At 30.3% G+C, this 42,704-nt stretch carries 35 protein-coding genes and 3 pseudogenes (1 of these 38 only partly in view); 7 read left to right on the forward strand and 31 right to left on the reverse strand.

What is annotated here, in order from left to right:
* The 17 genes and pseudogenes from flgA to XJ44_RS03905 form a co-directional block, all read right to left on the reverse strand.
* Positions 1-416: the start of a flagellar basal body P-ring formation chaperone FlgA gene (gene flgA / locus XJ44_RS03830; protein WP_077198106.1), read on the reverse strand. 517 nt of this gene lie to the left of the window's left edge; the window shows 416 of its 933 coding nt (coding positions 1-416); it begins with the start codon at positions 414-416; its stop codon lies off the left edge, out of view.
* A gap of 1 nt (position 417) precedes the next feature.
* Positions 418-2,301, reverse strand: coding sequence for a DNA topoisomerase (ATP-hydrolyzing) subunit B (gene gyrB, locus XJ44_RS03835; protein WP_077198107.1), 1,884 nt, complete (start codon positions 2,299-2,301; stop codon positions 418-420).
* A gap of 1 nt (position 2,302) precedes the next feature.
* Complete coding sequence (locus XJ44_RS03840) at positions 2,303-2,590, reverse strand: DUF721 domain-containing protein (protein WP_077198108.1); 288 nt, start codon at positions 2,588-2,590, stop codon at positions 2,303-2,305.
* Positions 2,565-3,308, reverse strand: a complete 744-nt coding sequence (locus tag XJ44_RS03845) for an aminotransferase class IV (RefSeq protein ID WP_077198109.1) — start codon at positions 3,306-3,308, stop codon at positions 2,565-2,567. The genes XJ44_RS03840 and XJ44_RS03845 overlap by 26 nt, the downstream gene beginning before the upstream one ends.
* A complete protein-coding gene (mtaB, locus tag XJ44_RS03850) occupies positions 3,283-4,572 on the reverse strand; it encodes a tRNA (N(6)-L-threonylcarbamoyladenosine(37)-C(2))-methylthiotransferase MtaB (RefSeq protein ID WP_077198110.1) in 1,290 nt (429 codons plus the stop codon). The genes XJ44_RS03845 and mtaB overlap by 26 nt, the downstream gene beginning before the upstream one ends.
* A 1-nt stretch (position 4,573) precedes the next feature.
* A complete protein-coding gene (locus XJ44_RS03855; RefSeq protein WP_077198111.1) occupies positions 4,574-5,017 on the reverse strand; it encodes a CBS domain-containing protein in 444 nt (147 codons plus the stop codon).
* A 1-nt stretch (position 5,018) separates the two neighbouring features.
* A complete protein-coding gene (locus XJ44_RS03860) occupies positions 5,019-5,972 on the reverse strand; it encodes a 1-phosphofructokinase family hexose kinase (RefSeq protein WP_077198112.1) in 954 nt (317 codons plus the stop codon).
* A gap of 5 nt (positions 5,973-5,977) precedes the next feature.
* A complete protein-coding gene (locus tag XJ44_RS03865; RefSeq protein WP_232218222.1) occupies positions 5,978-6,688 on the reverse strand; it encodes an ATP-binding cassette domain-containing protein in 711 nt (236 codons plus the stop codon).
* Entirely contained in the window at positions 6,669-6,812 is a 144-nt protein-coding gene (locus XJ44_RS09315) for a hypothetical protein (RefSeq protein WP_172799329.1), read from the reverse strand. The genes XJ44_RS03865 and XJ44_RS09315 overlap by 20 nt, the downstream gene beginning before the upstream one ends.
* 245 nt (positions 6,813-7,057) lie before the next feature.
* On the reverse strand, positions 7,058-7,648 hold the full coding sequence (locus XJ44_RS03870; RefSeq protein ID WP_077198113.1) for a hypothetical protein: 591 nt from the start codon (positions 7,646-7,648) through the stop codon (positions 7,058-7,060).
* A gap of 14 nt (positions 7,649-7,662) precedes the next feature.
* Positions 7,663-10,413, reverse strand: a complete 2,751-nt coding sequence (locus XJ44_RS03875) for a hypothetical protein (RefSeq protein WP_075665733.1) — start codon at positions 10,411-10,413, stop codon at positions 7,663-7,665.
* Positions 10,414-10,430: 17 nt separating this feature from the next.
* Positions 10,431-11,960, reverse strand: a complete 1,530-nt coding sequence (locus tag XJ44_RS03880; RefSeq protein WP_075665734.1) for a hypothetical protein — start codon at positions 11,958-11,960, stop codon at positions 10,431-10,433.
* Positions 11,961-12,261: 301 nt separating this feature from the next.
* Positions 12,262-13,032 carry a class I SAM-dependent methyltransferase gene (locus XJ44_RS03885; protein ID WP_077198114.1) on the reverse strand — a complete coding sequence of 257 codons (771 nt, stop codon included), beginning with the start codon at positions 13,030-13,032 and terminating at the stop codon, positions 12,262-12,264.
* Complete coding sequence (locus tag XJ44_RS03890) at positions 13,007-13,696, reverse strand: glycosyltransferase (protein WP_158071823.1); 690 nt, start codon at positions 13,694-13,696, stop codon at positions 13,007-13,009. Before XJ44_RS03890 ends, XJ44_RS03885 begins: the two co-directional genes overlap by 26 nt.
* A 46-nt stretch (positions 13,697-13,742) precedes the next feature.
* Positions 13,743-14,327: pseudogene (locus tag XJ44_RS03895) on the reverse strand (tetratricopeptide repeat protein); the annotation flags it as partial.
* Between the two features lie 212 nt (positions 14,328-14,539).
* The gene (locus XJ44_RS03900) at positions 14,540-15,292 is read right to left on the reverse strand and encodes an acyltransferase (RefSeq protein ID WP_077198117.1); all 753 of its coding nucleotides are present in this window, start codon (positions 15,290-15,292) and stop codon (positions 14,540-14,542) included.
* 456 nt (positions 15,293-15,748) lie between these two features.
* Entirely contained in the window at positions 15,749-17,143 is a 1,395-nt protein-coding gene (locus XJ44_RS03905; protein ID WP_077198118.1) for an ATP-binding protein, read from the reverse strand.
* Between the two features lie 437 nt (positions 17,144-17,580).
* Between XJ44_RS03905 and XJ44_RS03910 the strand changes: the two genes are divergently transcribed.
* From XJ44_RS03910 to XJ44_RS03925, 5 genes and pseudogenes are all read left to right on the forward strand, one after another.
* Positions 17,581-18,744 carry a P-loop NTPase fold protein gene (locus tag XJ44_RS03910; protein ID WP_084758750.1) on the forward strand — a complete coding sequence of 388 codons (1,164 nt, stop codon included), beginning with the start codon at positions 17,581-17,583 and terminating at the stop codon, positions 18,742-18,744.
* A gap of 365 nt (positions 18,745-19,109) precedes the next feature.
* Positions 19,110-19,372, forward strand: a pseudogene (locus XJ44_RS09470) (nucleotidyltransferase family protein).
* An 80-nt stretch (positions 19,373-19,452) separates the two neighbouring features.
* Positions 19,453-19,596 (forward strand): hypothetical protein, encoded by a 144-nt coding sequence (locus XJ44_RS09240; RefSeq protein ID WP_158071824.1) that lies wholly within the window; start codon positions 19,453-19,455, stop codon positions 19,594-19,596.
* Positions 19,597-20,328: 732 nt separating this feature from the next.
* Complete coding sequence (locus XJ44_RS03920) at positions 20,329-21,144, forward strand: hypothetical protein (protein WP_077198119.1); 816 nt, start codon at positions 20,329-20,331, stop codon at positions 21,142-21,144.
* Between the two features lie 56 nt (positions 21,145-21,200).
* On the forward strand, positions 21,201-21,893 hold the full coding sequence (locus XJ44_RS03925; RefSeq protein ID WP_077198120.1) for a hypothetical protein: 693 nt from the start codon (positions 21,201-21,203) through the stop codon (positions 21,891-21,893).
* A gap of 585 nt (positions 21,894-22,478) precedes the next feature.
* Here the strand turns inward: XJ44_RS03925 and XJ44_RS03930 are convergent.
* Positions 22,479-24,863, reverse strand: coding sequence for a glycoside hydrolase family 38 N-terminal domain-containing protein (locus XJ44_RS03930; protein ID WP_077198121.1), 2,385 nt, complete (start codon positions 24,861-24,863; stop codon positions 22,479-22,481).
* A 9-nt stretch (positions 24,864-24,872) separates the two neighbouring features.
* A complete protein-coding gene (locus tag XJ44_RS03935; protein WP_158071825.1) occupies positions 24,873-25,871 on the reverse strand; it encodes a lipocalin-like domain-containing protein in 999 nt (332 codons plus the stop codon).
* A gap of 221 nt (positions 25,872-26,092) precedes the next feature.
* Here XJ44_RS03935 and dps point away from each other — a divergent pair, with 221 nt between their 5' ends.
* Both dps and XJ44_RS03945 read left to right on the forward strand, forming a co-directional pair.
* Complete coding sequence (gene dps, locus XJ44_RS03940) at positions 26,093-26,641, forward strand: DNA protection during starvation protein (RefSeq protein WP_077198123.1); 549 nt, start codon at positions 26,093-26,095, stop codon at positions 26,639-26,641.
* Entirely contained in the window at positions 26,638-26,871 is a 234-nt protein-coding gene (locus XJ44_RS03945; RefSeq protein WP_077198124.1) for a cytochrome b5 domain-containing protein, read from the forward strand. The genes dps and XJ44_RS03945 overlap by 4 nt, the downstream gene beginning before the upstream one ends.
* A 238-nt stretch (positions 26,872-27,109) precedes the next feature.
* Here XJ44_RS03945 and XJ44_RS03950 read toward each other — a convergent pair whose 3' ends face one another.
* The 12 genes and pseudogenes from XJ44_RS03950 to XJ44_RS04015 form a co-directional block, all read right to left on the reverse strand.
* Positions 27,110-28,855: a hypothetical protein gene (locus tag XJ44_RS03950; RefSeq protein WP_077198125.1), complete on the reverse strand. Its 1,746-nt coding sequence runs from the start codon at positions 28,853-28,855 to the stop codon at positions 27,110-27,112.
* A gap of 152 nt (positions 28,856-29,007) precedes the next feature.
* Entirely contained in the window at positions 29,008-30,012 is a 1,005-nt protein-coding gene (locus XJ44_RS03955; RefSeq protein WP_077198126.1) for a type II toxin-antitoxin system antitoxin SocA domain-containing protein, read from the reverse strand.
* Positions 30,013-30,016: 4 nt separating this feature from the next.
* Complete coding sequence (locus XJ44_RS03960; RefSeq protein WP_077198127.1) at positions 30,017-30,301, reverse strand: hypothetical protein; 285 nt, start codon at positions 30,299-30,301, stop codon at positions 30,017-30,019.
* Between the two features lie 213 nt (positions 30,302-30,514).
* Positions 30,515-31,231, reverse strand: a complete 717-nt coding sequence (locus XJ44_RS03965; protein ID WP_077198128.1) for a transposase — start codon at positions 31,229-31,231, stop codon at positions 30,515-30,517.
* A 151-nt stretch (positions 31,232-31,382) separates the two neighbouring features.
* A complete protein-coding gene (locus XJ44_RS03970) occupies positions 31,383-33,362 on the reverse strand; it encodes an NERD domain-containing protein (protein WP_077198129.1) in 1,980 nt (659 codons plus the stop codon).
* A 33-nt stretch (positions 33,363-33,395) separates the two neighbouring features.
* Positions 33,396-34,721 carry a hypothetical protein gene (locus XJ44_RS03975; RefSeq protein ID WP_077198130.1) on the reverse strand — a complete coding sequence of 442 codons (1,326 nt, stop codon included), beginning with the start codon at positions 34,719-34,721 and terminating at the stop codon, positions 33,396-33,398.
* Positions 34,722-34,971: 250 nt separating this feature from the next.
* The gene (locus tag XJ44_RS03980; RefSeq protein ID WP_077198131.1) at positions 34,972-36,006 is read right to left on the reverse strand and encodes an ATP-binding protein; all 1,035 of its coding nucleotides are present in this window, start codon (positions 36,004-36,006) and stop codon (positions 34,972-34,974) included.
* A gap of 153 nt (positions 36,007-36,159) precedes the next feature.
* Positions 36,160-38,000: pseudogene (locus tag XJ44_RS09370) on the reverse strand (ATP-binding protein); the annotation flags it as partial.
* A gap of 324 nt (positions 38,001-38,324) precedes the next feature.
* Positions 38,325-40,529 (reverse strand): AAA family ATPase, encoded by a 2,205-nt coding sequence (locus tag XJ44_RS04000; protein ID WP_077198134.1) that lies wholly within the window; start codon positions 40,527-40,529, stop codon positions 38,325-38,327.
* Positions 40,504-40,710 (reverse strand): hypothetical protein, encoded by a 207-nt coding sequence (locus XJ44_RS04005; RefSeq protein ID WP_077198135.1) that lies wholly within the window; start codon positions 40,708-40,710, stop codon positions 40,504-40,506. Before XJ44_RS04005 ends, XJ44_RS04000 begins: the two co-directional genes overlap by 26 nt.
* Positions 40,711-40,765: 55 nt before the next feature.
* Positions 40,766-41,704 (reverse strand): UDP-2,3-diacylglucosamine diphosphatase, encoded by a 939-nt coding sequence (locus XJ44_RS04010; protein ID WP_077198136.1) that lies wholly within the window; start codon positions 41,702-41,704, stop codon positions 40,766-40,768.
* A gap of 772 nt (positions 41,705-42,476) precedes the next feature.
* Positions 42,477-42,704, reverse strand: a 228-nt coding sequence (locus tag XJ44_RS04015) for a PD-(D/E)XK nuclease domain-containing protein (RefSeq protein WP_198927375.1), incomplete at its 5' end; no start/stop codon positions are given.

Below are 42,704 nucleotides of genomic sequence, written 5' to 3' on the forward strand. Positions count from 1 at the left end.
GAACCATATGTTGATACAATTTTTACAGTTGCACCATCTGGAAGCCTTGAAAGTACCAATTTTTTTGAAAGTTCTTTTGCAAAATCCTCTGTCAACGTGGCAGTCGTACTTTCATTTGTTAAAACAGGCGGAAAATATACTTTTATATAACCAAAAGTAGGAGTAGCCTCAATTTGAGTGGCTACTCGAGACAATCTTTGCAAAACATACTTTACATTTACATCTAATGTCGTATCTTCTGGGATATACGCAAGGGTAATATTTTTTAGCGATGTTGCATCAATACCAGTAAAAGTTGCAGCTACATCGTATACAGTAATAGAATTAGTGGTTACCGTTGAAAAATCTAAAAACTGTATAAACATAGAAAACGAAAAGAAAGGTAAAAGCAAAAAAAGAAATATCACACGTTTCATTTTAAATATCTATCTCCTTTACTTGAAGTGCATGTCTAAAGATAAATTCTTTCCTACTCTCAGTGTCACTACCCATAAGCATTTCAAAAAGTTCATCTGCTTCCTCTGCATCCTCAATCTGCACTTTCAAGAGCTTTCTATTTTCCGGATCCATCGTAGTTTCCCAAAGTTGCTGCGGGTTCATTTCACCAAGACCTTTGTACCTTTGTATCTCAATTTTTTTATCTTTTATACTTTCTTTAAAATCTTCTAATTCTTCATCACTGTAAAAATAGTACGATTTTCTTCCCATATTAACTCTATAAAGAGGTGGTTGTGCTATGTAAATTTTACCATCATCAATTAACTTTCTCATATACCTGTAAAAAAGGGTTAAAAGTAAAGTCCTTATATGTGCACCATCAACATCTGCATCGGTCATTATAATTATCTTTCCATACCTAAGCTTTGAAGTATCAAAATCATCTCCTATTCCCGTTCCAAGTGCTGTTATTATATCCCTAATCTGTTCATTTTTTAATAACTTAAGCCAACCACTTTTCTCAACGTTCAAAATTTTTCCCCTTAACGGCAAAATAGCTTGAAAATTTCTATCCCTTGCCTGTTTTGCGGATCCTCCAGCAGAATCACCCTCAACTATAAACAACTCGGACTCTTCCATTTTCTTTGTTATACAATCTGCCAACTTTCCAGGCAATGAAGAACTTCCAAAAACACTTTTTCTTTTTATCATTTCCCTTGCATGCTTTGCCGCTTCTCTAGCTTTTTTTGCTTCCAAAGCCTTTTGAATTATTATCTTTAAAGTACTTTCCGAATTATCAAAATATTCCAAAAGTTTTTCCCTAACAACCTTTGCAACTGCTTCTTGTACCTCTTCATTTCCAAGTTTTGATTTAGTCTGTCCTTCAAATTCTGGAGTTTTAGACATCAACACACTAACAATAGCAACAATACCTTCGCGCACATCTTCCCCTCTTAAAGTATCTTTTTTCAACTGACCCGTTTTCTTTCCCAATTCATTCACAACACGTGTAAATGCGGTTTTAAAACCCGTAACATGTGTACCACCATCAACCGTTCTTATGTTATTTACAAATGAATAAATCTTTTCAAAATCTGATGCAGTATATTGAAAACATACATCAACCTTTATACCATTGTATTCCCCAGAAACCAAAATAGGTTCGTGCAAACTCTTTGCACCTTTACTTAAATAATTTACAAATTCTTTTAAACCACCTGTAAAGTGGTATGTTTTTTCTATATTTTCCCTTTCATCTTTAAAGACTATTGTAACTTGTGGATTTAAAAACGCAAGTTCCCTTAACCTTATTAAAATCGTATCAGAATCAAATTCTACAGTGGAAAAAATTTCTGAATCTGGTTTGAACCTTACAATTGTTCCTCTTTTTTCGGTATTACCAATTATTTTTACTTCAGTTAGTGGTACCCCTCTTTGATACTTTTGATAGTATATTTTACCTTCTCTATGCACTTCTACTTCCAGCCACTCTGATAATGCATTTACAACGGAAGCACCAACACCGTGTAATCCACCACTTACCTTGTAGGAATCCTTCGAAAATTTTCCACCCGCATGTAATGTGGTCATTACCACTTCTAGCGCACTTTTACCCGTTTCAGGGTGGATATCTACAGGAATTCCCCTACCGTTATCTTCTATTTCAACGCTACCATCTTCAAAGATAGTTACATAAATTGTATCACAATATCCTTGTAAGGCTTCATCTATACTGTTATCCACTATTTCATATACCAAATGATGAAGGCCTGCCTTTCCTGTTGAACCTATATACATTCCAGGTCTTTGCCTTACAGGTTCAAGACCTTTTAACACTTTTATATTCTGCGCATTATAATCCATTTTAATGCCTCCTCTTTTTTATTATTACCTTTTTCACATAATCTTCTCCTAACTTTTTATTCATGTTTTCACGTATTTTTTCCCTAAAAAATTGCAATTCAATAGCATACATCTCATCACATTCTATATAAAGATTTCCTCTGTTAAAGTAAGTTACCTTACAATGCTCATTAAAAGGTACACCAATCACTTCTTTAAAATGATCCCTTGAAATAGACGAAATATACAATTTTCTAAAAAGAGGACTTTTTTTGGAAAGCTCTTTAAAAACTTCCGCTAATTTTTTCATTAATATACTCCTCAAAAGACTTGGAAAGTTCTTTGGAAAGAGATGTCTCAAACTTATATTTTCCTAAGTAATTTACAGGCACAATCCCACCACTTGTATGAGTTAAAAAAAGCTCATCTGCAAAAAAAAGCTCTTTTAACTCTATCTTTGTTTCTCTTACCAAATATCCCATCTCTTTTAACATTTCTATTACATATTTTCTTGTAATCCCCTCTAATACTCCGCTTTCGATAGAAGGCGTATAGACCATACCATCTTTTACAAGAAAAATGTTTGAAAAACTTCCCTCACAAACAAAACCCTGACCATTTAATAAAATAACATCATAGTTTTCGCCTTTGCGCTTTCTTGCAAGATGTAAATCTGCTCTCCCCAAAGATTTAAAATTTGGGGGAATCGATATAGGATCCGCATGCCTAATTTTTGAAATATCTACTTTTACATCCAAAACTTTCTTTTTTTCAAAATACTCACCAATAGAATATAAAGTAACTCCGTTGTTTACAATTCCATATATCTTAATTCTATCAAATTCTAATTTATTCTCCACTTCACATAAAAATTGCTTGTATGAAATCTTTTCCCCCAAATAACTTAAAGAGCCTAAAAACCTTTTGTAATGCTCTTTAACTGCAAACGGCTTTCCATTATACACCCTCAAAGTCTCATACACAACTATCCCATTTAAAACTTTATTGACTAGAAAGCTTTCGGTCATATATTCTAGAAATCACTCCTCCATCTGTAACCGTCATAACAGTTACCTCCTCAAAATTTCCAAAAGTTCCCTTCGATGTTTCATGTAATACATAGTACTCATCATACCCCGTAAATATTTTATTTCTACAGCTTTCTATCAAAACCTTTGCCTGTCTTCCTATTAACCTTTTTCTATATTCCTTTGCCACTTTCTTACTTACTTTTTCAAGTTCAATAACTCTCTCTTTCTTTATATTTCCAGGTACCTTATTATCCATCTTGGACGCCAGTGTATGTGGTCTATCAGAATATCTAAACGCATGAACTTTGGAAAACATTGAAAAATTAACCACATTCAGTGTATCTTCAAAGTCTTTTTGTGTTTCACCGGGAAATCCCACCATTATATCCGTAGTTATTGAAAAACTCTTATCCTCTTTTCTTAATTTTTCAACAAGATTTAAATAATACTCTCTGGTATAGTTCCTTCTCATCCTTTCTAAAACGTTATTACTTCCACTTTGAAGAGGAATGTGTAAATGATTACAAATTTTTTCTTCATTCACAATGAATTTTATCAATTCATCGTCTATATCTTCTGGATTTATAGAGCTTAACCTTATTCTAAAATCTCCCTTTATTTTTACAACGTTCGTTAGAAGTTTTAAAAGTGTGGTATCTTTATCTTTTCCATACTTTCCAAGATTTAATCCCGTGATTACAATCTCTTTATATTCTTTATTTACCATTCTCAATATCTCACTTACCACAAGTTCTATGGGTTTACTCCTTATCTTCGTGCCTCGCGCATATCTAATTGCACAATAACTACAAACATTTGTACATCCATCTTGCACTTTTATGAAAGCACGTGTCCTTTCAGAAAGCGAAGAAAACACATACTCTTCTTCAAGATCATCTGCCTTCCAATAGGTTTTATCAACAAAAACACCAACATTTCCTATTAAACTTTCTATGTTTTTCTTTTCCTTATTTCCCACGATCAAATCTACTTCTTCATTAGCCAATTCATCTGCCGCAATTTGAGGATAGCAACCTGCAACAACAATTCTTGAACCTGGAAATTTTTTCTTTATACGCCTTATTTGTTGTTTTATCTTCCTTGTAGCCTCATTTGTCACAACACAGCTATTTATAACAAACACATCAGATTCCACTTCTCCACTCACCACTACATAACCTTCATTTTCAAGTTTCTCGGTCATAAGTTCAGATTCATATTGATTTAACTTACAGCCATACGTAATTATACTAACTCTCATCTTAATCCTCCCTACTAACTGCGTCCAAAATCCTCATTCTAGTAATAATACCAACTAATTTGTCGGAATTATCCACCACAGGAAGGATTTTCAAACTATGCCTTATCATTAAATCAGCTGCATGTAAAAGTGGTGTATCTTCTTTTATTACAATAGCAGGTTTTGTCATAACTTCCGATACAGATTTATTGGAAATTTTCTTTAAACTCCTCACAAACTGGTTTAAATCCGGTATAAAAGACGCGGTCTGTAACAACGAAAAATAACTAGGTAATGATGCCCTTATTATATCGTTTTCACTTATAAACCCAACAACTTTGTAGTCTTCATTAACCACAGGTACACCTGTTATTTCTTGTCTTGAAAGTATTTTTAAAACTCTTGATACCGACTCATCTTCTAAAACCGCAGTTATATCTCTTATGTAAAATTCCCTTACCTTCATTCTACTCCACCCTTTCAATCTTAAACATTGTTAATGCCTTTTCTATATCTTCAAATTTTGGTGGAACTTTCGCTTTATACCATGTCTTTGCAAGTACAGCTGCATATCCAAATTTTGCAATTTCGATAAGATCTTCTGTCTCAAAACATTTATACACCATAGCAGCCATATAGGTATCCCCAGTTCCCAATAAATGAGCATGGTCTATTTCAACAAGTGGTTTTATAAACCAAACTCCATCAGATGTCACAATAATATCGTAATCTATCTTGTACGAAAGAACCGCCATCTTTACACCGTACCTTATTAATTCTTTTCCACCATCAATATAATCCTGTTCGCTTTCTAATTCTTTACCAAAGAGCACTTTATCTTTCCTGAAATCTGGTCTAATTATACAAGGAGCATCTATCTTTATCGATTCCCTTGAAATTTCATCCCTTGTTTCCCAAAAAACTCTTTTTCCGTGTTTTTTTGCTATCTTTGTCAAATCACCATAGAATTGTACTGGTACTCCCTGAGGGATACTCCCAGAAATAACAACTGCATCAGAGGAAGGTACTATCAAGGTATACCTTCTTAAAAAATGATTTATATCCTCAATAGGTACCCTCGGACCTGCGGAATTTAGCTCAGTAAGCGTGTGATTCTCCTCATCCACAATCACTATGTTTTCCCTTGTTTCATTTTCAATATGTACAAAATTCGTTGTTATTAAATTTGAAATGTTCCGTAGCTCAGATAAAACTATGTCTCCTACATAGCCTCCAATAAAACCTGTAACAATAGATTTTACGCCAAATGACGATAAATCAATCGCAACATTTATGGATTTTCCACCAGGTGACATTCTTGAAAATTCAGGTTCTAATCTATGGAGTTTATTTACTGTAAAATTGTTAATATAAAACTCCCTGTCTAATGCAGGATTCAAACAAACGGCAAGGACTGACAAAAAAATCACCTCACAATTGTATAATCTTTTGGCTTTCCCTCAAATTCAATTTTACCATTTTTCATTGAAATTAACAAATCCGATAAAGGAAGGAAACGCTTAAAAAAGCGCGTGGCAATTATTAACGATTTTTCGTTTGAAACTACGTTTTGCTTTAAAATTTTAGAAACAACCTGCAAGTGATCATCATCTAAGTGGTCTAATATGCAATCTAAAATAACTATCTGAGAATTTTTCAGGTATGAGACAAAAAGAAGAGTTAATATCTTCTCCAAAACATAAAACGATGACAGGCGTGTCTCAAAACCGTTGGGAAGTGATTTTAAGATACCAAAATCATCCAATATTGAAAGATAACTATCAAAAGAAAGCAACTCCTCATCTGTAGCCAGTTCCAAAAATTCACCAAAAGTTAAATAATCTAACGCCTCAAAGAAGTTCGTGTCAATGTATAAAACCTTACTCCTCAAATCCTTTACATCATACTCAAAAAGGTCCTTTCCACATATATTTACACTTCCCACATACCTTATATCATTATACACTTCTTCATTTAATCGTGCAAAAGAGCGCAAAAGGGCAGATTTAGAAGAACCACGGGGTCCATAAAGTACCATAATTTCGCCTGTATTTAAAGAGAAATTAATGTTTTCAAAAAGCGGGATATTATTTGAATAGGCGGAAAAATCAATTACTTCAAGATTTTTCTTTTCCATTTTTTCCACCACTACTCACCATATCTTTCAATCTTTTTTCCAACTCCTTTTTCGCTTCCTTATTACCTGAGGAGGTTAATTTTATAAGCTCGATCTGTGATAATATCTTAACGTTCTTTGCCATACTACACCACCTCCGCTACAACATCTCACCTCTATTTTACACCTTTTTTATTAATTTTACTTTTAAGTGTTTTTACATTTTTTCAAAGAAAGTTACGGTTGAGTGTGAATTTTTTCTCTACCAAAACAAAAACAATCACAAATACTACATCTTTAAAATAGAATATTTATCCAAGATTAATACTTTAATATTTATTTATACTTACAAATTTTAAAATAAATGGGCACACAATGTGCCCATTTTACTTACTTAATTTGAATCCTTTTTACCTTAACATCGCCCAAAGCCTCTGTTTCAATCCGTTTTGTTCCAACTATACTTTTACTTAACACAGATATCAAATAATTCCCCGCTATTATATTTTCATCACTTGATAAAATGTCTCTATTTTCTATCCACTCTTTATCAAGCATATCATCCAGCCAAACGTTAAATTTTGCTGCATTGAGTTTATATGTATAAAGTACAATTTGACCTTTTAGGTTTTTTTGAATTTCGGCAAAGTTTTCCTGTAAATCCTTTTTTATTTTGAGGTTAATAGTTACCTTTTTTCCATCAAATGTGTATGTATAATCAAACATATTTGTATCAAGTACCACACTATTTATCTTTGAAAGCTTTTTTTCTACCCCAACTTGCCTATTAGCCAATACAATATCAAAGCCATTTATCTTTCCACTAACGTATACATCCTTTCCATATGGGTCTTTTATTTCAACTAATGTTTGAATATTTACTACCTTATCTGTGGAATTACTCACACCTCTATTAAAAATACCACAACTACTCAAAATAACTAGCAACGCTATACCTAAAGTATATATTATTTTCTTCATAAATTTTCCCTCCCTTAATTTCCAGAATACTCTATATTAGTAGAAGGCGGTGTATATCCATACATAACCAAGAATACGTTTAAATCCATTTCATCTATTACTCCATCTTTTTCAGAAAATCCAGGAATATATCCCCTATTTGGTGGCATAAAATCAACACGCGGCCCTATATCATATGTGGGATCATATACACCATTTTTTTGATAATTATACAAAGCATTTCTAAACATTAGATAATCATCTATATCCACAACTCCATCTAAATTAAAATCTCCAGGTAGCGTTAAATATTTATTTGCAATAAATTTATTCTTTGAAAGTAATCCTCTTTCAACAGGGTTGTTTTTTAGTTGTGTATAAAGTTCTATGTTAAATAAATCAAAATACCTTGCTTGATTATTAAAGTAAAGATAAGTATTAGTTGCAAAATCCAACCACAAACTTATAGTAGCAACCCTCGTATCTTGTGAAACTCCACTCCTTGAAATTTCTTCAAAAACAAGCTTTAAATAATCATCTCTTGTAACACTTAAATCCGTATTTTCCACAAACGATGGATTTACATCAATAGAAGTTATTGTAGAAAGAGACATGGAAATTTCAGGACTTGTGAGTGTTGCATACAATGTACTTGACAAAGCTCCTTTTGCAGCATCTATTAATATAAACGCCCTTGCTTTGCTTTCCGCGTACATTGGCACAACAAAGGTTACAGTACCTGTAAGTTCCGTGTAGTAAATTTCAATATAAGTAGGCGCACGCTTGGTATCATCAACTCCTAAGTTTAAAGTATCAATAGATTTATAGTCAAAAGATTTATATCCCCACAAACTATTTGAATCCCATTGATATACCTTCCACTTATACGCAAAAGCAGTAGAAGGTATAGTAATACTGGTAAATGGTGTGTATGCATCTATCGTCTTTACCGTTTCGCCCTTTCCAAAATTTACCATTTCAGATGCAACGCTATCCGGTAAGTTGTACTTTATTAGTATAGCATACGTAGAATCTGCTAAAATATCTGCTTCTTTATCATCATATCCAAATAAAATAGTTGCTTGATTACTTTCAAGATAAGGAACATCCAATCCTGGTATCCCAGAATCAAATTGTCTAAATGCAAACGTTGCATCCACAATTGGAGAACTAATAACATTATTTGTTACGTTGCTTATAAAAGAATCGTTAAAAAGCAAAGTTGTAGTAGTTTCTGTTGCAAATTTTATTAGTAATTTATCAAGACCAGCTCTTCCAGATGGTATTGGATCATTTACCGATTGATCCGTGTTATTCAAATTTGGATTAGTTGTGTATTGCACCGTTGTATGCGATGAAATATCACCACTATCAGATATTGAAACAACTGTCGCATCAAACAATATTCCATATTTACCATTTGTATCATTTAAATTCTCCTTAGAAAGCTCTATTCCAGAATACCAATCTTTTGCTTTTAAAGTGATACTAGTCCGGAATGTTGGTGCATCGGCATCAACAAAACCTGTTCTATACGAATTTTGACCTTCCATTGCCCAAAAACCATATGGTCCCTTTGCATCTACAGTATATGCATACACTTTATCATGGCTTGTTGTAAATGCTATGATATAAACTTCTTCATTTACAGAAGAAAGTGGAACCATTGCAGGAGAGCTTATAATTGAAAATGTTTCACTTACATCTTTTTCCCATTCTTTAGCAAAACTATAATCATCATAGCTCATTGAATAAACCACTATCTTACCAGAGCTTTCCGCATTAAGTAATGTAAAAATATAAATCTTATTTTCTGAAGATTTTTTAAACAAAAGAGGTGTAGTGGCAAATCTATATCCAGATCCAAAATCGTTGTAAATGGAATATGAGGCAACTTTAAACAAGTCATCAGAAACTCTTACTACATGAATTGTTCCAAGGTCATCAAAAACATAAACGTACCCTTTTGAGTCAACCAAAACACCAGCGGCCATACTGGAATTTCCCAATTTTATAAAATCTACATCTGAGTTTACCCCTTCAGGTGGAATCCTATACAATGTACCTCCACGACTTACAGCGTAAATAAAACCTTCACTATATGCCATTGGTGTTTCAAAATCTCCGCCCAATTGAATCTTATTAACGTTTGCCGTTAAATTAAAAGAACTATCAAGCGCTATTTTGTAAAAATTACCACTTTTATCTAAAACAAACAATGCGTCTTTTTTTGGAGATAAAATAGGTGCTATTTCTACAGGTCCATCGGTTCCATAAAAATCATTTGTAGTGGTAAATGTATCAGTTCCCATATCGTAAACCAAGTGGTAGACTCCATGCCCTCCATCCAAACCTATTCCAACATATATGTGGATGTTACTTCCATCTGCAAATGCTACAGCTGCCCTTGATACATTACCGCTAATTTCTACTTTTTTACTTGTGGCATTTGTCCTTACATTAACATAGCTTTTTCCATTGTAATTTGAAGTAACATACACAATGTAATTATTATTGAGTATTATAGGATAACTTATATGTTTCCAACCAACTCCTCCATCTGGAGTTCCATAATTCCCCGTTATATTCCCCAATCTATTTATAACATAGTAATACGAATCTTTACTTAAAAAATGTATATCTCCCGTCTGCTTTACTGCAACACCACCACCTTGGACATATCCCGTAGGAGACAATTCGATATAATCATTTTCCCAAAGCGGTGATATATTAATAGCTAAAACAAAAACTGAAATAATAGAAAACAAAAAAACCCATTTTTTCATCTTACACACCTCCAAAATCAGTATCCTGTTATAACGGTAAATACATCTTCTCCTGTATATTCATTCCCTTCTTTATCCTTCACTCCTTTAACAAATAGGTAAAAATATCCATACCCAATAGACGTGTTAACTGTAAAAGTTGCCTGTTTTTCATCGTTTGAAATCTCACTTAAATTCATCTCCAAAACATCGTAAAAATCTGAATAGTGATCTTCTCTTATATACAACACAGGTGTAGAAGTCTTTGATATACCTCCTGGATCTTCAAAACACACGCTTATAGTGTTACTACCAATAGGTATCCTATTATTATCCGTCTTATCTAAAACCTTCCCATTAACGGTCATAGCTTTTAACTTAGGTGCGTTAGTGTCGTTTACAGATACAAATATTTCATTTATACCTGCTCTTCCACTTTCATCTTCTGCATATACCGTTATATAGTGTCCACCTTCTTCTACTATCCACTCAACATACGTTTGATCTACCGTTTCAAAATATTTCTTACCGTCTATAAAGTATATAATTTTTCTAAAATTTATACTTTCAACCGGCACCACAGAAATTATCGTAGAATGTCCCGGGATAAGATTTGATTCATTGGAAATTGCTATCTCAAAATTTAAATAAGTATCCCCTATTAATATTCTTTTTCCTATCATAGATTTTTTACCTAACCAGTCAGTTGCCTTAACTATTAACGAGTGATCTCCTGTTTCTAATTTGTTTAACTGTACCGGGATATTTTTTAATTCTTTTTGATCCACACTATCTTGTAATTTTAACTCTCCATCCAAATAAACCTCATAACTTGAAAGCTTTACATCATCTGAGATATCGACATTTATTAAAATATTTGAATTTGTTGGGTAAGAGAATTTTGAATGTATTACAATTTGCGGTGCCTCATTATCAATAGGTAAAATATTTAAAGAAATTTTTGTGGAATCTTCAGCACCTATTAAATTATCGACTTTTATGAAAAACTCTTTATCACCGCTTTCATCGAACTTTCCCAAATTCAAAAATATCTCTCCAGGTTTTAGCATAGTTGAAATTTCTTTTTTTCCATATTTTGAAAGACCTTCTGTTTCTATATTCACCTCTGGATTTTTGGAATTTACGTCTAAATACAATATTACATCATCACCTACAAAAATCTTGCTTGGAATAACAGATATATTTTTTATCAATGGCTGTGATGGATCATAAACGTAAAGTTTTGGTTTATAATCCTCGTATTTTTTTCCATCCAAAAGAGATATAACACTTGCCTTTAGTGAATATTTTCCAGGCTTATCAAAGGAGACATTTATCGTCTCTGGAACTTTTCCAAAATTTTTTACTATCTTTCTATTGTACTCATCAACTATTTCCAAGGTTCCACTTTTTGCGCCGATCAAATCTCCACTCACGACTATCTGCGCTTCTTTTGAAGCCTCCACCACATCAGGTGCAATTATCTCTAATTTAAAACTATCATCATTTGTTGTACATGCCATAACAATAAAAAGTAAAACGGACAATAAAATTATTATTTTTTTCAAATTCCCACCTCCATACCTCTCATGTATTATTTTTCTATACATATTTTTTGTTACCCTAAAATTTAAATGAATGTTCTTCAACATTCCCCAAAAGTGCTATAGCAAGAATCATTCTAGTTACTAAAACTATTGCTATAAAAAAGCAACACAAGGAAAACCTGTGTTGCTTTTCATTTACAACAACTTACTAACAAATCATTTCAATGAAATTTCTAGACATTTCATAGGTAAATTAAACGTTTTAAAATATCACTTCTTTCATTAATCTGCATGCTTTTTTACGTTTTACTCCAATTCCGTTTCAAAATTCTGCAATAACAAGCACTGTATCTCTAAAAATTGAATTTGAAAATTTTTCTGGTATGTTTTTCAAATATCTATCAAGAAATACTAGATTCTTTACCTTAAAACCTGCCAAAGTTACGGTTTTCATCAAAGTAAAACCTGAAAACCAATATTTATGGTCAGTATTTACAATTTCCATATTGTTAAACCCTTGTATTATATTTTCCCATCTATAGGCATTCGGAGCAGATACAACAAGTTGAGTCGCTTTAAGTTTCTTAATAGCTTTTAGAAATTTTATTGGATTATGAAGATGTTCTATTACATCAAAAACAACTATACTATCCCAGTTTGTTTGTTTTATAATATCTGGTAATTCATAATAATTTTCAATATTAGCACAAATTATATTTTGAATTCCATACACATCTTTCAAATAACGCACTGCTTCACAATCAATATCAATCCCCCAAACTTCTCTAGCTACTTTGAGTATGAAATTATGAATCCACTGTTTAGATTTAATTTTCATACCAATTATATCCATATGATCAGCAAATCCTATATGCAAAACTCTTTTATCTTTCAATCGAGATTCTATAAAATTTTTTAAATCTTTGTACTGAGGTGTAACATTGTAGTTTATTATTAGACCTTTGTCAAAATATTTTCCTTTAAGATATGGTTTAAGTTTTTCAAAATCTTCATATGCGGATAATTTATTATTAGATGTATCTAATCTTTCCTTTTTTGGGTTTTTGTTAAGTATTATTAATTTTTTTCTCAAAACTCTCCTCGTCTGCTAAAATATCACTTAAAACTTTTTTTACTGCATTTATTTGATCTTTAAATGTCCATTTTCTATTGGTAACATATTGCCTATAGTAAATAGAATTGTAGTTGTTTTCAGTAATTATTCTGCATGCTTCTTCTATATCATTAAATATCCAACGCTTCTCATAAAGCTCTTTTGCCCCAAAAAAATTGTGTATCACAGGTTTTATTCCTCTTGCCATTGCTTCCATAATATTATAGGGATGTCCTTCATGAATACTTGTAGAAAGTACATAGTTTTTATCTCTCCACCATTCTTCCATATCGTCTACCCACCCATAAAAGATTACATTATTCTTTAACCCCATTTCTTCAACCATATATTTTAAGTACAACTCGTATCTGCTATCTTGAAAATCTCCTGCAATATGAATTTTGTAATGTTTATCAATTTCTGTTAGCTTTTTAATCACCTGAAGTATCATAGCAGGATTTTTCTTATGACTTATATGTGCTACCCACGCTATGTTGTATCCTTTACTTCTTTCCATGAAAGGTATCTTTTCTAAATCGATTCCATTGTAAATTATTTTACTATCTATTTTTCCTGCAAGACTTGGAAATGTCATTTTCAAAATTTCTCGAATATGCGGAGCTACAAAAATTATTTTGTTCACGTTATTCCAATTTATTTTTAAAGGAAAATTGGTAAACACTTCGTAACTATGTAATCTCACGAGAACTTTTTTTTTCAACAATTCCTGGATAATTTGTTCCTATCACTGCTGCTTCGTTGGCCCACTCAAACCATACTATATCAGCCCAGTCTATACTTGCCTTTATTTCCTTATCGTTCCTCACTGCCCACCGTTGGATCCAATATTCATCTGATAAACCTTTGATCATATCATCTATGAAGTTATCAAGCCCCATTAAACATATTATCGCAAGTCTTTTTTGCTTCTCTGCTTTTTCTATCCGACTCTTTAATTTTTTCAGTTTCGCATGCAAAGCTTCTAAATTTTCTGCTGGAGCGTATGATAATGCTTCGTTTATATGCTCAGCTGCTTTGTCGAAAAAACCCTCAAACATGTAAGTTTCAGCCAGTATATCATGCACCATCCATTCCTTAGGTGAAACGTCGAGAAGTTTCAACGCATACTCTTTAGCCTTAGGGTATTTTTCAATTTGTAGAAACATTTCTGCAAGGTTAAAAAGTGCATCCAAATTTTGTGGGTCAAGCGATAATGCTTTTTTAAAGTTTAATATCGCTTTGTTTTTTCTGCTTGTACTGTAATAAGCAAGACCAAGTGCGTTATATTAATAAGGCGTTTTCGCTTTTCCATCAAGAAGTTCTATAATTTTTTTGTATTCTCCGTTTGCTAAAAATTTCTTAATATTCACTCTACCCCTCCCAACGTTATTGCACATTCAACATAACAACATACATTTTTTCTTTAAATCGAACCATATGACTATCTCTAATCTCTACAACACTCGCCGCTCTCTCCAGCCTCATTTCATTTTTTGTAATATGTTTGATTTATTAACAGCTGCTCATCTGGTACATCTTTTAAAACCTTTGCAGGAACACCTGCCACTATCTTTTTTGCAGGAACATTTTTTGTAACTACAGAACCAGCTGCTACAAGTGCATCTTCTTCGACAATCACACCTGGGAGTATTGTTGCATTAGCCCCTATTCTTGCTCCCTTTCTTATAATCGGCCCTTTAAAAAATTTCTTTCTTTTTTCCGTTCTACCAAGAAAATTATCATTTGTAAAAGTAACCTCCGGAGCTATAAAACAGTAATCTTCTACTACTGATAAAGCAGTAATATACGCCTCTGTTTCTATTTTTACATATTTTCCTATACGAGTTTTATTTTCAATGGTTACTCCTCGACCTATTATAGTCTTTTTACCTATTCTCACCTCTTCTCGTATACTAGCCAAATCCCCAACAAAAACAAAATCCTCAAGAATAGCTCCTTTATAAATAACACAGTTTGCACCTATCGTCACAAAGTTACCAATTTTTAACGGTTTTAGCTCCTTATCCTCAGTAGTGGCTGAAGTAGATGCTTTAAATGGCTTTTTTCCAAGAACTGTGTTATCTGATATCACAGATCCACTTCCAATAATAGTTCCAGAATGAATTACCACATTATGTCCTATAATAACATTATCACCTATCACAGCATCTTTTTCTATAACCACATTGTGGCCAAATGTCACATTTTTTCCAATAATTGCATCTTTGGATATGCACATCTTTTATTCCTCCTTTCTATTTATATTGTTTCATTATAACAAACCAAAATCCTATAAACTCGGATAAGTTGGCAAGATTAGAGAGGTTGGAGAGTGTTGGGGCTTTTTTGTCATTCTGAGCGCGTATGCGCGAAGAATCTTATATTTTTACTAACTTTCTAACTTATCCAACACTATCCAATCTATCTAATCTCGCTAACACTCGCTATCTAAGATTCTTAACTTTGTTCAGAATGACAGAAATAAAAAGATAAGATCCCTCGACTACGCTCGGGATGACATCTTGAGGAGTGAAGCAACGAAGGGGATGTCATCCTGAGGAACGAAGTGACGAAGGATCTTATACACTCGAAAAACCATCCAAGATTCTTCGCACGTATTGCTCAGAATGACAAAAAAACACTAACTTCGCTAATCTTGCCAACCTTTCCAACTCTCTTTTTTATTTCTCTATTTTTAAAAAAGATTAATCAAATCATTTAAACTAAACAATAGGATATTTCCACTAACCTTTGAAAAATTAACAACTTCATCTGTAAAACCATTTTTTGAAAAAAATACGTAAAATTTGTTTTTAAAATCAAACAAGACACTTTTGTCTATCATCTTTTTTACAATAGTCATATCAACCAAACCATTTTTCCATTTGCATTCTCCAAAAAGGATATTTTCTTTATCATAAGCAACTATATCTATTTCCTCTTTTTGCTTTTTTATAGGATTATTTCCCCACCATTTTCCTATTCTTTCAAAAACAAATGGTAATTTTCCATTTTTATTCATCTTTTTTAGATATTCAAAGGCTATATCCTCAAATACACCCCCCAAGTAATCATTTATAAACGGTTTAATCTTTTTTTCTAACACGGTATCCAACAATCCTTGCTCAATTAATTCCCTATTTTCAAAGACAAATCTGTACCAAAATCTGAAAAAATTGTCTTTAATTTTAAAAATGCTGCTTCTTCCAGTTTTGCCTATTGGTTCTGGTTTGATTTTTTCAACTATTTTCAAATTAATTAGCGTATCTATATATTTCGAAACCTTGGCATTATTAACTTTTATTTTTGTAGCAATTTCATTTAATTTTGTTCTTCCAGTCGCAAGTGCTTCTAAAATAGAATTGTACAACATTGGCTCTCTTAACTCTTCACGCAATAAAAATCTTGGCTCTTCGTATAAATAAGACAACTTATTTAAAATTTTTTGTTTTACATTTTCAAAAACATCCAAATTTTCATCAAAAGTTATTAGATATTGAGGTGTTCCACCTAAAATCCCATACACACTAACTTGACGTTTCAAATCATACTTTAGAAAGAACTTTTTACTATCAAAAAAATCAAATGTTGTGATTTCAAATTGTGCGGTTCTCCTACCATACAATGGACTTTCATATCCTAAAACCTCTTTTTCCATAAAACTAACATACGAACCACAGATAATCAAAAATAATTTAGTATTTTTTAAATGATGATCTATCAATTTTTGTAAAATCGATGGTATACTTTTGTTGGAATTCACAAGATATTGAAACTCATCTATTACCACAACCAGCCTTTTTTCCTTTGACCTTTCACCTAAAAAATTAAATGCCTCTTCCCATGTTCTAAAACTACTTAAACCATTTAAATGAAAATATGAAAAAACTTCTTTTGAAAACTTCTCTAAAGATATACTGTCTACAGATTCATCAGCTACATAAAAAATACAAGGTTTTTCCTTGCAAAACTCTAAAAGTAAAGTAGTTTTTCCAACTCGTCTTCGACCATATACAACAACAAATTGAAATTTATCATCTTTGTATAATTCATTCAAACTTTTCAGTTCTCTTTCTCTGCCTATGAACACATTGTCACCCCATCTATATACTTATAAGTTACTAACTTATAAGTAAGTAACTTGTGAGTTAGTAATATTATACCATAAAATAACATCAAAAATACAAATAAAAATTAAAACTCCTACTTTGTCATTCTGAGCATATGCGAAAGGTATGCCATCCTGAGGAACAAAGCGTCGAATGGGATGTCATCCTGAACGCATGTGAAGGATCTTATACATTCGAAAAATCATTCAAGATTCTTCGTCACTTCGTTCCTCAGAATGACAAAAAGCTCCAACTCTCTCCAACCTTTCCAACCTTGCTAATCTCGCTAATTCTTATAGGAATTGTCATTTGTTTTTTTGTCACAACTGTCACAATTTGTAGACAGTTGTCACATAAGTCACAATTTGTGCTATAATATCTTTGAACGGTAAATAAGTTTTTCAATGGCGGTGAGATAGTGAATGAAAATGAAATAAGAGAAATCCTTCAAGCGCTTTATGATACTCCCTTATCTTCAAAAAATCTGCTTGTTAATAGGGATGAAGAAATAAACTCCCTTAATGCCATATGTTTTTATCAACCAAAAGGGGTGTATGGTCTCTGCGGTGAGACTGGTGGGGGAAAAACAACAATACTGAACTTTATCGAACCTGGTGTGGGAAAAAGAGTTTACGTAAGGCTTACAGAAAAAGAAAGTAAAGAAATAATAATTGGTGATATGCTGTACAAACTTGCCAAAGAGATAGAAAAGCATGAAGAAAAAGGCAAGCTTTTAACTACTGCAAAAAAATCAATAGAGTTTATTATTGAGGAAAGAAGCGAGACCAGGTCTATAGGAGCAAGTGGGGGAATTTTTGTTAGTGGAAACTTCTCAAAAACTACTACTCACACAAGAAAATTTAATATCTATCATGCTTATGAGTTGTTAGATGATATTCTCAACTTATTAATTGAGAAATATAACAGAATAATATTACTTATAGACGAACTTGACAAAGAAAAAAAAGAAGAAGTACTAATAATTTTAGATTCATTAAAAAACATATTCGATAAACAGGGATTGATAGTAATACTATCTCTCCCATTTGCTATATATAGAGAATATGCAAAAGACAGATTAAGATGGAACGAATCTGGTAATCTGGAAAATATTTTAAAAGACACTTATTTTTTAGAACCTCTTAGCAATGAACAAATACAAGAAGTAATCTTAAAAAGGCTAAGAAAATATCCTGACTTTTTAGATAGCGATGCTTTATACGAAATAGCAAGATATAGTGATGGAAACCCAAGGGATGCTTTATGGATCTCTCAGCAAATAGTTTTAAACAACCTTCACAAGAAAAGAATAACAGGCAATATCGCTGTAAAAACCATTAAAAAAATCACAAAAAAATATTTTGAAAATTCATTACAACTTACAGACCTTCAAGAGGCAGTGCTAAACACCATAACCCAATATGGCAACAGAAATATAATTGTGAAAAAGCTGGAGGAAAAGGGTATAAAAAGACAAACAGCGTATACCTATATAAATCGTCTAAAAGAAAATGGATTAATCATTGAAAGGAATGGACAACTAAAAGTTTCCGGTAAAATATTTTATATAATATCCAAGTAGTATTCAAATAATCTGTCACAACTGTCACAATTTGTAGACAATTGTCACATAAGTCACAGATAAAATTCTTCACCCGCTTGCTACTCAAAAAGACAAAAAGCCTCTTAGATTCCTCACCCTTGCAGGTTCGGAATGACAAAAAAGGATCTTACACATTCGAAAAACAATTCAAGATTCTTCGCACATATCGCTCAGAATGACAAAAAACACCAACACTATCCAACCTCTCTAACCTCTCCAACGCTCTCCAATCTTGCCAACCTTTCCAATCCTCGTATCCCACTAATCTTGTTAATTATAACAGTAAGAATGCTATAATATATTTAGTAGAAAAAGTTAAAAAATTGATAAAGGAGGTCTCAAATGTGAATAGGCAAAAAATTTTAGAAAAACTCAAAAAACATAAAAAAGCTCTTGAAAATTTTGGAGTAAAGAAAATAGGAATTTTTGGTTCATATGCAAGAAATGAAGCAACAAAAAAAGTGATGTAGATATAATTATAGAATTTGAAGAAGGGAAAGCAACCTTTGACAATGTTGCTGGTGTTGTAGATTTCCTTGAAGAGTTATTAGAAGCTCCTGTTAACTTACTCACACCGGCAGGTATAGAATCTATTATGAATTTTTAAAACAAAGCTATCCAAATGCAAAAATAGATGCTAATTATGGTTTAAAAGAAAAATAATTTATAGCATCTAAGGAGGATAATATGATTAAAGCAAATATGTCTCTTATCCTTAAAATGTTAATTCTCATTCTTGTTTTTGTAGACATTTTTGGATTTTTTTCATCTAAAGTCTTTGAACTTTATTTTTCTATTCTTGGTATAATACTAATTTTAATTTCTCACTAAACAACAACAAATTGCCTAACAATAGCATATTATTTCTCTCAATGCTTGTATGGTTACCCATTGGTTTAAAAGCAAATTTTGATTTATTCGGGTTAGCAGCACCATTTTTGTTTTCCAACTTAACTTTAATATTAAGTGGAAAAAAGGAAAAAATAATATGAGGGCTTTTTGCCATAGTTTTATTCTTTGAGATGGTTACATTATATATACAAATCTCAACATCTTTACTTTATTTATTCATAGGCATAATTGCTCCTATAACATGAGAAAATTGTGAATAAAAATTTAGCAAAGATAAAAACCATTCGATGATTGTCTAATGGCCTATTTTTTATTTTTTCTCCAGATATATAAGTTATATGACCTTTTTACCGAAATTTTTATTTTTTATCTCTAAAATATTTTCAAAATATCACTTAGCTTTTTTTGAATAATAGATTCTTTCATCAGAACTCATGTGTTCTTATAAGAAATAACATCTTTCACATTTAAAATAGTCTAAAGATATTCTATATCTCTGGAATATGGACCGTAAAGATATTGTGCGGAAGGAAAATCATGAATTATATGATCTTACAAAAGAAAGTTTCTGTTATTTTACTTTATTGATTTCTTCAACTTTGCAAACTAAATTTTTTAATTTATTAATCTTATGACTTTATAACATAAACACTCTTTCAAAAAATTATGTGATAGAATAATTATGTACTTATAAAAAAGGAGTGTATAATTATGGATGAAAAATTAATATTTATAAGTGGTTCTATTTCAATTAAATACTTACCAGAAGATGTTACCAAAGAATTAGATAAAATAATTGAAAATAAATATCACGTATTAGTTGGAGATGCAAAAGGTGTTGATTCTCTTGTTCAAAAATACTTTAAAGAGAAAAATTATAAAAATGTATCGGTAGTCACAGTATGCGGAAAACCTAGAAATTTGTTGGATAAAGACTTTAAAGTAATTAATGTGGATGTACCAGAAAATTATGGAAGTAATAAAAGAGAATTATTTATGGTAAAAGATAAATGGATGGCAGAAAAGGCAAATTACTTTTTAGTTATATGGGATGGGAAATCCAAAGGAAGTTTTAATAATATTATTAATGGTATCAGACAAAACAAAGATGTAAATGTTTATCTGTTACCAGAAAAAAAATTTGTATCTAAAGAAAATATAAAAGAAGAATTTATTAGAGATATTTACATTAAAAATGAAGGATATACTGTGAAAGAAATATACGAAATTCTAAAAAAAGAATTTAATATTAAAAACAAAAATGAAATAGTGGACAAAATGGAAGAACTAGAAATAATTAAAAAGGAAAAAAATAAAATTGTGCCAAATGAAAAATATAAAAATTACATTAAAGTTAAAAACTACAAGGGATACAAAACATACAAATATTTACCCAATATTCTAGAGATTTTAAGAGCAAGCTTTAAAAACAAGGAGAGTAAAACACAACCAAATAAAAACAAGCATAAAAATGAAACATATGATAATGCGCCTTTATTTAAATGTATTAATAATAGTAGTAAATAGGTTATAAAAAAATAAGAATATCCTTTTAATTGAGAGACAATGGCAGGGGGATAGGAATGAATGAATATGAAATCAAAATAATAACTAAAAACAATGTTCCTGTTAATGTAGATAACCCAATTTTGAAATACGAAAAAGATAAAAATCGAAAAAACAATTTTTTGCGCGTTGAAATTAAAAAAGGTATTTATAAAATTGGAATTGGAATAATATTAGATTTCTACAACAAATTCACTATAACGTCTTCTCAATATACTCATGTAATGGAAAAAACTAATATTGGAAAGAAGGTCTATAAATTAAAATATTATAAAAATCCTCCTTTAGATAAGAATATTAGGGAGAAATACATTAAAGAATTTTCTGAAACTTTTAAAAATTTTATTAAAAAATCAAAAAAACAAAATTTGGTTATAACATACGTTCCATCATCATCAGTAATTCCAAAAGAAATAGCGTTAATGCTTGGAAATTTAACAAATACAAATGTAGAAGAAATTATTACCATCAATAATAATGATGTAACAATGAAAGATTCTAAAGATATAGAGCAAGCAATAAAAAATGCTAAGAAAAAATATAAAATAAATTCCAATTTAGTTGACAAAAATACGTGTTATATAATAATAGATGATATAATGGGGACTGGAGCTAGTATAATAACTATTTTAGAAAAGTTGTATGAAATTACAGGAAAGTATAACGTTTTTTTATTCTGGCAAAGGATGCGAAAAGATGAACATACTTAAAAATAGCATAAATTATCATACTGTAAAAAACAAACTAGACTGTATGAAAACAACTCAGCATGCTTTAAATATTACATCAGATTTAAGTTATACATACAAAAAAATCAATCATTATCAATATTTTGATGCTTCTAATAACTTAGTATGACAGAATTATTCTTTTTAAAATTTATCACAAAATTCTATCTCTCTTCCTGTTTTATATATAAACTTCATCAAATAATACTCAGACACATAATTGTTGACATGTCTCCTCTCCAATCTTTCCAACATCTCTAACACTCTCTAACCCCGCTAACTCTTACAGGGATAGTCATTTGTTTTTTGTCACACCTGTCAAATTTGTAGACAGTTATCACATAAGCTTATATTATAATAAATCAAAACAGCATATATCCTTTAAATGGTGGTATTATAGTGAAAAAATTCTTTAAGCGCTTTATGATACACCTTTATCTTTCAAAGACCTACTTAAGGTTAAACTTTAAACACTTCTATACCTCTAAAATGATTAACTCTAACGACTAATTCAGGATTATATCCTCCATTTAATTTTCTCTCCAAACCTTAATCACTATGATTGTTTTAAAAGCCATCAACAAACCTCACTGTTGCAACTGCTCCGTTCATTTTAAGATAAACCACACCATCTGAAACTTTTAATTTTTCTATATCGCGTTCCCTTGCGTTGCAAAGGTATGCTTCTTTGAAATCAAAATTTGGTATTATCTTTAAAACCTCATTCACACCAAAAGGAGCATAAAATCTTGCAATTATTCCATTTCCTTTAGAAGCTCTCTTTACAGAAACTGTTAAAACCTTATTGGGGAACACTCTTATCAAAAAATCAAATTCTCTTTTTAGCTCTTTATAACCATCTTCCCAAGGAAATGATAATTCTTTTAGAGATTTTATTACTTTCTCTTCAACATTATCCTTTTTACCAACCAGCATCACACCATAATCTACCACTTCATGTTTATGTTTTTTCAAACTCACAGGATTGGCTGGAAGACCTATTATTCCAAAAGCTTTCTCCCTTTGAGCGCTTCTCATAAGAGAAATTTCTATCCTTCCATTTTCTTTACACGAAATAGCCCCTGGAAAAGGTTTAAATATGACAAGATGATAACTTTTTGCTTTAAAAAACGCAAACTCATTAAGCGGCCAAAAGGTGGGAGCATATATTTTTTTACATGGACGGTGTATAACGCCCCCTGGAGCATGCATATATATACCATGAAAAGATGCTTTAAAGTTAAAACGAACGCTAAGCGTGTAGCCTTTTTTCAATCTTCCTTCTACTCTAAAATATATTATTGGATCTTCATTCTCTATCCATAACCTTTTTTTGAAAACATTTCCTAATATGCTAATAACACTGACAATTTCCAAAGCATTATTATGTTCTATAACTTTTGTTTCGTAAACTTTTACTGGCTTTTTAAATTCTTTCCAAATACCCCCCTTAAACTCATATCCCATTCTCCAAAGTCCACCAGAGTCGCGGTAAAGGACACTATCATTTGAAGGTAAATTTAAAAGATTTTCCTTGTCTTTAAAACAAAGGCGTGTTATAAGAGAAGTCCTTTTGTTAATTTCAATTTCATAGCACGCCGTTCTTATGAAAATTTTCTGATTATTTTCTGAAAATTTTGGAAAAAATCTAAAGTTTTTTTCTTTTTTAGGGGTATGCTCATTGACTTTTGCAAAAACTTCTTCTAATTCACCTTCTGCGTCTTTTAACCATGGAAGCTGCTCCCTTTCAACAACTTCGTCAGTAGATGTCCCGGTTATAAAGTCGTGATGATTGGAAAGAGAAGCTATCCACCAAACCTTCTTCAACTTCTCCCAATCGGATCCATTATAGTTTTTTGAATAAATGAGCATCTTTTCAAAAAGAAGCGCTTTTTCCACAAGAGAATGGGTAAGTTTTTTAACCTCTGGTCTTGATACGTAAAAACCGGTCCAGTAAGGATTTGGATCCACTTCAAGGACAGGTAATTTATCCTCATGAAACCCAACAAGGGTAAGATAATCATCAAGGCCTGCAACTACGGTCCATATTCCCGTCTTTGAATAATACTCTCTATTGTAGCGCTCAAGTAGCTCTACAAGATCGGAAATTGGCTCTACAAAATCGAATCCTATTGGGCATAGCATGTATGGCGTTTTGCTGAAAGGTTCTAAGATCCTAACATACTGGTGAACTTTGCGGGCAATGTAACATCTTGCCTTTAAAGGAATTGCAAATCTTGCAAGATATACCCTGCTTATTCCTATGTATGAGAGCATGTCGCCCATGCCATAGGTAAAAGCATTCCAGTGAGCAAGAACTTTTCCTCCATTTTTGTCTTTCCAGATAAAATCAAGAGTCTTTTCCTTTTTTAGCAAAATTTCTGCCGTTGAACCTTCTCTTGGAAAATTTTTCCTGCTTTCAAGATCACAACCTGGAAAGTACATTCCATCCACACGAGTTATAGCCGTCTTTTCAAACCCTGCAGCGTTTAAAAGGGATGGAAGAAAAGGTGATGCTCCAAAGCTATCGGGGAAATATGCAACCTTAGGTTTTTGAGTCATTTTGTTCTCTTCAAGCCAAAGCTGCCCAATTAAAAAATCTCTTAAAATAGACTCTACTTTTGGAAGAATGGTATCTGCCGAAGTTGGTGCGCTGCTCATAAGGCGAAGCCTTCCCTCGTTAACAAACCTTTTTACAACTTCTCTCTTTTCCGGATTTTTATCCAAATACATCTTCAAAAAGAAAATGTTTTCAAGTGAGTAAATCCTTCTTGGATTTTTTTCTAGTTCCTTAAGTGCAAGATCAAGGTTTTTCTGGACAAATCTTTCAAAATACTCCTCTGATGTGTAGAGCCAGTTTGGATCCCAGTGGCTAGATTCGGTAAAAATAAGCACCCTCTCTGCGTCATTTGGAATTCCAAGGTGCTTCCTTACTTCAAGTTCTTGTGTCATATTTCACCTCTACGATTTTTTCAAAAGATTTTTTATACTTGGCTTTTTCTTTTTACTTCTAACTCCTGGAAGAAGTTCAACAAACGCATAACCAACGTGTTTTCCATATAAATCAATTACCTTTGCCATAAGCTCAAAATACGCTATATTAACTTGACCATCCATCATGGGAACTACTTTGTAAAATTCTTTCTTTACACCTGGAAGCATAACATCCCACCCAAATGAAAAAACATATCCATCCACCTCTACAAGTTCCTTCTCTTTAACCGTAAAATCGCAAATCCTCTTGCTCTTTCCATATTTGTCAACGTATGTTCCATCCTGATACGGATGTTGTGGAAAGGAAAAAAGCATAACTTCTTCATCATCAAAAAATCGAAGAGAAAACCACTCCCAGTGCGTTGCAGGATCAACAATGTTAAAAGGTCCCCATTGCCTGTCAAACCATGATTTTCCAAGAACATCAAATTTTCTTTTTTCTTCTTCAGACTTTATAATAATCCTTCCTTCTGTTGGCATATTCGTAAAAGAGTAATAAACAGTTCTTTGCTTTGAATCTTTTGGAACGCCCATTATCAAAACTCCATTATCTCCATGCCACACTCCGCCTTTCCCATAGCCAAGTTTAAGCTCAAAAGAGAATTCATCAGTATTCACCCAAAGATTCATTCCATCCTTTGATCTCTTTAAAACGGCATAAGGCAAAACATCTATGGTCCTCTCGTCTTTAAATACTTTTCTTTCAAAAAACAATGCCTTTTGTTTAAAATAGTGCTTCTTTCGTGAAATATCTGTGAGAGCAAGCTGGAGCACTTTCAGAGTAATACCATACACTCTGGCCCTAAGAAACGTGTATTGATACGAAAAGATTCTTTCTGAACTTTCTTTATCCATAAGATATCCTGTGATATACCACCATCCAGAAACCCCCTTATGAGGAAACCATTCTTCTTCAAAGTTTTTGTGATCTTCCTCTTTATATGGTATTAACAAACGCTTTCTCATACTTACCATCTCCCATGAAAGTTTATATTCTAAAAAACGTTCGGTAAACACTATATGAATTAGATAAATATCCGATAACTTTTTATTTTAATTATACACTTATTCACAACTAATACAAAAACATTTGCAGCATTGTTTAAAATGATTCTATTTTAATTATTTTTTTAATTAAAAAAATGTTATAATAGATTAGCTAACTTTTTATGAAAGAAGGTGCTATCATGGCAAAAGTAACAAGGGAAATGGTGGAAAGGGCAGGAGTTGATGTGGACCAATTACTTGAGCTTCTTGTAAAAAACGCGGCAGCAGAGCTTACAACTTACTATTATTACACGATTCTCAGGGCAAATCTCATTGGAATGGAAGGAGAAACTCTAAAAGAAATAGCAGAAGTTGCAAGGATAGAAGATAGAAACCACTTTGAAGCTCTTATTCCAAGAATTTATGAACTTGGTGGAAAGCTTCCCGATGATATGAAAGTCTTCCATGACATGTCAGCATGCCCGCCGGCAAGGCTTCCAGAAAACGTAACTGCAGAAAATATCTTAAAAGTTCTCGTGGAAGCTGAAAGGTGCGCCGTTCGTGGATACACCCAGATATGCAACATGACATTTGGGAAAGACCACAGAACCTATGATCTTGCCCTTGCAATACTAAACGAAGAGATAGAACACGAATCATGGTTTTCTGAGTTCCTTGGAGAGGGACCATCGGGACACTTCATGAGAAGAGGAGAAACATCACCGTTTGTTTCCAAATTCCTAAAATGAGAGTTTTTACAAAAAAAGATCTTTTAAAATATAATGGAAAGAACGGTCGCCCTGCTTATATAGCTTACGAAGGTCTCGTTTACAACGTTACGGAAAGCTTTTTGTGGAAAGATGGAAACCATCAGGCACTTCACAAAGCAGGACAGGACCTAACAGAAGCTTTAAAAAGTGCTCCTCACGGAAAAGAGTTTTTGAAAAAATTTCCAGTTGTTGGTATTTTGAAGGAATGAAACTTATCAAAATGGAAAAAGGTGGAATCTTCCACCTTTTTCTGATTTCAATTTTCTTTAATAAGATTTTCTATATCTGTAGCATGTATACCACTCCTTGGAAACTCTACAAGCCTAACCTTTCTACATTTGTAAAATGAAGAGGAATACGTTTCTTGGAATAACAAATAAAAAATAGTATTCTAAATAAAGTGAAGAATATGATTAAAACTCTCGAAAAAACGATAACTTCATGTTTTCATATATTATTAGAGTTAACTATTCCAAAGAATTTTTTGAGCTCGTCTATTTCCTCTTCTTCTAACAAATCACTTAAATTATTTACCAATCCAGCTAAATTTAAATTTTGTTCCTTAATCGTTTTAAATCGATTATCTTGTAGAAATGGAAAAATACTTTTCAACATATAATATAGGAAAAACTTTAACATTTTAACGCTTTCCAATTCTTGAAAACCTCCATAAGCTTTTCCAAATATCATTTTTTCTGAATCCACAAAGAAATATCTTTCTAAACAACTATCTAAAAACTCTCTAAAAGTTTTAAGGTCATCGCCGTTAACTATTTCAAGAAGCAAAGATAACATTTTCTCGTGATTTTCTTTACTTTCAAATATGATAGAATCCAAAACAGACACAAGAGTTCTAAGTGCTTTATCTACGTATTCATTCTTGCATAGTTTATTTTTATAACAATGTTTAATGATAAATCCTCCAAGCAATAACATACCGTATATAATCTTTTTAACAAACAAAGTTTTTAAACAAACTTTCTGCTCATCTTCTTCAATATTATTATCAAAAATAATTTCTAAAACCATTTTAAAAATATTTCCAGGCCAAATTCCAGTAAGATACTCCCAAATAAAATTATCTTCCTTTTTAAGGTATAGATTGAATATGAAATCTACAACTAAAGCCGCTGAATAATTTTGAAGTTCATCGTTTTTGGCTATGTTTTCTTTGAACTTGGTAAACATCACCATAATAAGTTCGTTGAACCTTCTTATATATTCATAATTTTCATCGACTTCGATAAATCCCCTATTATAACTTAACAAATTATTAACTAATGTTTTAAAAATTGCATCATCCTGTTTGTTAGTTAATCTGTAAATAGTGGAACTTAAAAATGAGAAATCCTTAAATAAGTATATTTGATAAAAACAAACTTCTAAAATTTCATCAAGTACTATTTTTTTATATTTACTTTCCAAATTTTGCTCGTTCTTTATGAATGAAGATATAATAATATCAAAGTACATTAACCGTTTATCTTCAAAAACTTTTGAGGCTATTTCCAAAATGCCTCGTTTTCTATTTCCTAAACAAATCTTAATAAAATTTTGATCCTTAGTTTTAAATATATTATCCAGAACATATGAAAATAATTCCTTTTTATCATATTTAACCAAATTTTTTACTAAGTTTAAAACATCATCGAAATTTTTCTTAGAAATTATTCTATCAATTATCTTTTCAGGTTTATATTGCAAGATTGATACCCGATAATATAATAAAACTCCTATTATCATATAAGAAACTCCTATAAAATCAGAAAGTATAGGAAATTTATTATACAAAAAAATGGAAACTATCATCCACACCACAAAGAAAATAGAAAAAAGAGACAAATAAACAAGACTATTTTCCCCCATAAATCTTTGTACAAACTTTTCAGGTAACCCCTTATCTACGATTCTATTGTAAGACCAAACACTTAAACTAATCAGAATAGACAAAACCGTTAGAAATACTCCAGCAAAATTTGCCGTAGATTTCATATATTCGTAAGTATAATTATTACCAGACATTTCAAAAAACACTTCCGGAATTATTATTTCCGTATCTGTCGAAGAATTTAATGAACCAAATTGAATATTTACAGATGTCTGTGTATCTAAAGGTATCTTCAATATTGTCTGTGAAGAACTTAAAGCAAATAATATAAATAAAAAAGTTAAAATTAAACCAAACTTTTTCACTATACTCTATCCTCCTTGTGATTTAATTTTCTAAATAAAAAGCAGAAAAGAAATTCATTTGAATATAAACACTAAGTATTAAGTAAGATGAAAATTTTAATAGGCGGGAACGAAAATAGTGGAAATTTTCTTAAGAACTTTAATGTCTAATCTTAATACCTTACACTAATTTTTTTGTGAATCATATCTTGTTTAAACCTTATAATTTTTCCTCTTTCAGTCTCTTTCCAGCACTTTTCTTTATGAGTTAATTCTGACAATTTTTTCGAACTTAAATTACCGTATTCTTTTAAAACTAAGTCTATTATCATGTCTTCTTCTTTTGAAAGATTTTTAATTGATTTATAATTTTCACAGTAATTTAGACAGTATTCTTTATCTGGATGTTCTGAAACCACACCTTTTTTCTTGAGATATGTAAGAATAAGATCGTAATTATAAGGTGTTGGACCATATTTATTAGATTTATATCGCAACCCAGTGATAGATTTATCAATCATCGTATAAGATACTGCATCTATATAAAAAATTAATTTGAATAACTTCATAATATCTAAGGTTTTTTTAATGGACATTATTCTTGATACAACACTACAAAATTTTTCTCCATCAAATACTGTATATCCATTCAAATCCGAAGGAATATTTCCATGTTCTGATAAAATTTCTTGTTCAAATATTACATCGATTGTGTTATTTGACAAAGCAATCCTTTTTAAAAATTCATCTCTTTCTTCTTTTGTAATCCTTCCTTCAATTAAAGCTTCATTAACAAGCTGTGCAAAATTTTCCCCGCCTGGAATTATGTAATCTAAATACAATTTAAGCAATGGCTCAGTCAATCTTCGGGTCCCATTTTCGAGCTTTGAAATTAATGATTTTGTTCTTCCTATTATTTTTGCAAGCTCTTCTCCTGTTAATTTAAGATTTTCCCGAGCCCTGCGTAAAATATCCGGAGAAGGTATATTGTTTCCTTTTTCATATTTATTCCATATATCTCTCCATGCTTTTTCTATTGAAGAGAAATCTATAAAACTTGACTTACATTGGGGACAAACAAAAACATCATAGGAAACTTCTACTTCTTTTCCTTTAAACAATCGCTTTTCTTTTCCTCTTCTTTTTTTCAATTCTGCTCCACATTTCGGACATTTCATTATTTCACCTCCCTTCAGAGCTGTATTCAGGTAAATGCAACGAAAGACAAATAACATTTTCTGAAGCATTAAAACTCAATTTAAAATAAACAAATTCGTCTGATGCATAACCATTTGGAGGTTCAAATTCTTCAGGTAAAAGATCCAGATTTGAAAGAATTTCATCCAATGGCAAGAATTTCCATACAACTAACCAATTCCCATCTCTCATTTGATCTTCGTCTATTTCATCTGGTTCATATCTACACGCAACATTCCAAACAGATTCAAGAATATCGTATCTATCCAAAACACCAGCTTTGAAAAATGATTCTATTAAATCTTTATTTTTCTTTCTTTCATATAAAAATGATATATCAACTCTTTTCTCCTCTATTACCTTATTAATTAATTAATTAATTCTTTAAAATACTTGAAAATCTCTTTTCTAAATTTTTCCAATAAACTCACTCCTATTATACATCTTTTGTGTCAACTTTGTCAACTTTTTTGGGAGTCTGTTTCAAAAATAGTAAGAGACTAATCCAAAAGCACAAAATAGATACAAAAATATAATAAAATACTTTTGAATTACCTTTGAATAACCTTTTCTAACAATAAACAAAAAAATTGCTACATACAAATTGTAGATTAAAAACTTTAATAGAGCCAACATTCTTGCCATATCTTCTCTGTAGGCATAAACATATCCACCAAGTTTTGTTTTTATGTTTCCAAATAAACCTTCTATTTCGTTTCTTTGCTTGTAATCTTTTTCCAAAGGTTGTTTTCTAAGAGAATTTTTCTTTCTTTTTATTATTGGTTTTATTCCAAGTGTTTTTAGATAATCTTCGAGCCATATAACATCATACAATTTGTCAGCTATGAATTTAGAACCTTTAAGTTTTATTTTTTGTAGTATCTTTTCAAGTAACTTTATTTCACTTGAATAAGCTTTATCAACCTCTACATATTGGAAAAGTTTATATTTTCCCTTAGTTAAAACTACCTCACATCTAACGTGGTCTTTTACCTGACGTACAAATGTACCTCTCATCCAGTGTAAAGAAGTTCGTTTTTTAAATCCTATTCCTGTACCATCTACAATAACACTTTGTATATCTTCTTGGAGTTCATCGTGAATGTAATTAATAAGAAGTTTTATAACTTCTTCTAACTGAAGAACTCTGTAATGAAAATCTCTAAGAGATGGAACTCTCTTAAAGTATAACGCTCCCATTTCTAATGTCTCTCTAAGTGAAAAAGCAAACAGTCCTTTTAAAACTGCTTAGGTCTACCCTCAGAGGTAGATTTTATTATTTCCCCTTTTATTTTTGAACCCCTTCCTCTTATTTTTGAAACACTCCCACTTTTTAATTGTTACCTGTGGGTTATTGTTTTGAAAGATGCAATATATTTTCACAAGTTTTTTCTAATTCATAATTGTATTCCCAAGGATAATTTAAGTAAACAAATTCGTTTATATACTCTTTTTTGTCTGTCACATCTTTTCCAAATGCTATCCATTTTTTCACTTGGTATTTATATTTCAATAAATTGCTATAATAATATAATCTTTCTCTTAATTCTTGTTTCCCATACTGAGAAACGAAGAGAAATCCAACACCTAAATCTTTATTAATTATTAAAAAATTATGTCTTTTATGATCCGTTTTTGTTTTTGAAATTTTTTCATTCATATACTCTATTATCTTATTTCTCGTAGAATTATCAAATTTTAAAAGCATACTTATAGCATCCGAAAACCCAAAAGTTCCAACGTTTTCCAAAGCTTTTATAATCTTAAGTATTTCATTTTCAATTTTTAACCTTGGTGGAGGGCCTCCGTTTAAATAATAATCATCAAAAATATCTATCCAACTATGTAATATTATTGAATCTGGTTTTTCATAATTTTTCAGTGTTTCAACTTGAAAATTACCTTTTTCTAAATACCAAGCAAAAAATGATAATTCATCAAAAGATTGAAAAATGTTTTCTTTTTGAGCTTTTAATCGTTCTTTTAAATAATGTATAAAAATACTTGGATATTCCACATGTCTTGTGATAATATCTAAATCAAATAGATAAACAGACCAGGGAAACTCATTTTCGGAAAATAAACCAAATTTTTGTAGTTCTTTTAGATTTGTGGCAAGATTCATTAGTGTTTCTAAGGTAACGTTTATAACATAAAAAGAACTGTAATTACTTGATTCAATTTGTAATTTTTTACCAGATTTACGAATAAAAGTTGCAGATTTTGACGATTTTATATACTCGATTACTCTTTTTCCCTGTCTAAACGCTTCTTCTGTAAGTTTTTTTAAATCTGTTTTCAGTCGCTGTTCATTTCCCTTTAAGGCTTTCTTCGTCAAAATTCCTGATTTTGACTCAACGATTAGTATCTTATTATCAAATAATATTAGTAAATCAACTTCATAATCCTTCTCATATTTCAAATTTCTATACATGTTCTTTTTAGGAAAAATTCTGGAGAAAAACTCATAAACTTTTTCTTCAACATACAAAGATTTTATTCTTTTGTATTGTTGCCAAACTTTCGTTTGGTTGGTTTTTTCATTATTAAGAATATATTCAAAAATTTCAGGAAATCTAAAAATCAAATTTTCAGGTAAAAGGCAAAGATATTCATCATCTTTTAGATGTATAAGAGGTTTTCTGAAAATTATGTTTTCATCAAGAGGAGAGTTATAATTTTTATTTTCACCAAATTCACAACTGAAAAATTCAAAGTATTTCTCAAGTTTATTTATATCTTTTATCCCTTCAAAATTAAATTCATCTTTTTTGAGCGTGAATATTTTACAAATATCTTCCAAAGTCACTTGTAAATTCTGTTCTTTTTTATCGTTAAATTTCTCTTCAATTTTTTTAATTATCTTTTTACCAAAATCTATTGCATCATTTATTGAAAAGCCAAACTTGTTAATAAAAAAGGGATCAAGTTTTAAAAAAACGTTATCAATAAAATCTTCCAATTGAAATTGATAAATTTCGGGATTTATTTGTTTAAGTAATTCTATGTGATGGGTTGGAATTGATTCAGTTTCAAGATATTTACTAAAAACAAATAAATCTAAGTATTTACTTGTCAACTGAATCAACCTATAAATTTTCTTTAAATTGGGTTTTTTAATTAGATAATTATTATTTTTCAAATAAACGCCTGATAAAAATTGTAAAATTGGTTTTTCTCTCAGTAAATACGTAACTTTTGAATAGTCATTTGAATCAAAATGATATAGAAAAGCAATATATGAAAGGACATATTTTGGATCATATCTATTTATTAATTTTTCAATTTCATTTTTAATTTTTTCACGTTCATTTTTCAATTTTTCTAACATAATTATTCTCCTCATTTCTTAAACATTTACCTTTTATGTTCTCATTTCAAAAATAATCATGAGAATCTTTTTCAGCGATTTTAACAACTTTTCCATTTTTTTCATTATATATAAGTTCTTTTCCCAAAAATCATGTGAGATATCACTTTTTGTTGTAGTAGTAAACTCTTGAAGAGCCTCAACAATTTCCTGATCTTGATACTCTAAATTTCGGATTTTTTTGTTTTCACTATGATATTCAAAAAATCTAAGCTTTTTAGCCTCTAATTTAATATTTGTTAAATCTGCTTCTATTGGTTTATCTATTAGGAAGAAACGATGGAAAGCAAAATTTCTGACACTAGCTACAATTTCTCTGTACTCTTTTAAAGATGGTTTTTTCTGATTCCCCTTTAAGATAAAAGGAATTTTACTGAATTCATCTTTTAGCTCATAAAACTCAGAAAGCGTGCACCACAAAATCAAAGGTTTAAGGTCGGTGATTGTCACAAGCAATTTCAATAATTTAATTGAATCATCGGCAAATGAATAAGATAATCTTAATAGTTCAATTAATCCTTTTTCTTTTTCTTCACTGTTTTTTGAATAAAAATACTTATTTAAACTACTTTCATACTTTTGTAGCTGACTTTCAAAAGACAAGATCATCTTATTTATCAAGCTATTTGAATAATCACCATTACTATGACTTCCTGGTAATACTAATTTTATATGTGCTTTTTTAACAAGTTTATCGAATGCTTTTGAAACTTTCTTTTTAATATTTTGCTTATTATCTTCATTAAATTCTTCATTCAATGCTTTTAAAATTTTTTCAACAATGCACTCCGATAATTCCTCAGAATAAACAAGTGAATTTATTATGCAATTAAAATTACCTTTTTCATCAATTTCTTCTATATAAACTTCTTCTTCAATTGAAGGATAATACTTTAATTTCTTTGCTTTTTTAAATTCTAATTCAACTTCACATGAAACTTCTTCTTCCAAATTTCCTATAAGAATAAAAACTATATCACCAATTACTTTAATTTCACTTCTAACCGCATGCTTTAAATCTATTTTCGAAATTTGTTCACTATTAAAAAGTACCCAATCCTTTTTTATATCACTTTGAAGTTCACCAACAAAAACTTTCACTTTATTATCTTCCTTTGAAAAACAAAGATATCTTGAATTTTTAGTAGTTTTCACGAAATCTTTTCTATAAAAGAAACTATTATTAATGCACACCACTTTATTTTTTGGTAATTTTTCTAACATACTTTTTAATTCAGGTATTTCATCAATAACCATATTAACGTTATTTTTAATAACATCTATAATCTTATTACAAGTTTTAGAGGTTATTGTATTCATAAAATCCCCCTAATCAAAAGAATTATAATTATTCAAAATAATTAATTTGTTCGCGCTTTTGTCAGATTTCAATAATTATATTTTTTACACGATAACAGCCTAACTTTTAATTGGATTATTTTTTATAAGAATTTTCTGATATCATGTTTGGAAAAAATAATAATTTTGTTATTTTTATGCCACTCCTGAGGCAGATTTTCTTTATTCTTGTGCAATTACAATAACTATATAGACAACATTTCTTAATTATCTAGCGCAGCTTATTATTCTTCCTTTTAAATCTTTCATACTCATGCGAAAATTGCTTTAAATCACTTTCTGATAATTTTTCAAGCTTGTTTTTCAAGTTTTCAAATGCGTATTTAGAAAATTTATGAATTATATTTTTCCCACACTCTACTTCTAAATGATATCTTTTGTCACCCTTTAACTTGTACTTCCATACTAACACCTGCACATCATATAGCCTTATTCCCAACATTCCAGCCAAATCTTTTTGCAAATAGGGGTAATCCTTATTTGGATCTAATTCAGGGATAATTATTCCATGCGTAGACTGTATTTCACCCACAATTCTTAATGCTGGTTCACCATTTGTCTCTACAAAATTTCCTTCTTCAATAAAATTAATTTTTTCTACTAATTCATCTAAAAGTGACTTATCTATTACAAGTTGTCTGTCAGGTGTTTTGGTAGTTTCAATACTCCCATTTAATAAGTCAACCAAAGCAACATTAGTTGGACCAATTCTTGCTATTCTTTCAATGAGATTTATCCAATGTTGTCTTTCCTTTTCTTTATATTCTTCTATAATTTTTCTTAACTCAGAAAACTCTATTTTTCTTGTTTGACCTCTATAACGATAATAGATCTCTCCTGATTTTAATTTTTCCTTTGTTTTTCTACAAATCACCGGTTTTTCTAAAGACTCTTTAACAAATATATAACCAAAAGACTTTTCTCCAATATCCACAATACCCATTTCCCATTTTATTTCTGGAGCAAAATATTCAATTAAAAAATCCGTAATTTTTTCTTGTTTTATTTCATTGAATTTTTCTCTATTTATTCCTATAAGCAGTCTCGGGCTATCTTTTATACCAAAAATTATATAACCGCCTTTGTTATTGGCAAATGCAGCCATTGTTTTAGCATAATGTTCCATACTTCCAATCCCAAATTTTTCTTTAAACTCAAAAGTTGAACTTTCACGATGCTTTAGATATCCTTTTATGTCGATATTTGTCAATAACGATTTTAAATATTCAATATGACCATTTTTCATCCCTGAATCTTCCCTTTCATTTAGATTACTGAAAAAAGTAAGATGTAATTCTTAAATATTTTTACATTTACAAAATTTAACCGAAGTTTCTTAACCTATGGTAATAACGTCAAAAATAATATATTATTTAATAAAACACTCTGAACCTATTGATTATTGGTCGAAACTTTTTGAACAAAGCTCTTTGATCTTTTCAAACCAACCTTTCACTTCATCCCAAGCATCTAATTCTTTTAAATCTTCCTTAGTAATTTTTTTAGATAATGAACCGCATAAAAAATTCTTTAGATCAGTTTCTCTATTAAATCTATTTACGTTAGCCATAGATAATTGGTTAAAAATCTCCTTAGTAATATCTTCTTTATCCCAATTATCTATCTGCAATTCTATTTTGAACTCATCTTCAATAACTCTCCTTGGAATATAATTTTCTATTTCTCGTTTTTTTGTTAATGTAGCATAAGAACCATCTTTACGTTGATTTACTTTTTCAACTTCTTTTTTATACTTTTCATCTGTATCACGATCATACAAATGAAATTCTACGACATTTGTATTTTTTAAAGCATAAAGTTCTATCCATTCTTTTAAATTACTCCCATTCAATGGAATTATTGAAATTAATTCACTTTCAATTTTTTCTTTTAAGTCTATAATTTCTTTCAATTCAGGTATATTTTGATTTAAATTCAGAAGAAAATTTTTATCCGTTGTGCCTTCAACGCATATTACAACTTTTCCGATAACAGGCAAAAGTCCTAGCTGTTTTACAATTTTATCTGCGATGCTTTCATTAAAAAGATAAACCTTCGCAATACCTTTCTCTTGTTCAACATACCTTATGCTATCCGTTTGAAAAAATCTTATTAAAGCAGGACTATGAGTGGTAATCAATATCTGATGCTTACCATTTTGAGAAAGTTTAATTAAACTATTTATTAACGTTTTCTGTAATTCTGGATGTAAGCCTGTTTCTGGTTCTTCAATTGCATAAATTACATTTAGATTATCTTTTGATGTACTTTTGGATTTAATTTCAGCTAAAAAAGAACTAACAAGTACTAAACGCCTTAATCCACTTCCCCTTTTGTTAAGTGGTATATCATTATCAGTATTGTAACCTATACTCTTATAAACTTCTTTCCATTTTAATTTTCCCACTTCCGGTATATTTGGTTTAATTTCTGTCTCCTATTGACTTAATTCCTTAAATTTCTCCACTGTAGCATTGGCGATCTTTTTTAACTCTTCATCAATTTCTTTAGCAATTTCTTCCAATTTATTTTGAATGTCTTCTCTCTTAAATATCTCATCAACTTTAGTTTTTAATGGATCTTGTATTTCACTGTCCTGTTCTGTGTTTGGTCTATCAGAATGAAATAAAGAAAAAACCGGTAAGTATTTTTCTATCTGCCCCCATATATCTTTCATTCCTTCTTCGCTTATTTTTACATTGATTTCTTTTAATTTCAATTCTCCATCCTTATTTTTATAATAATCTCTTATACATTTTCGCAGTTCAGCACTTTTTCTATGGTCCAGACAATTCAGTCCCTTCTCTCTTACAAAATTTTGCAATTCGTTAATCTTTTTCTTTAAAAGGGCTTCTAAAAAATTATCATTAGTTGGATGCATACATTTTATATATGTTTCTTTGCTTTGTAATCTTCCATTTTTAAAGACTTTATAGACTTCAAGAAATCCTTCTTTGTTTAAAAGATATTCATCTTGAAAGGCTGTTACGTTATTAGCATCTATAATAATATATTTTGGTAAATCTTTAAAACAAATACCTGTTTCAAATTTTTCGTTCCCTTCTTCTTTTGCCTTAATATTCAAATCTTTTTCATCTATTTTGGTTGTTCCTCTGCCATCGTTCAAAAAATATCGATAGCTTCTAATATTGTAGATTTTCCCTGATCATTACGTCCAATAAAAACTGTAAAATCTTCAATAGGTATCTCATTACGCCCATAAAATGCTCTAAAATTCTCTAAAATCACTTTAGCTATTTTCATTTTATTTCACCCCTATAATAAATTTATTACCTAATAAATGTTTTTATTTAATTAAAATTTTCATTTTTTAATTTTTCACATCAATTTTTAGATAACAAATCACTTCCTTCTAAAATGAATCATGAATAAACTACCTAATCCATCCACCTCTTTCATAACCCAGTTGTACATCTGCCATATAAATCTCTTTTTCCACAATTGTTTCCCTTACCACAAAATAGTCCGAAATTACTTAAAATATCTTAAAATAAATAAAATCAATCTATCTCACATTTTATAAGAAAGTTTAATATATTTTCTTTAATTTCCATTAATCAAATTTAAAAGAAAATTCGTGAAATCTTTCAAAGTTTCTATTAAATCATTTATTTCATCATAAACATAACTTATTCTCGAATCATGTGGGAAATGTACTTCCTTATTCGGTTTAAACTCTTTTAGCAAATTGCCAAAATATCTACTATTACTTAATCTTTGAAACTGTTCATCAATCTCATCTGATTTGTTACCATATCTATCTTTTAATTTCTTTTTTATACCTGCCTCTATAAAACCTCCTATTCCTATCTTTTCAAGTTCATTATATGGTACTTCAAGTTTAATTTCTTTTGCAACTATACTTAATACAGTTTCTAAAGCTAATCTTGAGTATAACGCAGCAGCCCTTAAATCCTTAATTTCCAAATGCTTCTCAGCTTTTTCAATGTAATTTTTTGGGTGATGCTTTATTTTTGCTGACCCCAAAATTATTTCTTGAATTTCTGAACCAGAATAATTATCTAAAAAAGTTTTATAAACATTAAAAGTATTTCCATCAAATTGATGTCTAATAACATCAAAAAAGAGTCTATCTGAGGTTGTTATAATTAATTGATATTTTTTTCCTAATTCTTTTAAATACTTTATTAAAAAATATCTTCTTTCATGGTCTACTGAATAAATTGGGTCATCAATTACTATAAAATTCAAATTATTTGAATTCAGTCTTACTCTTGCAATTAAAAGTGCAAAACCTAAGCATCTTAAATGCCCAGTACTTAAAAAAGTTATTGCATCAACTAACTTTTCTCTACCCTTAATTTTTAATTTAAAAGTTATCTCATGGTCTTCTATATTTGGCTCAATTACAATGTATTCAATATATTGATTCTTTGCCTGAGTAATTTCATTGTATATATTTGTAATTTCTTCTTTGCTTATTTTCTCTAATTCTTCTTGAATAACTCTTCCATATTTTTGCTCATACGAAATGTAAAATCTATTTATGTCGTTAAAAACTCTTTCTCTTATTTGATATTCATTTTCCAATCGTTCCAAAATCTTGTTTTCTTTTTCCAAACTTTCAACATTTTGTGTGTATCTTCCCTTTTCCTCCAACAAAAATATTTGTTTTTTTAAATTTCTTACTTTTTCATCTATCTTGCTCATTTCAGAATTTATAAAAGCTATCAATTTGTCAGAATCAATTAAAAAATCTGCGTCTTTATAATAACTCTGAATTGAACTTTTCAATCTAGATTCCTTTGAATGTATGTTTTCTAATTTATTTTTCAAATTTTTCTCTTCCTTATCTAATGAAATTACTCTGTCTAAATTCTCTTTTAAACTTCTTAACCTTGCTAACACTTCATTATAACTAATCAGTTGACCACATACTGGGCATTCCTTAATATTTTCATTTTTTGAGAAATATGTAAGAGCTTCATCAATTACTCTCGAAATTTGGACAGTACTCGTTGAAATTTCTAATTGTTTTCTTTTTATCTGAATGTCTTCTAATGACTTTTTCAACTTAACTTTCTCAGTTTGATTATCTTTAAAGTCCTTTAAAACTTTTTCTTTTTCTCTCAATTCTTCTAACTTTTCTACTAAAGTTTGTTTATCTTCTTTTTCTAATATTACTTTCCAGTTTTTCCCTAAATTTTCTTCTAATTTTGATTTCAACCTTTCGATATCTTCTTCTATATTCCTTATTTGTCTTGTTTTCTCATCAAGCTGCTTACTAATACTTTCATATTCATTTTTTGCTGTGTTTTTAAGCCTTTTTAGTTGCTCCTCAAAATTTACCAAACTATCAAAACCAAGTAATTTTGCAAACCTATTCCATAATGACTGCTTTGTATCTATAACAAATTCTTCTATACGTTTGGAATCAATAAAATTATTTTCAATTCCTTCAATTTTTTTGCAATCAGTCTTCCCACCTAAAACTCTCTTACAACTTTCTTCTTCTCCGTTATATTTATATTCAATTTCAACGTAAGGGATTTCATCAGGTAAACAAAATTTATTTCGTAAATATTCTAGTTTACTATTTATTTTTCTTACCTTCGTTTCATTTACATCACCAGTTAATCCCCATTCAAGAGCATCAAAAAAACTGGATTTTCCCGTTCCATTTTCCCCAAATAAAAAGAAATGTTTGCTGTCTAAATTAATAATATGAGGAGTTTCACAATATCGAAATCCTCGTATACCGTTAATTTTCACTGTTTTTATTTTCATATTTTTCACCCTTTTCATGGGTTTTATAAAAATCTACAATTTCATCATATTTGTTTCTTAAATAATCTCTTCTTTCGTTTATTCCAAATTCTTCTCCAATTAAACTCAACAAATATTCTTTAAAGATTGAATCTTCAATTGTTTCAATTATTTTCTCTAAAATTTTAAATTGTTTAGACATATTTTCCACTTCCTTTTCATAACAATCTTTCTAATTTAATTAAATGTTTTTTCATCTATCCTCTTTTATCAATTTGTATTAACTTTTTACCATTCCACGCACAAAGACATATACTTTTTTCTTCTTTATCAAATATACAAAACGTAGGCTCTTTTCCTACCCAGCTTCCAGAATTTGCGTATATTATTCTTTTGTCAATTTTTTCTATTTTCGGTTTATGAGTATGTCCCAATACAACAAACACTTTTTCCATACCTGTACCTAACAATCTTTTACCAAGCATTATAGAACCTTCTACATCATACTCTGAATAATCTCCTGCATATTCTTTGCTCGCAGGAGTAACATATGATTGAAGATTACCTGCTATTTTATAGAAAGGGGCTGTAAATTTTTTCTTTAACTCACTTAAAGCTATCCCGATTCCAGCTCGTAACTTTTCAAGTTGCTCATCAATATCTTTTGCTCCAAATCTTTCAAGTATTCCAATTGTCTGGGCAATAAATTTTCCTAATACACCTTTGGAACCTCCTGCTAATGTTGAAACATCTCTGTTGTACTTATCAAATCTATGACCATGTTCAATCCATAGATTTTCCTCTGAATAATATGGGAATATTAATTTCTTTTCCTCATTTATATCTGACTTATCTGTTAACTGGATAGGGCCAAAAGGAAAGGGAGTTGCTTTATAAACAAGTTTTGCAAAAGGAAGTGAATCGTGGTTTCCAGGTATGTAAATTATCTTTTTTCCTGTTTCTTTTAATTTAAGAAAGACTTTCCATAAATCAACATACATTTGTAATATTTTTTCTACTTTACATTGCCAAAGTTCAAAGAAATCACCTGCTATAACTATCTTTTCAATTTCTTCATCATTTTTAATAAATTCAAGAAATGTTATAAATTTTTCAAAGTTCCCTGATGTATAAAAATCATCGGCATCAGACATATCACCGACATGTAAATCACTTAAGATGACAGTTTTACTCATCCCTATCCCCCTTGTATTTTACAACTCTCCATTACTATATTATCATTTTCATATTAACAAAGTCAAATTTTAACAATATAATTACAACAAAATGTTAATTATTGTTTTTATAACGCATTTGTAAGAATCTTGGATGATTTTTCGAATGTATAAGATCCTTCGCTTACGTTCAGGATGACATCTCCTTTTCATAGTCATTCCGAGGAGTTACACGACGAGGAATCTTTCCCCGTTATTCTGGGCCCGTGAGCGCAAAGAATATGATTCTTAGTCACTTCGTTCCTCAGAATGACAGAAAAAGGGAATGTTATCCAAGATTCTTCGCACGTATCACTAAGAATGACAAAAAAGAAAGATTTCCTCACACGTCTAGGTTTGGAATGACAAAAAAGGTGTTCACACCTTCAAGAATTAATAGTCCATCGGAAGTAATACTAAAACACTTTACAAAATAAAAATGTTCTCTCAATCAATATTAGCTAGACTATTACACCATTCCCATGTAATATTTTTATAGATTAAAGGAAAAACCTAAATTTTTTCTAATTCTTCTAAACAATAATGAACCTTATTTATCCTTTTTTTGTATATTTTTATTTTCCCTCTTTTATATATACATTTTTATCTTTACTTTTACATTTTTTCTCTTATATCAAGTAAAACAGTAACGGAGTCAAAAAAAATATCATCCGAAAGAAGCAGGCAGGCGAAAACTCTTAGATTCTTCAGCGGTTTGCACCTCAGAATGATAAAAGAACTACAACACCCTCCATCATACTCTTCCCCATTCAAAATATGCTATATTCCTTTCTTCCTTGTCAAATTCTACTCCTATTATGTATATCTCTTTGCACTTTCCTTTATACTTTTCATGATATCTTTTTTCTTTTAGCTGCTCTAGTGCTCCCTTTTTCTCTTTCCCTTCTATTACTTTAAATTCAAATATATAACATTTTTCTTTAAACCTTACCGTTAAATCTATCCTTCCTTTATTTGTTAC

Origin of the sequence: Thermosipho affectus, assembly GCF_001990485.1 — a bacterium.
GTDB classification, from domain to species: domain Bacteria; phylum Thermotogota; class Thermotogae; order Thermotogales; family Fervidobacteriaceae; genus Thermosipho; species Thermosipho affectus.

Coding starts and splice junctions, on each gene's coding strand:
- XJ44_RS03965 (WP_077198128.1), bottom strand. CDS start 31,231: ATGGGAGCGTTATACTTTAAGAGAGTTCCATCTCTTAGAGATTTTCAT.
- XJ44_RS04005 (WP_077198135.1), bottom strand. CDS start 40,710: ATGTCTAAACAATTTAAAATTTTAGAGAAAATAATTGAAACAATTGAA.
- XJ44_RS03845 (WP_077198109.1), bottom strand. CDS start 3,308: ATGACCGAAAGCTTTCTAGTCAATAAAGTTTTAAATGGGATAGTTGTG.
- XJ44_RS03945 (WP_077198124.1), top strand. CDS start 26,638: ATGAGAGTTTTTACAAAAAAAGATCTTTTAAAATATAATGGAAAGAAC.
- gyrB (WP_077198107.1), bottom strand. CDS start 2,301: ATGGATTATAATGCGCAGAATATAAAAGTGTTAAAAGGTCTTGAACCT.
- XJ44_RS03925 (WP_077198120.1), top strand. CDS start 21,201: ATGAATGAATATGAAATCAAAATAATAACTAAAAACAATGTTCCTGTT.
- XJ44_RS09315 (WP_172799329.1), bottom strand. CDS start 6,812: ATGGCAAAGAACGTTAAGATATTATCACAGATCGAGCTTATAAAATTA.
- XJ44_RS03930 (WP_077198121.1), bottom strand. CDS start 24,863: ATGACACAAGAACTTGAAGTAAGGAAGCACCTTGGAATTCCAAATGAC.
- XJ44_RS03840 (WP_077198108.1), bottom strand. CDS start 2,590: ATGAAAAAATTAGCGGAAGTTTTTAAAGAGCTTTCCAAAAAAAGTCCT.
- XJ44_RS04000 (WP_077198134.1), bottom strand. CDS start 40,529: ATGAAAATAAAAACAGTGAAAATTAACGGTATACGAGGATTTCGATAT.
- XJ44_RS03865 (WP_232218222.1), bottom strand. CDS start 6,688: ATGGAAAAGAAAAATCTTGAAGTAATTGATTTTTCCGCCTATTCAAAT.
- mtaB (WP_077198110.1), bottom strand. CDS start 4,572: ATGAGAGTTAGTATAATTACGTATGGCTGTAAGTTAAATCAATATGAA.
- XJ44_RS09240 (WP_158071824.1), top strand. CDS start 19,453: ATGATTAAAGCAAATATGTCTCTTATCCTTAAAATGTTAATTCTCATT.
- XJ44_RS03975 (WP_077198130.1), bottom strand. CDS start 34,721: ATGAATACAATAACCTCTAAAACTTGTAATAAGATTATAGATGTTATT.
- XJ44_RS03870 (WP_077198113.1), bottom strand. CDS start 7,648: ATGAAGAAAATAATATATACTTTAGGTATAGCGTTGCTAGTTATTTTG.
- XJ44_RS03855 (WP_077198111.1), bottom strand. CDS start 5,017: ATGAAGGTAAGGGAATTTTACATAAGAGATATAACTGCGGTTTTAGAA.
- XJ44_RS03900 (WP_077198117.1), bottom strand. CDS start 15,292: ATGTGCATATCCAAAGATGCAATTATTGGAAAAAATGTGACATTTGGC.
- dps (WP_077198123.1), top strand. CDS start 26,093: ATGGCAAAAGTAACAAGGGAAATGGTGGAAAGGGCAGGAGTTGATGTG.
- XJ44_RS03955 (WP_077198126.1), bottom strand. CDS start 30,012: ATGAAATGTCCGAAATGTGGAGCAGAATTGAAAAAAAGAAGAGGAAAA.
- XJ44_RS03920 (WP_077198119.1), top strand. CDS start 20,329: ATGGATGAAAAATTAATATTTATAAGTGGTTCTATTTCAATTAAATAC.
- XJ44_RS04010 (WP_077198136.1), bottom strand. CDS start 41,704: ATGAGTAAAACTGTCATCTTAAGTGATTTACATGTCGGTGATATGTCT.
- XJ44_RS03970 (WP_077198129.1), bottom strand. CDS start 33,362: ATGTTAGAAAAATTGAAAAATGAACGTGAAAAAATTAAAAATGAAATT.
- XJ44_RS03875 (WP_075665733.1), bottom strand. CDS start 10,413: ATGAAAAAATGGGTTTTTTTGTTTTCTATTATTTCAGTTTTTGTTTTA.
- XJ44_RS03935 (WP_158071825.1), bottom strand. CDS start 25,871: ATGAGAAAGCGTTTGTTAATACCATATAAAGAGGAAGATCACAAAAAC.
- XJ44_RS03980 (WP_077198131.1), bottom strand. CDS start 36,006: ATGAAAAATGGTCATATTGAATATTTAAAATCGTTATTGACAAATATC.